Source organism: Flavobacterium sp. FlaQc-49, assembly GCF_044005985.1.
Lineage (GTDB): Bacteria > Bacteroidota > Bacteroidia > Flavobacteriales > Flavobacteriaceae > Flavobacterium > Flavobacterium cupriresistens.
The window spans coordinates 1-57,671 of record NZ_JBIPCS010000004.1; the positions used below are offsets into that span (position 1 = coordinate 1).

General features: G+C 34.8%; 49 protein-coding genes (1 of these 49 running past the window's edge). 28 read left to right on the top strand and 21 right to left on the bottom strand.

The annotated features are described in order from the left end of the window. Positions 1 to 609 precede the first annotated feature (609 nt). A complete protein-coding gene (locus ACHRV3_RS09480; protein WP_395434455.1) occupies positions 610 to 1,836 on the bottom strand; it encodes a Glu/Leu/Phe/Val dehydrogenase dimerization domain-containing protein in 1,227 nt (408 codons plus the stop codon). Positions 1,837 to 1,982: 146 nt separating this feature from the next. Next, on the bottom strand, positions 1,983 to 2,558 hold the full coding sequence (locus ACHRV3_RS09485) for a chalcone isomerase family protein (protein WP_047774413.1): 576 nt from the start codon (positions 2,556 to 2,558) through the stop codon (positions 1,983 to 1,985). Between the two features lie 492 nt (positions 2,559 to 3,050). On the opposite strand from ACHRV3_RS09485, the gene ACHRV3_RS09490 reads away from it, so the two are divergent. From ACHRV3_RS09490 to ACHRV3_RS09545, 12 genes are all read left to right on the top strand, one after another. Further along, positions 3,051 to 4,193, top strand: coding sequence for an acyl-CoA dehydrogenase (locus tag ACHRV3_RS09490; RefSeq protein ID WP_047774411.1), 1,143 nt, complete (start codon positions 3,051 to 3,053; stop codon positions 4,191 to 4,193). Positions 4,194 to 4,304: 111 nt separating this feature from the next. Next, positions 4,305 to 4,982: a Crp/Fnr family transcriptional regulator gene (locus ACHRV3_RS09495; protein WP_047774409.1), complete on the top strand. Its 678-nt coding sequence runs from the start codon at positions 4,305 to 4,307 to the stop codon at positions 4,980 to 4,982. Between the two features lie 94 nt (positions 4,983 to 5,076). Then, complete coding sequence (locus ACHRV3_RS09500; protein ID WP_230003491.1) at positions 5,077 to 5,673, top strand: peroxiredoxin-like family protein; 597 nt, start codon at positions 5,077 to 5,079, stop codon at positions 5,671 to 5,673. A gap of 6 nt (positions 5,674 to 5,679) precedes the next feature. Next, positions 5,680 to 6,138: a YHS domain-containing (seleno)protein gene (locus tag ACHRV3_RS09505; protein WP_395434457.1), complete on the top strand. Its 459-nt coding sequence runs from the start codon at positions 5,680 to 5,682 to the stop codon at positions 6,136 to 6,138. A 7-nt stretch (positions 6,139 to 6,145) separates the two neighbouring features. Continuing rightward, positions 6,146 to 6,532: a DoxX family protein gene (locus ACHRV3_RS09510; protein WP_395434458.1), complete on the top strand. Its 387-nt coding sequence runs from the start codon at positions 6,146 to 6,148 to the stop codon at positions 6,530 to 6,532. Positions 6,533 to 6,534: 2 nt separating this feature from the next. Further along, positions 6,535 to 7,023 carry a hypothetical protein gene (locus tag ACHRV3_RS09515; RefSeq protein WP_047774404.1) on the top strand — a complete coding sequence of 163 codons (489 nt, stop codon included), beginning with the start codon at positions 6,535 to 6,537 and terminating at the stop codon, positions 7,021 to 7,023. After that, positions 7,011 to 7,721: an NRDE family protein gene (locus ACHRV3_RS09520; protein WP_395434459.1), complete on the top strand. Its 711-nt coding sequence runs from the start codon at positions 7,011 to 7,013 to the stop codon at positions 7,719 to 7,721. The genes ACHRV3_RS09515 and ACHRV3_RS09520 overlap by 13 nt, the downstream gene beginning before the upstream one ends. Positions 7,722 to 7,732: 11 nt before the next feature. Beyond that, entirely contained in the window at positions 7,733 to 8,767 is a 1,035-nt protein-coding gene (locus tag ACHRV3_RS09525; RefSeq protein ID WP_395434460.1) for a D-alanine--D-alanine ligase, read from the top strand. A 2-nt stretch (positions 8,768 to 8,769) separates the two neighbouring features. Then, a complete protein-coding gene (locus tag ACHRV3_RS09530) occupies positions 8,770 to 9,429 on the top strand; it encodes a hypothetical protein (protein ID WP_395434461.1) in 660 nt (219 codons plus the stop codon). A 23-nt stretch (positions 9,430 to 9,452) separates the two neighbouring features. Further along, positions 9,453 to 10,421, top strand: coding sequence for a M20/M25/M40 family metallo-hydrolase (locus tag ACHRV3_RS09535; protein ID WP_395434462.1), 969 nt, complete (start codon positions 9,453 to 9,455; stop codon positions 10,419 to 10,421). 35 nt (positions 10,422 to 10,456) lie between these two features. Then, positions 10,457 to 11,134 carry an SDR family NAD(P)-dependent oxidoreductase gene (locus ACHRV3_RS09540; RefSeq protein ID WP_395434463.1) on the top strand — a complete coding sequence of 226 codons (678 nt, stop codon included), beginning with the start codon at positions 10,457 to 10,459 and terminating at the stop codon, positions 11,132 to 11,134. 64 nt (positions 11,135 to 11,198) lie between these two features. Then, on the top strand, positions 11,199 to 11,804 hold the full coding sequence (locus ACHRV3_RS09545; protein WP_395434464.1) for a SprT-like domain-containing protein: 606 nt from the start codon (positions 11,199 to 11,201) through the stop codon (positions 11,802 to 11,804). 207 nt (positions 11,805 to 12,011) lie between these two features. On the opposite strand, the gene ACHRV3_RS09550 is transcribed toward ACHRV3_RS09545, so the two are convergent. From ACHRV3_RS09550 to ACHRV3_RS09570, 5 genes are all read right to left on the bottom strand, one after another. Next, positions 12,012 to 12,773, bottom strand: coding sequence for an ABC transporter ATP-binding protein (locus ACHRV3_RS09550; RefSeq protein WP_230003472.1), 762 nt, complete (start codon positions 12,771 to 12,773; stop codon positions 12,012 to 12,014). Next, positions 12,773 to 13,519, bottom strand: a complete 747-nt coding sequence (locus ACHRV3_RS09555) for an ABC transporter permease (protein ID WP_047774390.1) — start codon at positions 13,517 to 13,519, stop codon at positions 12,773 to 12,775. Before ACHRV3_RS09555 ends, ACHRV3_RS09550 begins: the two co-directional genes overlap by 1 nt. Before the next feature lie 77 nt (positions 13,520 to 13,596). Further along, entirely contained in the window at positions 13,597 to 14,445 is an 849-nt protein-coding gene (locus ACHRV3_RS09560; protein ID WP_395434465.1) for a glycosyltransferase, read from the bottom strand. Between the two features lie 95 nt (positions 14,446 to 14,540). Further along, complete coding sequence (locus tag ACHRV3_RS09565; protein WP_230003468.1) at positions 14,541 to 15,062, bottom strand: class I SAM-dependent methyltransferase; 522 nt, start codon at positions 15,060 to 15,062, stop codon at positions 14,541 to 14,543. A 299-nt stretch (positions 15,063 to 15,361) separates the two neighbouring features. Then, positions 15,362 to 16,084, bottom strand: coding sequence for a helix-turn-helix transcriptional regulator (locus tag ACHRV3_RS09570; protein WP_395434466.1), 723 nt, complete (start codon positions 16,082 to 16,084; stop codon positions 15,362 to 15,364). Positions 16,085 to 16,931: 847 nt separating this feature from the next. Here ACHRV3_RS09570 and ACHRV3_RS09575 point away from each other — a divergent pair. From ACHRV3_RS09575 to ACHRV3_RS09600, 6 genes are all read left to right on the top strand, one after another. Next, a complete protein-coding gene (locus tag ACHRV3_RS09575) occupies positions 16,932 to 19,265 on the top strand; it encodes a TonB-dependent receptor domain-containing protein (protein ID WP_395434467.1) in 2,334 nt (777 codons plus the stop codon). Positions 19,266 to 19,397: 132 nt separating this feature from the next. After that, on the top strand, positions 19,398 to 19,577 hold the full coding sequence (locus ACHRV3_RS09580) for a hypothetical protein (protein ID WP_395434468.1): 180 nt from the start codon (positions 19,398 to 19,400) through the stop codon (positions 19,575 to 19,577). A gap of 20 nt (positions 19,578 to 19,597) precedes the next feature. After that, a complete protein-coding gene (locus ACHRV3_RS09585; protein WP_395434469.1) occupies positions 19,598 to 19,756 on the top strand; it encodes a hypothetical protein in 159 nt (52 codons plus the stop codon). Between the two features lie 62 nt (positions 19,757 to 19,818). Continuing rightward, entirely contained in the window at positions 19,819 to 21,027 is a 1,209-nt protein-coding gene (locus ACHRV3_RS09590; RefSeq protein WP_053004199.1) for a radical SAM protein, read from the top strand. A gap of 5 nt (positions 21,028 to 21,032) precedes the next feature. After that, positions 21,033 to 22,097, top strand: a complete 1,065-nt coding sequence (locus ACHRV3_RS09595) for a hypothetical protein (RefSeq protein ID WP_395434471.1) — start codon at positions 21,033 to 21,035, stop codon at positions 22,095 to 22,097. Then, on the top strand, positions 22,070 to 24,250 hold the full coding sequence (locus ACHRV3_RS09600; RefSeq protein WP_395434472.1) for a peptidase domain-containing ABC transporter: 2,181 nt from the start codon (positions 22,070 to 22,072) through the stop codon (positions 24,248 to 24,250). Before ACHRV3_RS09595 ends, ACHRV3_RS09600 begins: the two co-directional genes overlap by 28 nt. A gap of 256 nt (positions 24,251 to 24,506) precedes the next feature. Here the strand turns inward: ACHRV3_RS09600 and ACHRV3_RS09605 are convergent, their stop codons facing one another. Both ACHRV3_RS09605 and gcvP read right to left on the bottom strand, forming a co-directional pair. Then, positions 24,507 to 25,565, bottom strand: coding sequence for a 3-oxoacyl-ACP synthase III family protein (locus ACHRV3_RS09605; protein ID WP_395434473.1), 1,059 nt, complete (start codon positions 25,563 to 25,565; stop codon positions 24,507 to 24,509). Between the two features lie 314 nt (positions 25,566 to 25,879). After that, positions 25,880 to 28,729 (bottom strand): aminomethyl-transferring glycine dehydrogenase, encoded by a 2,850-nt coding sequence (gcvP, locus tag ACHRV3_RS09610; protein ID WP_395434474.1) that lies wholly within the window; start codon positions 28,727 to 28,729, stop codon positions 25,880 to 25,882. Between the two features lie 135 nt (positions 28,730 to 28,864). Here gcvP and ACHRV3_RS09615 point away from each other — a divergent pair, with 135 nt between their 5' ends. Then, a complete protein-coding gene (locus tag ACHRV3_RS09615; protein WP_230003462.1) occupies positions 28,865 to 29,677 on the top strand; it encodes a hypothetical protein in 813 nt (270 codons plus the stop codon). Between the two features lie 368 nt (positions 29,678 to 30,045). Here the strand turns inward: ACHRV3_RS09615 and ACHRV3_RS09620 are convergent, their stop codons facing one another. From ACHRV3_RS09620 to ACHRV3_RS09645, 6 genes are all read right to left on the bottom strand, one after another. Beyond that, positions 30,046 to 30,504 carry a cell division protein gene (locus ACHRV3_RS09620; protein ID WP_395434475.1) on the bottom strand — a complete coding sequence of 153 codons (459 nt, stop codon included), beginning with the start codon at positions 30,502 to 30,504 and terminating at the stop codon, positions 30,046 to 30,048. Next, complete coding sequence (locus tag ACHRV3_RS09625) at positions 30,501 to 31,415, bottom strand: TIGR01777 family oxidoreductase (protein ID WP_395434476.1); 915 nt, start codon at positions 31,413 to 31,415, stop codon at positions 30,501 to 30,503. Before ACHRV3_RS09625 ends, ACHRV3_RS09620 begins: the two co-directional genes overlap by 4 nt. Next, positions 31,415 to 32,236, bottom strand: coding sequence for a hypothetical protein (locus ACHRV3_RS09630; RefSeq protein ID WP_395434477.1), 822 nt, complete (start codon positions 32,234 to 32,236; stop codon positions 31,415 to 31,417). The genes ACHRV3_RS09625 and ACHRV3_RS09630 overlap by 1 nt, the downstream gene beginning before the upstream one ends. A 61-nt stretch (positions 32,237 to 32,297) precedes the next feature. After that, positions 32,298 to 32,681: a hypothetical protein gene (locus tag ACHRV3_RS09635; protein ID WP_047774372.1), complete on the bottom strand. Its 384-nt coding sequence runs from the start codon at positions 32,679 to 32,681 to the stop codon at positions 32,298 to 32,300. A 19-nt stretch (positions 32,682 to 32,700) separates the two neighbouring features. Then, positions 32,701 to 33,048, bottom strand: a complete 348-nt coding sequence (locus ACHRV3_RS09640; RefSeq protein WP_395434478.1) for a hypothetical protein — start codon at positions 33,046 to 33,048, stop codon at positions 32,701 to 32,703. 70 nt (positions 33,049 to 33,118) lie between these two features. After that, positions 33,119 to 33,622, bottom strand: a complete 504-nt coding sequence (locus ACHRV3_RS09645; protein WP_230003448.1) for a GbsR/MarR family transcriptional regulator — start codon at positions 33,620 to 33,622, stop codon at positions 33,119 to 33,121. Between the two features lie 459 nt (positions 33,623 to 34,081). Between ACHRV3_RS09645 and ACHRV3_RS09650 the strand changes: the two genes are divergently transcribed. The 4 genes from ACHRV3_RS09650 (at position 34,082) to ACHRV3_RS09665 (ending at position 39,263) form a co-directional block, all read left to right on the top strand. After that, positions 34,082 to 34,501: a DUF1842 domain-containing protein gene (locus ACHRV3_RS09650; protein WP_047774503.1), complete on the top strand. Its 420-nt coding sequence runs from the start codon at positions 34,082 to 34,084 to the stop codon at positions 34,499 to 34,501. 103 nt (positions 34,502 to 34,604) lie between these two features. After that, the gene (locus ACHRV3_RS09655; protein WP_395434479.1) at positions 34,605 to 36,410 is read left to right on the top strand and encodes a hypothetical protein; all 1,806 of its coding nucleotides are present in this window, start codon (positions 34,605 to 34,607) and stop codon (positions 36,408 to 36,410) included. Between the two features lie 154 nt (positions 36,411 to 36,564). Then, positions 36,565 to 38,340, top strand: coding sequence for a GMC oxidoreductase (locus tag ACHRV3_RS09660; RefSeq protein ID WP_395434480.1), 1,776 nt, complete (start codon positions 36,565 to 36,567; stop codon positions 38,338 to 38,340). Positions 38,341 to 38,342: 2 nt separating this feature from the next. After that, positions 38,343 to 39,263, top strand: coding sequence for a cupin domain-containing protein (locus ACHRV3_RS09665; protein WP_395434481.1), 921 nt, complete (start codon positions 38,343 to 38,345; stop codon positions 39,261 to 39,263). A gap of 92 nt (positions 39,264 to 39,355) precedes the next feature. Here ACHRV3_RS09665 and ACHRV3_RS09670 read toward each other — a convergent pair whose 3' ends face one another. From ACHRV3_RS09670 to ACHRV3_RS09690, 5 genes are all read right to left on the bottom strand, one after another. Further along, positions 39,356 to 40,015, bottom strand: a complete 660-nt coding sequence (locus ACHRV3_RS09670; protein WP_395434482.1) for a vancomycin high temperature exclusion protein — start codon at positions 40,013 to 40,015, stop codon at positions 39,356 to 39,358. A 68-nt stretch (positions 40,016 to 40,083) separates the two neighbouring features. Continuing rightward, the gene (locus tag ACHRV3_RS09675) at positions 40,084 to 42,111 is read right to left on the bottom strand and encodes a M3 family metallopeptidase (protein WP_395434484.1); all 2,028 of its coding nucleotides are present in this window, start codon (positions 42,109 to 42,111) and stop codon (positions 40,084 to 40,086) included. 129 nt (positions 42,112 to 42,240) lie between these two features. Further along, positions 42,241 to 42,726 (bottom strand): 5-(carboxyamino)imidazole ribonucleotide mutase, encoded by a 486-nt coding sequence (gene purE, locus ACHRV3_RS09680; protein WP_047774357.1) that lies wholly within the window; start codon positions 42,724 to 42,726, stop codon positions 42,241 to 42,243. A gap of 511 nt (positions 42,727 to 43,237) precedes the next feature. Further along, the gene (locus ACHRV3_RS09685) at positions 43,238 to 44,383 is read right to left on the bottom strand and encodes a 5-(carboxyamino)imidazole ribonucleotide synthase (protein WP_395434486.1); all 1,146 of its coding nucleotides are present in this window, start codon (positions 44,381 to 44,383) and stop codon (positions 43,238 to 43,240) included. 54 nt (positions 44,384 to 44,437) lie between these two features. Then, positions 44,438 to 44,989, bottom strand: a complete 552-nt coding sequence (locus tag ACHRV3_RS09690; RefSeq protein WP_230003432.1) for a hypothetical protein — start codon at positions 44,987 to 44,989, stop codon at positions 44,438 to 44,440. Positions 44,990 to 45,397: 408 nt separating this feature from the next. Between ACHRV3_RS09690 and hpt the strand changes: the two genes are divergently transcribed. The 5 genes from hpt to ACHRV3_RS09715 all read left to right on the top strand — a co-directional run bounded on the left by hpt (position 45,398) and on the right by ACHRV3_RS09715 (position 51,564). After that, on the top strand, positions 45,398 to 45,928 hold the full coding sequence (gene hpt / locus ACHRV3_RS09695; RefSeq protein ID WP_395434488.1) for a hypoxanthine phosphoribosyltransferase: 531 nt from the start codon (positions 45,398 to 45,400) through the stop codon (positions 45,926 to 45,928). Between the two features lie 81 nt (positions 45,929 to 46,009). Next, positions 46,010 to 46,582 carry an adenylate kinase gene (locus tag ACHRV3_RS09700; protein WP_047774351.1) on the top strand — a complete coding sequence of 191 codons (573 nt, stop codon included), beginning with the start codon at positions 46,010 to 46,012 and terminating at the stop codon, positions 46,580 to 46,582. Positions 46,583 to 46,791: 209 nt separating this feature from the next. After that, positions 46,792 to 48,066: a hemolysin family protein gene (locus tag ACHRV3_RS09705; RefSeq protein WP_082210587.1), complete on the top strand. Its 1,275-nt coding sequence runs from the start codon at positions 46,792 to 46,794 to the stop codon at positions 48,064 to 48,066. Positions 48,067 to 48,244: 178 nt separating this feature from the next. Further along, the gene (gene obgE / locus ACHRV3_RS09710) at positions 48,245 to 49,246 is read left to right on the top strand and encodes a GTPase ObgE (protein WP_047774347.1); all 1,002 of its coding nucleotides are present in this window, start codon (positions 48,245 to 48,247) and stop codon (positions 49,244 to 49,246) included. 173 nt (positions 49,247 to 49,419) lie between these two features. Beyond that, entirely contained in the window at positions 49,420 to 51,564 is a 2,145-nt protein-coding gene (locus tag ACHRV3_RS09715; RefSeq protein ID WP_395434490.1) for a S46 family peptidase, read from the top strand. Positions 51,565 to 51,706: 142 nt separating this feature from the next. Here the strand turns inward: ACHRV3_RS09715 and ACHRV3_RS09720 are convergent, their stop codons facing one another. Then, a protein-coding gene (locus tag ACHRV3_RS09720; RefSeq protein ID WP_395434491.1) for a carboxypeptidase-like regulatory domain-containing protein crosses the window boundary here: on the bottom strand, positions 51,707 to 57,671 show its 3' portion. The gene runs 536 nt beyond the window's last position; only the last 5,965 of its 6,501 coding nucleotides appear in the window; the start codon falls outside the window, past its right edge — the gene reads right to left on this strand; its stop codon occupies positions 51,707 to 51,709.

Below are 57,671 nucleotides of genomic sequence, written 5' to 3' on the forward strand. Positions count from 1 at the left end.
GAGCCAACCGGATCCGGAAAAGTTTGATTTGTTTAGAATTAAATAATAAGAAAGGAAGTTCTAGCATAATGTTTTAGCACGCAGATTTGGCAGATTGAGCAGATTTTATTTGATTTCGGATTGAAAAAGATAAAAATTGTACGCTCCATCTGCCGATTCTGCGTGAGCCAAAAGAACATAAAAAAGCGAACCAAACAGATTTAAAGACGTTTGATTCGTTTTGGATTAAAAGGTATAACAGGCGATTTTCGTATAATGTTTTAGCACGCAGATTTGGCAGATGGAGCAGATTTTATTTGATTTCGGATTGAAAGGATAAAAATAATCCGCTTAATCTGCTCAATCTGCGTGAGCCAAAAAATGCGAGCCAACCGGATCCGGAAAAGTTTGATTTGTTTAGAATTAAATAATAAGAAAGGAAGTTCTAGCATAATGTTTTAGCACGCAGATTTGGCAGATTGAGCAGATTTTATTTGATTTCGGATTGAAAAGGATAAAAAGAATCCGCTTAATCTGCCAAATCTGCGTGAACCAAAAAAACATAAAAAAAAACGAATCAAACAGATTAGAAAATCTCGTTTGATTCGTTTAGAATGAAGTATAGAAAAATTATACTAACTGTTTCAATGCAATTTCAAAAGCAGTTGCACTGATATTTGTTTTAGATTGACTTAAAGCATGCGCTTTTACAATCGCATTTTTTATAATATCTGAAGTATCATTGAAGATCGCCTCATCTGTCATTTGAACTTTTTTCTCCATGAAGTAAGCAAAAACTCTTGCCATTCCACAGTTTGAAATAAAATCAGGAATCAAACTTACTTTGCTGTCTACTTGCTCCATAATTGAACCGAAGAAAATTTCTTTGTCTGCAAAAGGTACATTCGCTCCACAAGAAATAACTTCTAATCCATTTGCAATTAAACCGTCAATCTGAGCTTGAGTTACCAATCTCGAAGCAGCACAAGGAGTGAAGATTTCCGCACCAATTGTCCATATCTTAGAGTTGATTTCTTCAAAAGGAATCATATTTTCGGCTACCAGTTTGTTTCCGTCTTTGTTTAAGAACAAACCTCTGATTTCTTCAAAAGAAAAACCTTCTTCTTTGATTAATCCTCCATCGCGATCAATAATTCCGATTACTTTAGCTCCCATTTCTGCTAAGTAAAAAGCAGCTGCAGAACCCACATTTCCAAATCCTTGAACGATTGCTTTTTTGCCTTTTACATCACCACCGTATGTAGTGTAAAAATGGCGAACTGCTTCAGCAACACCATAACCGGTGATCATGTCAGCAACAGTATATTTACGAGTAACATCAGGTGAGAATTTAGGATTCTCAATTACTTTGATAACTCCTTGACGTAATTGACCAATTCTGTTAATTTTATCAGCTTCGGTTGGTTTGAAGTGCCCGTTGAAAACACCTTCCTGCGGATGCCATACACCACATTCTTCTGTCATTGGGATTACTTCATGGATTTCATCAACATTTAGATCTCCACCAGTACCGTAGTAACTTTTTAATAAAGGCGAAACGGCTTTGTACCAACGTTGTAAAACTCCTTTTTTGCGAGGATCGTTAGGATCAAAGTTAATTCCGGATTTAGCACCACCAATTGCAGGGCCCGAAACGGAGAATTTAACTTCCATGGTTTTGGCTAATGATAAAACTTCATTCATGTCTAAGCCCTTTCTCATTCTTGTTCCTCCACCTGCGGCTCCTCCACGAAGTGAATTAATTACTGTCCAACCTTCTGCCTCTGTTTCAGAATCTTTCCAGTTAAAAACAATTTCAGGTTCTTTATTTTCAAATTGTTGTAATAAATCTTTCATTTTGTTGTCGTATGTTTATTTTGCGTAAAAGTATAAAATAGAATAATGCGAATAATGTATTTGGAGGCAATTTTATTTAAACAAAACAAGAAAGCCGAAAACGATGTAGTTTCCGGCTTTAAAATGGTATAAAAACTTAGAAATTTTTATTTCCCAAGTAAGTTGTTCTTTAAGGTTTCATCAACTGGTTTGTCTGAAAGCCAGATTCCGAAGAATGCTTTTTTGAAATCAAATCCAGGGATTTTTCCTTTCAAGACTTCATTTTTGTAAACATTTATGGTCTGGTCAAATGGATTGTAAGCCAATATAAAAACATCTTTTTCTGTAATAACATCGCTTAAAAGTTTTTTGAAATCCTCAATTCTTGGTCGTAATTCTTCGAAATTGTTCCCTGCTGATTTTTCAAAACCGGCATTCATTGCTTTAGTAAGTTTGTTGGAAGAAACCAATGAAGAAGTAATTTCTATTCGGATCGCCATTTCGGTATCACTGTCAATAATGAATTTGGGGTCCTGACTCAATTGAGATAAATATAAGGCTTGTACGTAAACTTCCGTCCACATTTTTGATCTCCCGCCTGCACCATTAAGTTGCAAAGATTTATTTTGAAAGTCTATTTTTCTCGGTACTGTAACACCATTAACATCTAACTGAGACTGGGCAGAAACAGTAGAAAATTGTAAACTTAAAAGTAATGTTAATGCTAGTAAAATCTTTTTCATACGCTATCAATAATTTAATTTTTGAGGGCAAAAATAACGTAATTTATAATTTTTGGCTATTTATGACGAATATTTTTTTTAAGGAAATTTATTTTACTGTATTTGTAGGGGATTCAAAATCAAAATAGTAAGACTTGTTTTACGTTGAGATAGGCGTTTTTACTGGGTTTGTGTTTTTGAGATTATAATAATTTAAGATTTTTGGAAAATGCCTTTTTTGATCCATACTTTAATTCTTAAATTTTGAAGAAAATGTTGAAAAAATGGGATAAGGAGGTTTAAAATTTAATATTTTTACGAAATCGTTATCGTGAATTGCGATAATATCTTAAAAAGATATGCATGCATTGTTAATTCGTATTTAAAAATTATCTTTGGAAGCCTTTCTTTGAGAAAAAAGCAATTAAATAAAAACACAAACAATACCGCCTAAACTGATGATTTGAATTTGGTTTAGTAAAAAGAATAAGAAAAAAACAAAAAAACAAGACTATGGATTTCAATCTTACCGAAGAACACTTAATGATTCAACAAGCTGCAAGAGATTTTGCTCAGAACGAATTGTTGCCGGGTGTTATCGAACGTGACGAAAAACAAATTTTTCCGACAGAGCAAATAAAAAAAATGGGACAATTGGGTTTCATGGGGATGATGGTTGATCCGAAATACGGAGGAAGTGGTTTAGATGCTATTTCTTATGTAATCGCGATGGAAGAGATTTCTAAAGTTGATGCATCCGCTTCAGTAGTAATGTCAGTAAACAATTCATTAGTTTGCTGGGGATTGCAGGAGTTTGGTACTGAAGAGCAAAAACAAAAATATTTACCGGGTTTAGCCTCAGGTGAAATTCACGGTGCTTTTTGTTTAAGTGAGCCGGAAGCCGGTAGTGATGCAACTTCGCAAAAAACTACAGCTATTGATATGGGGGACCATTATCTGGTAAACGGTACAAAAAACTGGATCACAAACGGAAACACTGCTTCTGTATATTTGGTAATTGCTCAGACAAATACTGAGTTGAAACACAAAGGAATCAACGCTTTGATTATGACCAAAGACATGCCGGGGTTTTCAATTGGTCCAAAAGAACAAAAAATGGGAATCCGTGGTTCTGATACACACTCATTAATGTTTAGTGATGTAAAAGTTCCTAAAGAGAACAGAATTGGTGAAGATGGTTTCGGATTTAAATTTGCTATGAAAACGTTAGCCGGTGGTCGTATCGGTATTGCTTCTCAGGCTTTGGGTATTGCTTCAGGTGCTTACGAACTGGCTTTGAAATATTCAAAAGAACGTAAAGCTTTCGGAACAGAAATCTGTAACCATCAGGCAATTGCTTTTAAATTGGCAGATATGGCGGTGAATATTGAAGCGGCTCGTCATTTGTGTATGAAAGCAGCCTGGGACAAAGATCAACATAAAAACTATGATGTAAGTGGTGCTATGGCTAAACTTTTTGCTTCGCAAGTGGCAATGGATACCGCTGTTGAAGCCGTTCAGATTCATGGTGGAAACGGTTATGTGAAAGAATATCACGTAGAACGTTTTATGCGTGATGCTAAGATTACTCAGATCTATGAAGGAACTTCAGAAATTCAGAAAATAGTAATTTCGAGAGCCGTTATCGCAGGATAATTTTTCGTAAATTAATTCATATAAAAAACCCTTTTGAAGTTCAGGCTTCAAAAGGGTTTTGTTTTTGAGGAAAAAATTTAACTACATTTACAATACTAGAATTTGTTGATTATGTATGAAGAATTAAAATATTGGTATTTGCGCGATCATAAATTGTTCCGAACTTTGAGCTTTGGACAGATCAAACAATTGTGTATTATCACCGGTTTTAAAAAAGCTTCCAAGGGAGAAATTATTTATTTCTCTTCATCAGAAGTACCCCGTATTTTTTTACTTAAAAAAGGAACTATCAAAATTGTTGCGGTTGATGAAGAAGGAAACGAAACGATAAAAGACATTATCCAGAAAGGAGATTTGTTTGGTGAGTTGACTTTAGAAACAGATGATAAAGACAACGAATATGCAAAAGTACTTTCTGATGATGTTGCCATTTGCAGTTTCCTGCTTTCGGATTTCGAAGATTTATTATTGAGGAATCCAAACTTGGCACTTTCCTATACTAAGTTTGTTGGTTTAAAAATGAAACGCATCAAAAACAGTTATGCCAATTTAATTTCGAAAGATGCCAAAACAAGACTGTATCAGTTTTTAAAAGACTGGGCAGAAAAAGAAGGTGTTGTTGACGGTAAATCGGTCGCGATCGAAAATTATCTGACCCAAAGTGATATTGCTCAGATTATCTGTACTTCAAGACAAACTGCCACGCAATTACTCAATGAGATGGAAACCAATCATCTTTTAAGTTATACCCGAAAAGAGATTATTATACAGGATATTACACAATTATAGATTATTTTACCTCAAGTGTAAATTAGCTGACATTTTGCTTTTTCATTCTTAAGTAGTTTTACATCATCATAAAAGATGAAAAACTATGGAACTAATGAAGAAAACACTTTTTATTCTATTCGTAACGTTTAGTACTATCGCTAATGCACAAAATACAGTTGCAAACACAGCAACCGATATTTCGCCCTTATTGATTGGAGAGAAAATTCCAAACCAAACTTTAAAATCAGCAGAAAACAAAGACGTTCGTCTTTCTGATTTAGTTGGAAAAAAGAAAACCGTTTTGGTTTTTTACCGTGGAGGCTGGTGCCCTTACTGTAATCTGCATTTAGCTAATCTGGCTCAGATAGAAGATCAAGTTTTAGCCGAAGGATATCAGGTTATTGCAGTAAGTCCTGATTCTGCCGAAAATCTGAAAATTACCGAAGGAAAAGATAAAGTAAAATATACTTTGCTGTCCGACTCAAAAGGAGAATTAAGTAGTGCATTTGGAATTTCTTACAAAGCTCCGCAAAACTATAAATCAGTTATTAACGTACATTCTAATGGGGTGAACAAGGACTTTTTGCCTGTTCCATCTGTTTTTGTTGTAGATACTGAAGGTGTTATTTTATTCGAATACATCTCTCCGGACTACAAAAACAGGATATCATCGGAATTATTACTTTCAGTTTTAAAAAACCTAAAATAAAATAAGATGAAAAAGTTAATTGTATTACTATTAGTTTTTACTTCGATTTCCTCTTTTTCACAAGAAGAAGCAAAACGAGTTTCTCAGTATAATTTAGAAAAAAAAGTAGCGATTCAAGGCTATGATCCTGTAGCTTACTTTGTGCAAAAAAAAGCGTTAAAGGGTAACAATGATTTCGTAACTTCATATATGGGAGTTGTGTATAAATTTATCTCGGCAGCGAATAAAGATCTTTTTATAAAAAACCCTGCTGTTTATGAGCCTCAGTTTGGTGGTTGGTGTGCTTATGCAATGGGAAGTGATGGAGATAAAGTGGATATAAATCCTGAAACTTTTAAAATCTCAAACGGAAAATTGTATTTGTTTTACAATGCTTATTTTAACAATACACTAAAAAGTTGGAACAAAGACGAGGTCAATTTGAAAGCTAAGGCTGAAGTTAACTGGAAAAAAGTATATAAATAGAAAGCTCATGAAAACGGAACAAATTGCCTGGATTTTACGAATAATTGCTTCGGCTATTTTATTGCAAACCTTATATTTTAAGTTTACTGCTGCGCCCGAAAGTGTGTATATTTTTTCGACTTTGGGAATTGAACCTTACGGAAGAATCGGATCCGGAATTGCCGAACTGATCGTTGCAATCTTAATTTTAATTCCTAAAACAACGTGGCTTGGAGCTTTAGGCGGATTTGGCGTTATGACAGGTGCTGTTTTTTCGCATTTATTTGTTTTAGGAATTGAAGTAAAAGGAGATGGAGGTTTTCTTTTTTCTCTTGCTCTGATTACATTAGTATGTTGCCTGATATTGCTTTATCAAAATAGAAATATAATTATTAACCTTTTAAAAACGAAATAATTATGCTACTAAAATCAATCAACCACAGTTTAGAAGAGTTGACAAATTTGTTGACTCAATTATCAGATCAATCCTACTCCAAACCTTGCGAGGCGCTAAGCAACTCGAGTATAGGTGAGCATACCCGTCATATACTCGAAATGTTTCAATGTCTTGAAAACAGCTACGATTCCGGGATTTTGAATTATGATAATCGAGAACGAAATAAAAGAATCCAAACCGAAATAGAATTTGCAAAACAGTCTATTTTGGATGTTAAATCCGGTTTAAGAAAAGAGAACAAAATACTCTACTTAGAACAAATGATTGATGGATTGGTGTTCCGAATTCAAAGTAATTATTACAGAGAATTGCTCTACAATTTAGAACATTGTATTCACCATCAGGCTTTGATTAAAGTGGCCGTTTTACCAATTGAGGATATTTTACTGGATGAAAATTTTGGTGTAGCGCGTTCTACCATAGCTTATAGAAATCAATGTGTACAGTAAGTTTTGTATCTCATAACGGAACGGTTATTATAACATCTAATCGGGATGAGCAAGTGATTCGGCCAAGTGCAATTCCACCCAGAACTTATACCTGTAACGGCAAAAATGTGATGTACCCGAAAGACCCAAAAGCCGGTGGAACTTGGTTTGTAGTAGATGCCAAGGGAACTGTTTTAGTGCTTTTAAACGGAGGAATCACCAAGCATAAAAAGCAGTTTTTATATCGAAAGAGCCGAGGGTTAATTGCATTGGATGTTATTTGCAGTGATTCTCCCAAGGATTTTTGGCAAGAGATCAATCTGGAGGATATAGAGCCCTTTACCTTGGTGTTGTATCAGGAAAAAAAACTATACGAATTGATCTGGGATGGGGTGACCAAAAGAAGAACCCAATTAGATGAAAATCAAAATCACATTTGGTCGTCCGTAACCTTGTATTCTGATTCGATCCGGCAGAAACGATCGGGTTGGTTTTTTGATTTTTTAAGAGGAAGAGAAGAAATTTCAACCGCAGATATGCTCGAATTTCACCGGAATACAGAAGACGATGATTCTGAAAATGGTTTGGTGATAAATAGAGAGAATACTTTAAAAACATTAAGTATTACTCAAGTTCTTATAGAGCAGAACAAAGGCGTTATAGCGTATCATGACTTAGTCGACGATAAGCAATTTTCTAACACATTTATTAGTATTTAAAGATGTCTAATATGAAATTATTCTATCATAAAATCACAAATTGGGAGTATTGGCCATTTCAGGTGTTATACATCCCCATTTATTTTCTTTGGGGCTTCTATGCAATCAAGGCACGATCTGTTTTTTTCTTTAGTGCATCAAATCCAAATATTAGAAATGGAGGATTTATTATGGACAGTAAAAAACAGATTTACGATTTGATTCCCAATAGGTATTATCCTAAAACGATGCTGGTAAAAGAGAATACCGATTTGGAGAAAATTGTTGCTGAGGTTGTCGAAAAAGGAATTTACTTTCCCTTTATAGCGAAGCCGGATATTGGTTTACGTGGTTCGGGGGTAAAAAAAATATACACTGTTTCGGAGTTGAAAAAGTATGTAGAAAAAGCCAATTTCGACTTTTTACTGCAAGATTTGATTTTGTTTGAAAATGAAGTAGGAATCTTTTATGTTCGTCATCCGGACGAAAAAGAAGGTAAAATTACCGGAATTGTTTCTAAAGAATTTTTAATTGTAATTGGAGATGGAGTTTCAACCATCGAAGATTTAATTCGCCAAACGCCAAGGTTTGAATTGCAATTGGAAGCTTTGCAGGAAGAATATGGTGATTTGTTGCAACATACTTTGGCAAATGGTGAATCCTTAAATTTAGTTCCATTTGGGAATCATGCCCGCGGAGCCAAATTTTTAGATGGAAGTCATTGGATTACACCCCAATTAACGGAGACCATGAATAAAATCTGTGCGGAGATTCCGGAGTTTTATTTTGGAAGATTTGATATTATGTACAACACTTTTGAAGAGCTGGAACGAGGTGAGAATTTTCAGATTGTCGAATTAAATGGTGCGGCAAGTGAGCCAACCCATATTTATGACCCGAAACATTCTATTTGGTTTGCCTGGAAAGAACTCGCACGTCACATTACCTATATGTATGAGATAAGTGCTGCTAATCATAAAAGAGGTTTTGACTATTTGCCCCATAAAGACGGTATGGAACAATACCGTTTGCATCAGGTTCAAAACAGTAAAATTCTAAATTTTTAAGGATGTTAAAGAGGGCGCAAAATATGGCTGTCGGATTTCTGGTAAGTTTTATCGGGTCAATTCCATTGGGCTACCTCAATTTGGCTGGTTTGGAAATCTATTCCAAATCAGGGCTTGATAATCTAATTTTGTTTTTGTTCGGTGTCGTTTTTGTAGAAACTTTTGTGATTTATTTTACACTGCTTTTCGCAAAACGATTGGTAGAAAACAGAAAATTGATGAAAATTATTGATTTTTTTGCAGTTGGTTTTATGTTTGTACTGGCTTATTTGTTTTACGCCAATTCAAATCAAACTACAGGAGTCAATGATAATCTGAATCAATACTTAATGTACTCCCCATTTGTAATTGGAGTTATTTTAAATTGCTTTAATTTTTTGCAGTTACCCTTCTGGACTAGTTGGAATTTGTATTTAGTGAATGCAAAATTTATCACTACGGAAAAGAAGTTAAAATATTATTATATTGCAGGAACTTTGGTAGGTGTGTTTTTAGGAATGTTAAGTTTGATTTTAATTTTGCAGACTGTTTTTCAAAAAGGAAATCCATTTTCAAAGTATGTAATGCCTGTTTTTATTCCGTTGTTTTTTATTGTTCTGGGAGGTATTCAGGTATTTAAAGTGTACAAAAAATATTTTAAATCAACCGCTTTGGAATTCTAGCTTCTAAAGCTAAAATTCTATTCATGAAAAAACTGTATTTTCTTCTTCTTCCATTTGTTTTGCTTTCTTGTAAATCTACTAATACAACTGTAGCCAATACAGCTTCAAAATCAACAGAGACTGCCTATAAGGTCAATCAGACCGATGTTTCGGATTTCTTGAAATATCTTTCTTCTGACGAATTAGAAGGTCGTGATACCGGAACAGAAGGAATTAACAAAGCAGCTGTTTTTCTGGAAGACTTTTTAAAGAAAAACAATGTAAAGCCTTATTTCAAAACCTATCGGGATACATTGACGAATTTTGATTCACCGGCTTTTAATATTGTTGGAGTTCTGGAAGGTACTGATCCTGAACTTAAAAAAGAGTTTGTGGTTTTGAGTGCTCATTATGATCACATCGGTATCGATAAAAGCAAACAAGGAGACAATATAAATAATGGAGCAAACGATGATGCTTCGGGAGTAACTGCTGTGGCCGAAATGGCAAAATATTTCAGTAAAACGAAATCTAATAAACGCAGTATTCTTATCGTGTTTTTTGCCGGAGAAGAAAAAGGATTGTTAGGGTCTAAAAGTTTGGTGCAGAAACTAAAAGTGCAAAACTTCAATTTGTATGCCCAGTTAAATATCGAGATGATCGGTGTGCCAATGAAAAGAGATTATTTGGCTTACATCACCGGTTTTGATAAATCGAATATGGCTCAAAAAATAAATGAGTATACAGGCAAAAAAACAATTGGTTTCCTTCCAAAAGAAGCAGAATATGAGTTGTTTTACAGATCTGATAACTATTCGTTTTATGACGTTTTCAAGAAGCCTTGTCAGTCCATAAGTACTTTCGATTTTGAGAATTTTGAGTTCTATCACCACCCTTCAGATGAATTCAAAGCGATGGATATTCCACACATGACTGCCTTCATACAAGAATTTCTTCCTGCCGTAACTAAAATTACCGATTCTAAAACACAAGAAATTACCATGACTAAATAACCCTTCTTTTTAAGGGTTTTGCTTATTTTTGCTTCATGAAAAATATTATTATAACAGGAACGAGTAGAGGTATCGGTTATGAATTGGCTTTGCAGTTTGCAAATGCCGGTAACAAGGTATTGGCTATTTCCAGAAAAGTACCCAAGGCACTTCTGGAGCATGAAAATGTAACGTGTTTATCAGTCGATTTATCAAACGAGTCAGAATTATATAAAGTGGAAGATTTTCTTTCATCAACCTGGAAGAAAGTGGATGCTTTGGTACATAACGCAGGTGCTTTATTGCTTAAGCCTTTCGCAGAAACCACACAAGCAGATTTTGAAAGTATCTATAAGGTGAATGTTTTTGCAGTAGCAAATCTTACCCGAATTTGTTTGCCTTTTCTTGGGAAGGGAAGCCACGTCGTAACCATTAGTTCGATTGGTGGTGTTCGTGGTAGTTTGAAATTCGCAGGTCTGGCTGCTTATAGTTCCAGTAAAGGTGCGGTAATTACGTTGACAGAGTTATTGGCGGAAGAATATAAAGAACAGGGGATTTCATTTAACGTATTAGCACTAGGCTCTGTTCAGACCGAAATGTTACAAGAAGCTTTCCCAGGATATCAGGCACCAATTTCGGCAGAAGGAATGGCCACTTATATTTATGATTTTGCCCTAAATGGAAATAAATACTTTAACGGAAAAGTTTTAGAAGTTTCTTCAACGAATCCTTAGATTTAATAAACAAAATTCAAATTCCAAATTTTAGTGTAGCTGGAATTTATAACTTATTATAGCCTTGAACGAAACTTTAGCCAGATATATACCGGAACATGCTGTAAAGCCTGTTTTTGAATTGATTGTTGCCAATCAGGTTCATCTGAAAATCGTAAATGAGCGTCAAACGCGTCATGGAGATTACAGACGAGGACTGAGTGGTAAACATGAAATCACGGTAAATGCAAGTCTGAATAAGTATCGTTTTTTGATTACGCTGGTTCATGAAATTGCGCATTTGGTCGCCTTTGAAAAGTTTGGACGAAATATAAAACCTCATGGAAATGAGTGGAAATATTCTTTTCAACGTTTAATGGTGCCCTTCATTCGTCCCGAGATATTTCCGGGGCATTTGTTACCGCTCTTAGCAAGGCATTTTAAGAACCCTAGTGCCAGTAGTGATACCGATACTACTTTGTCACTGGCTTTGAAGCAATACGATGCCAAAGATGATAAAAACTATGTTTTTGAGATCCCATACGGAAGTGTTTTCAGAATTAAAAACGGAAAGGTATTTAAAAAACTTGCCGTACGAACCAAACGTTTTGAATGCATCGAATTAAGTTCCGGAAAAACGTATCTGTTTAATCCAAACGCTGAGGTAGAGTTATTGCCGGGTGGCAATTAAATCCCAATAATTTAAATCCCAAATTCCAACTTTTAAGATTGGAATTTGGGATTTTTGTATTGTTATTTTGTTAATATGATTTAACCTTTAATAAAAGATTGTGGTAAAAAAAATACTAGAAGTATTAAATTCCAAAAAACATAAATCCCAAATTCCAGTTTTTAAGATTGGAATTTGGGATTTATGTTTTTTGGAATTTAAAAGAGTTTACCCTTTTAAATAAGCTTCTCTTACTTTTTTGAACAGATTAGACGAGTAAACAAATTTTACGATGTCTTTATTGTCTGTTCTGAAGATTTCTTCTTTTGTTCCCTGCCATGCTTTTAGTCCTTTTTTGAGGAAAACGATGTTCTCTCCAATTTCCATTACCGAGTTCATATCATGCGTATTGATTACGGTTGTGATATTGTATTCTTCGGTAATTTCTTTAATCAGGTTGTCAATCAAAGTTGAGGTGTTCGGGTCCAAACCGGAGTTTGGTTCGTCACAAAACAAGTATTTAGGATTGTTTACAATCGCACGGGCGATGGCCACACGCTTCTGCATTCCACCCGAAATTTCAGAAGGAAGTTTTTGATGCGCATCAACCAAGTTTACTCTTTCCAGAACAAAGTCAACACGTTCTTTAATTTTTATTTTATTGTCATTGGTGAACATTCTTAAAGGGAATGCCACATTTTCTGCAACGGTCATCGAATCGAATAAAGCACTTCCTTGAAAAACCATTCCAATTTCAGTTCTTAATTCTCTTTTTTCATCCGGATCTAATGCCGAATAAACACGTCCGTCAAATTCGATAGTTCCGGAGTCCGGAGTATGAATTCCTAATAATGTTTTTAATAAAACCGTTTTTCCGGATCCACTTTGTCCAATGATTAAGTTGGTTTTTCCGGTTTCAAAAACGGTCGAAACCCCTTTTAAAACTTTACTGTCACCAAATGATTTTTCTATGTTTTTTACTTCTATCATTATCCTAATAATAATTGAGTTAATATGTAATTAAAAAGAATAATACAAACCGATGTCCATACAAACGATACCGTACTAGCTTTACCAACTTCAAGTGCGCCACCTTTCATATAGTAACCATGAAAAGAAGGGATTGTAGCTAGTAACATGGCAAAAATCAAAGTTTTGATAAAAGCATAAGTAATATGAAAAGGAATAAATTCCATTTGAGCACCTTGAATAAAATCCTGACTGGTCGAAAATCCTCCATAAGCACAAGCAAGCCATCCGCCAAAAACACCCAAAAACATACTAATTCCGATTACGAAAGGATACATTAATAAGGCTACTATTTTAGGGAAAACAAGATAGTTTAAGGAATTAACCCCCATAACTTCCAACGCATCGATTTGTTCTGTAACACGCATTGTGCCAATACTGGAAGTGATGTAAGATCCCATTTTTCCTGCCATAATAACAGAAATGAAAGTAGGAGCAAACTCCAGAATTACGGATTGACGTGTAGCAAAACCAATTAAATATTTTGGAATTAACGGATTAGTTAAATTTAATGCGGTCTGAATGGCAACAACTCCTCCAATAAAGAAAGAGATAAAACATACAATTCCGAGAGAGTCAATAATTAGATCGTCTATTTCTTTGAAGATTAATTTTTTCATTACAGGCCATTTGGTCTGTTTGTTGAAAATTTCTTTCAGCATTAAAAAATATTTTCCTATTTGGGATAAATAACGAATGAGCATCATAGTTTTTACAAATATTGGCTAAATTAAGGATTAGTTTACAGTTTAGAGTTTCAGTTTAGAGTTTTTTAAGGTTTGGCTTAAAAAAGCTTTTCTTTCATTTTCTGTAAACGGTAATTTCTAATAAATTTAGCTTGTTCGGGAGTGACCAATAAAGGTGTTTTGGCAGTTTTAGCTTTCCAATACCCTTTAATATAATCAAAAAATAAAAGTGGTTTTTTCTTCATCATCGACAGTTTAGCCGATGCAATTGCGGTGATCCAAAAACCGTATCCAAGGGTAAAAAAAGCTTCGCCTTGTTTGTAGCGCGCTGTTTTGTTATAATTTGCCCCGGTTGGTTTAAGGTGTTTTACGTGTAGCGACGTATCTGTTACAACTTTCCAATTATAGAATTTACATAACAATTCGTCTACGGTGTCCCAGCCCATGGCAGGTTTTAATCCACCGATTTGTTGGAAAGTTTCTTTTCGATACGCTTTCAAGGCACCACGAATATGATCTTTGTCGGTTAGGTTTTCAAGTACCCAATCGCCATTTTTTTCGATGTAACAAAATCCTCCTGCCATTCCGATTCTTGCATCCGATTGAAAGTGCGTTATAACAGTTTCAAAATAATTAGGAGGAAAAATCAAATCACCATCTATTTTTACAATAATATCGTAATCGGAATCTAAAGTCTCAAAACCCTTTTGAAAAGCTTGAATTACTTTACTTCCGGGCATATGTATGGCATCTGAAGTTTTATTCACAACAGAAATAAACGGGTTTTCTTTCGAAAATTCTAAAACAATCTCTTCTGTTTTATCGGTAGAATTGTCATTTACAACCACCACCTTTTTAGGTAAAACGGTTTGCGAAATCAAAGACTGCAAAGTCAGACCAATAAGTTCTTGTTCGTTATGCGCGGGAATGACGATGTAATAATTCATATACTTTTTATAAAATTTCAAAATTTAAATTCCAAATTCCAACTGAAGTGAGTGAGAATTGGAATTTGGAATTTTAAAAATTTGGAATTTATTATCTATGCTCTTTCAGCATAAACAATATAATATCTATTGGTAAAACTGCGAAGTAGTGGTCGTATACCAAATTTCTTTACAGGATTAGTCCATTTTTGTCTGTCGATAATTTTCCAGCCTGCTTTTTCCAGTAACCAGTCCAGCTGCCAGTCTTCGAACTCGTGGTAGTGTCTGTCCCACATATCGGTTTTGCTACGGTATGCCGGGGAAAACCACAAACGCATTGGGATAGAAATTAGCAGTTTGTCTGATTTTATTTCGTTTAAAATAGTAAACGGATTCAATAAATGTTCGAAGATTTCGAATGCCGTTACAACATCCGTTTTTTCGTTTTTTAAAACAGTTTGGTCTAAATCTAAATCTTCTCCGGTAGTGTTTTTGACTGCAAATCCAGCCTCTTTCATGATTTTAGAAAAAGGATTTTCTACTCCTAAATCCAAAATTGTTTCAGCTGTAGTAATGTGTTTTTGTAAAAATTCTAAAGTAAGTTTGAATCTTTTATTTGGAAACGTTTTTTCGTACATTTTTTATTTTTTATCGGCAAAGGTGCAAATATACAAAGATATCTTCTTCTTTTGCGTTTTTAGCTGATACGAAAATGAAATGCCCGCATCTAAAAAGGAGGGCATGGAGTGTTTTTTGATTTGCTGTTTTTATTCTTTTACCGATATAAAAGTTTCTACCTCGGCAGCATCACCGTCATACTATTTTTTTCCGTGAATGGTAAAATCGGTTTTAATTATGTTTCTATGTGTTAAAATCAATTGAGTCCAAGGGGTTACAATTAATAACAATGTAAATTTAGAATGTAGTCGTGACAACCTTATGTCAAGGGTGTGGGAATGCTTTTTCTGCACGATTGAATGTATTCTTCAAAGGTGATTTTGTGGGGTTCAAATGTTTGATCCGTCACAAACAAACTTTCGATTCGGTCTAGACGAAAGGATCTGAATTCCTTTCTTAATCTGCAAAATGCAATGAGCAACCAATTTTCCTGAGTGGAGTAAATTGCAAAAGGTTCAATGATTCTTTGGGTGGTTTGGTTATTGTCGGGCGAAAAATAGCTTATGTTGACCAGGTTAAAATTGGTCAATGTCAATTGAAGGGTCGATAGATAATTGCTCGTGCGGTCGTTGCCAATATTTTGCCTGAACAGCACCCGGTTGGAAAGTAAATTAGCTTTGTCTTTGGTGTCGTTTCGTAAAACCGCTTTTATCTTATTGATAGCTCCGGAGTATTCTTTGACAAAGGAAGCGTCTTTGTTTTTCAGAATCAATTGTTCGGCTGTGATTAAAGCGTTGGCCTCGCTTTCGGTAAACATTACGGGCGGAATTCTGTAACCTTCCATTAAAGTATATCCTTTTCCTTCTTCTGTCACTATGGGAACACCGGCCTGTTCTAATGCTTTTATGTCACGATAAATGGTTCTGGTACTTACTGAAAATCTGGAAGCCAATTCTGATGCTGCTATAAGTCGTTTCGTTTGCAATTGTAAGAGAATTGCAGTTAGTCTGGAAAGTCGTTTAGTATCGTTATTGTTGTCCATTTTTTCTAATGGTTACTATTTGTAAAGTCTTCTCACAGCATTTTAATGAATTTAGATCTGTAATAAGCTGTGGTTCTTTTTTCAAATATAACAAAAGAATTGGAGGGTTATGCGAAAAATTGCCTGTTAAGAGGTATACGATAGGTCTTAAAATGTTTTTTGTTTGCTATTTTGAAAAAAGTATATGGAGTAAAAAGGGATCAAAAAATTGATGTTGTTGCACAAATGCATTGCTGTTTATTCGTGTTGTAATTGAAGTAAAAATTACGGCGTTGCTTTTGTTTCTTTTATGATTTTTTAAAGCGGATTTTTAGCTCCGAAATTCGGAATAATTTGAAGTGTTTTTTGATCTGTTTTTGTGAAATTTCTAAAGCAAGTTTGAATCGTTTATTTGATAATTTTTTATATATGTGGTTGTTTTTGAGTTGTTTAAATTGTCTTAAAATTCAAATTTTGAGATTTTTAAGCTTAAATTACCTCAAATTTTGAGAAAAATAGGCTGTAATTGTTTTAGTACAAAAATGAATTTGCAAGGTTTTATAAGGGGTGAGGGGGATTTGTGTGTAATTACCTAAAATATTAACATTTAATTAACTTTTTAACATAATTCTGTAAGATTATATTGTGTTAATTTGTTTCTAAGTAAGTTAAAAGCTATAGATATTTATATAAAATTAAGTTAATACTTATGATTTTATTTAACATTGTTTTAAAAAAATGTGAAATACAATATTTGTTCTTTGTGTAGTGTTACGATTTCAAATTATTTATTAAAAGTATAATAAAAGGAATGAATAAAAGATGTTTTTTAATACTCTTTTTAATTGTTTTCCTGCCATTCAAAATAATGGCGCAGATAAAGATAAGTGGAAAAATTAAAAATCAGAATAACAAACCGGTCGAATTATTAGAAATCCAATTTCAAGATAAGGACTCTGTACTAGTAAAAAGTGAGTTAACGGGGATTGATGGGGATTTTACAGTTACGATAGCTAAAGGAGAATATCTAATGCTTATAAAAGAATTTGGTAAAATGGTACACAAACAGAAACTTAACCTTGATCACGATTTAAATATAGGTGTAATTAGAATAGTTGAAAATCAGCAACGACTTCAGGAAGTTACCGTTACTTCAAAGAAAAAACTTATAGTGCGAAAAGTAGACAGGTTGGTTTTTAATGTAGAGAATTCTGTCTCTGCCAGTGGAGGTGATGCGATTGACGCTTTGAAAATAACTCCCGGGCTAAGAGTAGAAGAGGATCAAATTGCTATGATTGGCAAAAGCGGAATGTCTGTAATGATCGATGATAGGTTCATAAAACTCTCGGGAGAAGATTTGATTGTGTTTTTAAAATCAATTCCTTCGGATAACATCAAAAGTATAGAAGTTATTTCTAATCCACCTGCGAAATACGATGCAGAGGGCAATAGTGGAATTGTAAATATCAAACTAAAAAAGGCAAAAGGAAATAGCGTGAGCGGTAATTTAAAAACGTCCTATTCGCAAGCCAAGTATCCTTTAGGAAATTTTGGAGGAGGATTAAATTATCAAAAGGATAAAGTAACAATTACTTCGAATGTTAATTACAGCAATGGCAGCACCGCCCCATATCAGGAATATACAATATTTTACCCCAATTATACCTGGTTTGAAACCAACAAAGTAAGAAGCCTTCAAAACAGTTTGAGTGGAGGATTTACAGTAGATTACCAAATTAGCTCAAAGACCGTTATGGGAGTACAATATTCGGGAGTATTAAGCAAGCCTATTCGCAAAGGAGTAAATAACTCTTCGATTACCAATAATAACTTTGTTTTAGATTCTTTAATCATTACTCCTTCCCGTTTAGAAGTGGAGCGGAAAATGCATTCAGTAAATTTTCATACCATAACAAAAATCGACAGTAGCGGGACGCAACTTTCTGCTGATATAGATTATTTTAAATACACTTCGGATTTAAACAATAGTTTTAATACTAATACTTTTTTATCTGATGGAACAGAAATTGCCGGAAGGTATATTGCCGCAAATAATTTAAGTAATCAAAATATTGACATCTATTCTGGTAAAATAGATTATGAGTTACCCTTGAAATGGGTGAATCTTTCTTTTGGCGGAAAACTTTCTTTTATCAATAGTGATAGTAAAGTTTCTTATTTTAATACAACCGATTTACATCCCATTTTAGATTTGTCAAAAAGTAATCTTTTCGACTATAAGGAAAATACACAAGCGATTTATATTTCAGGAAATAAAACCTTAACTAAGAAATGGGAGCTGCAGCTGGGTTTCAGATTAGAAAATACACAAACAAAAGGATTTTCTGAAACGTTAAGCCAAGCCAATACTAACGATTATCTAAAGCTTTTCCCAACCTTATATGTAACGTATAAATTGGCTGAAGAGAATACGTTTGGATTTAACTACAATCGCAGGATCGACCGGCCAGGGTACTCGAAGTTAAATCCATTTAGATTTTATACTTCTTCTTTTAATTATACGGAAGGTAATCCTTTTTTACAGCCTTATTTTACTGATAATATAGAACTATCGCATACCTATAAAAATCTGTATACTTCTGTTTATGCGTATTATCTGAAAAACGGTTTTGACGAATTTGCTTATGTTTCGCCGGGTTCTGTTACGCAAGTTGTTCGTCCGGTTAATTTTTATTCAGAAAAGAGTATTGGACTGGTGGAGAGTTATACGTTTACTAAATGGAAATGGTGGGAGAGCAACAATCAGCTGAATGTTTATTATTCCAAAACGACTTCTGAGATTCCGGACATTGTTTCTAATATCGAAAATTGGACGTGCTCTTTTAATTCCACCAATGTTTTTGTTTTAAATAAATCGAAAACGATTAAATCTGAATTAAATTTTGTTTGCAAATCTCCTGCTGTTGTTGGGAGTTATAAGGCTTCAGGGTTTTATTATTTTGATACGGGTTTTAGTTTTTTATTTTTTAAAAAGAAGCTGCAAACTGCAGTTAATTTCATGGATGTATTCAGAACGCAAAAACGAATATTTGAACAAACGGTAAATGGTATAGCACAAAAGAATTTTGATTATCGGGATTCACAAAGAATAAGATTTTCGCTGGTATGGAATTTTGGGAAGTCGATTAAAGCACAAAAGAAAAAATTTAGTAATGACGAAGAAAAAAAGAGAACAAATTAATTTTTGAATTTAAACAATAAACATTTTGTAATTGGTAATGCAGAAAAATATAAAAATATACTTGCAAGGATACACCAAATCGAATCTAATGTGTTAAAACTTTGATTAATTAAAACTTTAATAATTTTAACCATGAAAAAGACAAAATTTTCAAAAAAAGACCAAGAAGTGCTTACTAAATCTTTATCGTTATTTCAAAATAACAGATTAAAAGACATCGTTGATTTATCAGGAGCGGTAGCACCTGGTGTAGGATTTTCAAGATCAACTTGGGAAAGAGTTAGAGAACCACAAGAGCCGGTTCTTAGTTAAAAACTTAAATACTTCTAATCATGAAAAAGACAAAATTTTCAAAAAAGGACAAAGAAGTGCTTACTAAATCTTTATCGTTATTTAAGAATAACAGATTGAAAGATATAGTTGATTTATCAGGAGCAGTAGGACCTGCTGTTGGATTTTCCAGATCAACTTGGGAAAGATCAAGTGAATAGAGACTCAATTTAATTTTTTGGAGGGAGTTCGTTTAACTCCCTCCTTCCCAAATAAAAAAATTATGGCAAATACCACTGAAAATCTAAAATGTCGTTTTGCAGTAGTTAAAGTTGCAAGCAGATGTAATTTGAATTGTACCTATTGCTATGTTTACAATCAAGGGGATAAAACCTACCTGACTCAGCCAAAAGTGATGAGCCCCAATGTTGTTAAGGATCTTATTTACAGGATAAAAGAGCATTGTTTACAACATGGCATAAAAAAATTTACATTTATAATTCATGGAGGAGAACCATTGTTAGCTCCTCAAAGTTTTTATGAAAATTTAATTACCGTATCGGAGCAAATCCTTAAGGATACAGATATTAAATTGAGATTTTCTATGCAGACAAACGGTGTTCTTCTCACAAAAGAATGGTGTGATTTGTTTAACAGACTGAACATTTCTATCGGAATAAGTATAGATGGCCCGGAAATATATAATGATATGTTTCGTATTTATCATTCCGGCAAAGGGTCTTATAAAGATATTGTTAAGGGAATTGAATTGGCCAATGTACACTTAGAAAGGCCTGTTGGGGTACTTTCGGTTATTAATATAGACATTGAACCAGAAATGCTATATGATATGTATATTTCTTTAAATGTATCGTCTGTCGATATTTTATTACCGGATGGCAATTATGAAAATATACCGGAGAAGCTTGCTATCGACTTAGAAAACAACAGTACTTTACATGCTGACTGGATGATAAAAATCTTTGATTTATGGTTTAACGATACTACAAATGATTTGAAGATTGGTTACTTTGAAAGAATTATGCTGAGTATTTTAGGTTATGATGTGTCAGCGGATAGTATGGGGAATAAAAATACAGATGTTCTTGTTATTGAGACAAACGGTGATATAGAATCTTTAGATGTCTTAAAAATATGTGGAGACGGTTTTACAAAAGGAGATGCGAATGTAAGTCTTACCAGCTTTGATGAGGCTTTACAGACACCCTTGGCAAAGATATACCAGTTAAGTCATAAGATTTTATCTCCGGTATGTAAAAAATGTAAAGTTAAAGAAATATGCGGAGGAGGTTATTTACCGCATCGTTTCTCTCATGATAAAGGTTTCGATAATCCTAGTATTTACTGCGACAGCCTTATGAAACTAATCGTTCACATTCAAAACAGTATTATATCAAATCTGCCTGAGGATGTAATACAAGATACGATGATTACAAAATTGGAATATAATAATGTAACAAGTATAAGCTAATTAAGATGGAAGAGCAATTTATAGACATATCGCTTGCACGCCATGCGTTATTATTTTCTGACGAAAGCTGTGGTATTTTTACAACGGTAGAAAATAAGTTTAATCATTTTTTAGAAAAGGGTTTTCTTAAATTCATTAAAGAGAATGATTTAGAAGAAAATTATAAGGAGTTAAATGCAGAAGAAAAAAAGAATTTGTTAAGAACTCCTGAGGTAATAAGTAAACTGTTGTGGCAAAGTAATTTTGATCAGAACCAGCTAAAAGTGTTTTTTTCTTATGCCATAGAAATGGAAGGCGCAAAGTTAAAGAAGAAATTCGACTACGCGGAGTACTCTGATAGCTCTTGGACGTTAGACGGATCATTCTTTATCAGCCACACAGGAAATGATAATTTCGAAACGTTCTCTACTCCTTATTTAGCAGACACCAAAATCCCGATTGATTGTTTTAGCGTGTACAACAGGATGAATGAGGAACATATGCCAAAAGAGTGGTTATCGACGACCTATGATTATGAAGAGGCAGAAAGTCTGACAGACAATCTAACGCAGATCTATAATGGTTTTGATCCAATAGTAAAATGTTTAATTCAAAAGCATGTATATGCCCTATTGTTAAGGAAAATACCGGAAAAAGAGAATCTCTTTACGTCGGGATCAGATGGGGAGTATGTAGGACGAATAGTGGTCTGTAATGGTCATACCGTTGAAGACAGCGTAATTGTAGATGCACTGGTTCATGAAGCAATTCATGGGTTATTATACATGATCGATGAGCTCAATGTTTGGCAGCCAAGTCGGGAAATCTCGAGTGAAATAGGAAGGACAGTAATTTCGCCATGGTCCAATAATTCAATAACAATCCGAAATTTAGTGCAGGCTATTTACGTTTGGTATGGTTTGTATCATTTTTGGGATAAATATGGAGTTCAGATATCTGAAACCTATAGAAATGATCGATTAAAATTAATCAGCAAAGGTTTCTTGTTGTTAGATCTTAATCCGTATAAAGGAATTTTAAATGAAAAAACATTTGCAGAATTATGCTTAATAAAAAATGGTTTCGCTTAAAAAAAATCCCCTTTTATTTTCAATTATCAAGTACAGATTGTGGACTCGCCTGTATGCGAATGATTAGTGAGTACTATGGTAAGGCTTATACGAATGAAAATTTTAACGATGAAGTCCAATACAATGGAGTTTCATTAAGTAAATTAGAGCTTTTTGCTTCGTCTCTTGGTTTTGGTACTCTGGTTGCCAAAACGGATTATGTCTCTTTGGTGGATAAGGCTCCCGTTCCTTTTATAGCGTTTTGGAATCAGAATCATTTTATAGTAGTATCAGACATTGCTTCTGACAAAGTTAAAGTGGCTGACCCGGCATTTGGTAAAACCACTTATTCCAAAGACGAATTTTTAAAAGGCTGGTCGCAAAATCAGGATGAAGGTGTTGTCTTGTTGTTGGAGGCTCAAGAAAATGATGACCAATTAAAAAAGAAAAAAAAGAATACAAGAGGCAATTTACAATACGTCACTCAATATTTAAAAAAGCATAAAAAAGAGTTGTTTTTAATTGCTATAACTTTATTTATATCTTCCTGCATTGAACTTGTTTTTCCGTTTTTTTCTCAAAAAATTATTGATAAGGGAGTAGGGCAAAAAAAAATAGATCTCATTTATTTAATTCTGATTGCTCAAATAGTCTTATTCATTAGTAGAGTGGGTTTGGAGTTTTACAGATCTTGGCTTTTTATTCATATAAGCAGTAGAATAAGTTTGTCTATCATTTCTGACTTCCTTGTCAAATTAATGAAGTTGCCACTAAAGTTTTTTAACAGTAAAAACATTGGTGATCTGGTACAACGAATTAACGATCATAAGCGGATTGAAGCTTTTCTGTCGAAAGATCTTATACAGACGGTCTTCTCCATTTTTACGATTGTCATTTATTCTTTTGTATTGCTTTATTTCAATTTAAACCTTTTTATAATTATTTGCGCCTGCACAACAGTTGAGTTGTTATGGATATTTAGTTTTTTTAAGAAAATTAAAATTCTGGATAAAAAAAGATTTTCATTGGATTCTAAAGACCAGAATAAGATTTATGAGCTTATTAATTCAATGCACGAAATTAAATTGAATAATCTGGAGGAAAAAAAACGAAACGAGTGGCAGAAGATACAAACGAATATTTATTTAAATAATATTGATAAACTTAAGATCAATCAGCAATACGAGAGTTATAGGTTTATTAGTTTTCTTCAGACGATATTAGTTGTGTTTGTGTCTGCAATCGCAGTTATGGACGGAACTCTGACTATTGGAAGTATGTTGGCCGTTATGTATGTAATAGGAGGGTTGAATACGCCTATAAGCCAATTGATAAATTTTGTGATGCAGTATCAATTAGTGAAAGTAAGTTTTGAAAGACTCAATGAGATTCACAACAAACCGGATGAGGAGAATAAAAGCGGCATTGTAAAGCTTGATGGAATAGAGGATATCAATATAAAAAACGTGAGTTTTTCTTATGATAATTCGAATTACATTCTGAGAGATATTACCTTAAAAATTCCAAAAGGAAAAACGACCGCCATTGTTGGTGTAAGTGGCAGTGGAAAGACTACCCTGTTAAAATTACTTCTTAAATTTTATAAACCACAACAAGGTGATTTGTTTTTGCATGAAACAGCACTCGAAGAAGTTGATAACAAATTATGGCGAAATAAATGTGGCGTAATCCTGCAGGATAGTTTTATCTTTTCGGACACTATTTCGTATAATATTTCTTTAGAAGAAAATCCAAATCACGAAAAACTAGTAAATGCGGTTAAACTTTCAAATATAGAAGACTTTATAGACAAACTACCTCTTAAATTAAATACGCTTATCGGGACAGAGGGGGTTGGTATTAGTCATGGGCAACGCCAGCGTATATTAATTGCCAGAGCGATTTATAAAAATCCGGATTATTTGTTTTTTGACGAAGCAACGAATTCATTAGATGCAAAAAACGAAAGAATAATTGTTGAAAATATAGACTCTTTTTTTAAAAATAAAACAATGATTGTAGTCGCACACAGGTTATCTACTGTAAAAAATGCAGATCAAATAGTCGTATTAGACAACGGAAAAATGATTGAAATCGGGACTCATAATGAATTGATTAAAAATAGAGGGAAATACTTTGAATTGATACAAAACCAATTAGAATTAGGAGAGTGATGAAAAAAGAGGAAAATGATATTTTCGGTAAAATACCCAATAAACTAACTTTTGTGGGGATCGTTATTTGTGTCTTAAGTATAATTTCTTTACTCTTCGCGATTAAAGTTTTGTTTTATTGATTTGCAAAACAGTTAGTTAAAAGAGCGAATCAGGAGTGTGATTAATCCGGGTTAGCTATATCTCAGTATTCGATATAAAAGAGCCCGTTAAACTAAGAAAAGTGAAACGGGCTTCTGATAATTTTTGGATATAATTAATATCGATACACAAATGCATTAACGTTCATTCCTGCTCCAACTGAAGCAAAGATTACCACGTCGCCTTTGTTTATTTCATGATTTTCTATTTTTCCTTGTATCAAAAGATCATAGAGTGTAGGTACAGTTGCCACACTGCTGTTTCCAAGATCATGTATGCTCATTGGCATGATGTCTTTGGGAGCTGTTTTGTCGTATAATTTGTAAAAACGATCTATAATCGCTTCGTCCATTTTTTCGTTTGCTTGGTGAATCAGGATTTTTTTAACGTCATCAATGGCAATACCGCTTTTATCTAAACAGCTTTTCATGGCACAGGGTACCTGACTTAGAGCAAATTCATAAATTTTACGGCCATACATTTTAATGTATTTAATGTCCGGATCTAAATCAGCATTGTATGATTTTCCAAAGTATAAAAAATTGGCTTCATCGTTAGCAAAAGTAGCACTTTCGTAAGATAGCAATCCCGTTTCATCATCAGAAGCTTCCAGGATTGAAACTCCTGCACCGTCAGAGTAAATCATCGAGTCACGGTCATGATCGTCAACCACTCTTGATAAAGTTTCTGCACCAATTACCATTACGCGTTTTGCCATACCGGATTTGATAAAAGCATTGGCTTGAAGTACGCCTTCAATCCAGCCCGGACATCCAAAAAGAATATCGTAGGCAACACATTTTGAGTTTTTAATTCCTAATTTATTTTTTACACGTGTCGCTAAACTTGGTAAAATATCCGTTTGGTGTGTTCCGGATTTTACGTCACCAAAATTATGCGCAAAGATGATATAGTCTAAAGTTTCAGGATCGATCTTAGCATTTTCAATGGCTCTTTCAGCAGCAAAAAACGCTAAATCTGATGAGGTATGTTGATCTTCAGCATAACGGCGGTTTTCGATTCCCGTTATTCCTTTAAATTTTTTAATTACTACTTCATTTGGATAAGCAAAAGGAGTTCCGTCTTCATTCAAAAAAACATGTTTGTCAAAGTCTGTATTGCTTACTTCTTTATTCGGAATGTAACTTCCGATACCTATTATTTTAATTTTCATTATTCCTTTATTAGCCGGTAAATTTATTGCTAAATTATAAATAAAATGATGATAACTATCATAAAACATACTATGCGTGCATATAATTATGAAATAAGAATTTTTAGCTCTAGTTATTGGTTATTTTATAATGAATTTTAGCTTTATATGAGATTTCAAACGTTTGCGATTGTTTTTTGGGCGTATTTTTATTTTGTAAAAACATTCTTATTTGTGTAGTAAAATAACAAGTTCTTTGTATAATGTTATAAAAATAATAAACCCGATAATTTTGAAGTTATCGGGTTTATTGATATGCCGAAAAATTATTTTTTTTAATTTTCCATATATGCTTCAATAGGAGCACAGCTACAGATTAGGTTTCTGTCTCCGAAGGCATCATCTGCTCTTCGAACAGAAGGCCAGAATTTGTTTTCAGCGATATATTCTAATGGGAAAGCAGCTTGTTCTCTTGTATAAGGGAAATCCCAAGTCTCTGTTGTTAGCATCGCTAAAGTGTGAGGAGAATTTTTCAATACATTATTGCTGTCTTCGATTGTTGCTGCTTCAATTTCTTTTCTGATAGAAATCATAGCTTCACAAAAACGATCTAATTCTTCTAAGTTTTCACTTTCAGTTGGTTCGATCATTAAAGTTCCTGCAACTGGGAAAGATACTGTTGGTGCGTGGAAACCATAATCCATTAAACGTTTTGCGATATCGGTAACTTCGATTCCTTTTTGTTTGAATGGACGACATTCTAAGATCATTTCGTGCGCTGCACGACCCATTTCTCCAGAATATAAAGTGTCGTAATGTCCGTTTAATTTTTCTTTGATGTAGTTGGCATTTAAAATCGCATGCTCTGTAGCGCTTTTTAAACCTTCAGCTCCTAACATCGAAATGTATCCGTAAGAAATCAAACAAACTAGTGCAGATCCCCATGGTGCAGCAGAAATAGCTGTAATAGCCGTTTCTCCTCCTGTTGGGATTACCGGGTTTCCAGGTAAGAAAGGAACCAATTGTGGTGCTACACAAATAGGACCAACTCCAGGACCTCCACCTCCGTGAGGGATAGCGAAAGTTTTGTGTAAGTTTAAGTGACAAACGTCAGCTCCAATTGTAGCAGGATTTGTTAATCCAACCTGAGCATTCATGTTCGCACCGTCCATATAAACTTGTCCGCCGTTATCGTGAATGATTTTTGTAATTTCCTGAATAGCACTTTCAAATACACCATGTGTAGATGGGTAAGTTACCATTAAACAAGATAAATTGTCTTTATGAAGAATGGCTTTCTCACGTAAATCTTCTACGTCGATATTTCCGTTTTCTAATGTTTTAGTAACCACTACTTTCATTCCGGCCATTGCTGCAGAAGCAGGATTTGTTCCGTGAGCAGAGGAAGGAATCAAAGCGATATTTCTGTGATCGTCTCCACGTGATTGGTGGTACGCACGAATTACCATAAGTCCTGCATATTCTCCTTGTGCACCAGAGTTTGGTTGTAAAGTAGTACCGGCAAAACCTGTAATAACGTTTAATTGTTGCTCCAGTTTTTTCAACATTTCCTGGTATCCTTGTGCTTGGTTAAGTGGTGCAAAAGGGTGAACATTATTCCAGTTTGGATTACTTAATGGCAACATTTCAGCAGCAGCATTCAATTTCATCGTACAAGAACCTAACGAAATCATCGAGTGATTTAACGCTAAATCTTTACGCTCTAACATTTTGATGTAACGCATCAAAGCAGTTTCTGAATGGTATTTGTTGAAAACATCGTGCTCTAAGAAAGCAGAAGTTCTGTTTACTGAATCCGGGAAATGATTGATTTCTGTTAATTCAGAAATAGTGGTAGCTTGTAAAGAAAGCGCTTCTGCAAAAATGGCAATGATGTCATTTACATCAGAAATACTTGTCGTTTCGTTTAATGAAATTGAAATTGTATTTTCATCAGCGTAGTAGAAGTTTACTTCTTTAGCTTCAGCAACCGCTTTTACTTTTTTAGCATCTGCTTGTACTAAGATCGTATCAAAGAAAGCAGAGTTCAGTTGTTGTACGCCTATTTTTTGTAATTCGTTTGCCAAAGTAGCTGCCGCAGCATGTACTTTGTCAGCGATATATTGTAATCCTTTTGGTCCGTGGTAAACCGCATACATTCCAGCCATAACTGACAATAATACTTGTGCAGTACAGATGTTAGAAGTTGCCTTATCACGTTTGATGTGTTGCTCGCGGGTTTGCAACGCCATACGCAATGCACGATTTCCGTTTGTGTCAATGGTTACCCCAATGATACGACCCGGCATACTGCGTTTGTATTCTTCTTTAGTTGCAAAATAAGCAGCGTGTGGTCCTCCGTATCCTAACGGAATTCCGAAACGTTGTGTAGTACCAACTACAACAGCAGCTCCCATTTCTCCCGGAGGAGTTAATTTTACTAAGCTTAAAATGTCAGCAGCAACGGCAACCTTAATTTCGCTTGCAGCAGCTTTCTCAATAAAAGCAGTATAATCATTTACTTGTCCGTATTTTCCAGGGTATTGTAAAATAGCTCCGAAGAATTCAGTAGAAAAGTCAAAAGTTTCGTGGTTTCCAATTACTAGTTCAACACCAATTGGAGTTGCACGAGTTTCTAAAACAGAAAGTGTTTGAGGTAAAATTTCTTCTGAAACGAAAAATTTATTTACATTGTTTTTCTTTTGGTCACGTGAACGTACATCTAACAACAGTGCCATAGCTTCTGCTGCTGCTGTTGCTTCATCCAGTAAAGAAGCATTAGCGATTTCCATTCCGGTCAATTCGATAACAGTAGTTTGAAAGTTTAAAATGGCTTCTAAACGACCTTGTGCGATTTCAGCCTGGTACGGTGTGTAAGCCGTATACCATCCCGGGTTTTCAAAAACATTTCTTTGGATTACAGCAGGAACAATCGCCTGATTATATCCTAAACCAATATAAGTTTTAAAGATTTTATTTTTGTTACCTAATTGTTGAATATGGTTAGAGAACTCATATTCAGTCATCGCAGGGTCTAAGTCTAAAGGTGCTTTTAAACGAATGTCATCTGGAAGGGTTTCGTAAACAAGTTGTTCGATCGATTCAACTCCAATTGTCTGTAACATGTGTTGAAGATCTGTTTCTCTTGGACCAATGTGTCTTAAAGCAAAAGCATCTGTTTTCATATAGTTGTAAAAGTGTTGTTTTTTTGTGGTGCAAAATTAAGTATTAATAATAATTTATTCGGTATTTTTAACTTCAAATTTTGTGAAATTTATAACTAATGGGTTGATTTCTTAATAATTGATTAGATTTGAGTCATGAAACTTATCAAACAGATATTAGATTTTTATTTAAACAGCAGCATTCATGTAGCTTTATCGTGTTTTGCATTGGTGCATATTACATTCCATGTCTTTCATATTCAGTACGATGAGCCGATGGCTTTGTTTGTTTTTTTCGGAACAATAGTGGGGTATAATTTTGTTAAATACGATGCTTTGGTTCGGGTGAAAAAAAATCCGATAGGAAGTCAGTTGAAAATTATTGCACTTTTGAGTCTTGTTTCGGTGGTTTTGGTTGGTTATTATTTTTTTCAATTAAAGCGAATTACGCAAGTTGTTTCGTTTGGAATTTTTGCGATTACCGCTTTATACACCCTTCCGTTTTTTCCGAACAGAAGAAATGCGCGAAACTGGGCTGGCGTAAAAATTTATATGGTTGCCATTTGTTGGGTGGGAGCGACTTTGGTTTTGCCCTTAATCAATGCTGAAATTCCTTTTACTTCTGATTTTTTTATCAAATGCATTCAGCGTTTTATTCTGGTTTTTGTTTTGATCTTGGTTTTCGAAATTCTTGATTTAGCCAATGATGATCCGCATCTGCAAACTGTGCCACAAACGATAGGTGTGAAAAAAACCAAAATTTTAGGGCTGTTATTGCTGATACCGTTTTGTTTATTGGAGTTTTTGATTTCAACCTTTAATTATCAAGATCTTTTTATTAATATTATCATGATCACAATGTTGTGTTTGTTCATTGTATTCGCAAACACCAATAGATCTAAGTATTATACTTCTTTTTGGGTAGAAAGTGTGCCGATTTTTTGGTGGCTGATGTTGGTTCTGCTATAAGCTTCAGTAGTTTTTTTTAACACGAATTACACAAATTATCACTAATTAATTAATGAGATTCTTGGCGGGGAATTTTAGCCGCAGATTAAAGGATTAAATGATTGAAAAAATCCGTGTAATCTGTGGTAAAAATAATTCATGCCAATTCGTGTAGTTCGTGGCGAGCTTTTAGCCACAGATTGAAGGATTAAAATGATTAAAAAAATCCGTGCTAATCTTTTTAATCTGTGGCAAAAATAATTCGTGCCAATTCGTGAAATTCGCGGCGAGTCTTTAGCCACAGATTAAGGGATTATAATGATTAAAATAATTCGTGCCAATTCGTGAAATTCGTGTCAAAAAATCTTCTGACGTGTACGTTCTTTTTGTTACAGGAACCTGTTTTCTGCGGTCTCTTTCAGGATTTTATTTCTGGCTAAAAGAAAATTAGTCAGATGCTTTTCGAGACATATAATATCAAATAATTCCCCGAAAATTCCATAGGGTGTTTCATATTGTAAATAGTCTTTCATGATGGTAACCTCGTTTTGTTCTTCAAAAAAATGTTGGTGTTTGAATGATTTGAATTTGCCTTCCTCCATTTCATCCAGAAAATAGTCATAAGGATCCATTTTTGTGATTCGGCTTTTGTGCGTCAGATAAAACCCGAAATGTTTTCCTCTCCAGGTAACGGTTTCATTGAAATTAATTAAGCCCGATGTAACGCCGGCAATGGCTTTTTCGTTTGAAGTTGCTGTTGATTTCTGATGCAAATCAATATCTCTCGCGGTATCAAAAACAATTTGTTTTGGGGCTTTTATTTTGGTGACTAAGTTTATTGTTGTCATTGTATTAGATTTTTTAATGCTTTTTCTAAAGTTTCAAATTCAAATTGAAAACCTTCTTCAAGCAATCGTTTCGGAATCACATTCCTGCTTTTTAAAACCAATTCCGGTTCTGTTCGGATAAGCAGAGAGCCCAATTTTAATAGCGATTCCGTTATTGGAATGCCAAATGGAGCATTGACTGCTTTTCGTAATAAGGACATGAAATTTTTATTTGTCACGGGTTTTGGAGCAACAATATTCAGTACTCCGGTTATTTCTTTGTCGATTATAAAATCTATTGCTCTGGCAAAATCTGTTTCGTGAATCCAGCTTACCATTTGGTTCCCATTTCCTTGTTTTCCGCCAAAGCCAAATTGGGCAAGGGTTTTTAGCGGCACTAATGCACCTCCCTTTTTTCCTAAAACGATAGAAGTTCTCAAAGCCGTTTTTAAGGTACTTGGAGTTTCGGTTTTAAAAAAAGCTTTTTCCCAGGATTGCGCCACATTCATCGAGAAATCATTGCCAATTTCGCCGTTCCTTTCGTCCATTTCCTTGTCTAAAGAGAAACGATATATGGTGGAGGTTGAGGAATTCAGCCAGTGTTTCGGTGCGTTTTTGCAATTTAAGACCGCTTTATTTAAAATCTTGGTGCTTTCAATTCGGGATAATAGTATCTCTTTTTTATTTTCTTTGGTGTACCGGCAATCAACCGATTTTCCCGCAAGGTTTATCAAAACGGCTGCGTTTTCGAGTTCTTTTTCCCAGCCGGAGAATGTCTTGGCATTCCAATTGACATATTTAATTCCGTCAATCGTTTTTGATTTCCCTCGGGTTAAGATTACGATTTCTCCGAATCTGTCTTTAAAATGATTTAGTAAACTCTGACCTAAAAAGCTGGTTCCTGCTGCGATGATTAATTTATTTCGGATCATTAGAAATTTAAAATTAATAGTAAAACAATAAGTCTGTAGACAACCCACGTGATACACAAGTAAGTCGGTAGTTGTAGTATTTTAATCCTTCTGTAATGTTCCATAAACATAATAAAAGCAGTAAGAACAAACCAAATTAAAGCGGTATTTACTGAAATAGTGACAACAGTCTGCAATGCCAGTATTGGAAGTAGCAATAAAGATCCCATTAAAGAAACCGTAATTAGATTCCCGCTATAATTGAGGATTGTTTTTCGGTCTGATTTCAAAAGAAACAAAGATTGAAAAAAGAGTTGTCCTATCGCTATCATAAACTCTCTTGTGATACTTGCTTTTGGCAAATTCGGAATCAGAAAAGTATAGTTGTACAATATGATTGTGGTCATAACAGTAGCAAAACCAATAAATAAAAATCGGTACTTATAATTGAAATTCGGTACACATTGTAACTTCGCGGCTGCATTGATTTTACTCGGAATAATGACTTTTCGATTATAAGAAACAAACGAATACAGTTTCTTCAAAAAGAATTTAACAGGTTTTATATTTCCGATTTTTTCAATTAAAGGAAAAGAGAATCCAAGGACTTTCAGTAGACTGTCAATTCCATAAAGCACCGTTTGATTTTTGTTGTCTATTAACGCAATCTCATTAGAAGCACGGTTTATGTCAACAAAAGTTTGTTCGTTTTCATCTAATTGACAATACGATTTACGACCATTTTCGTCCAGCATTTTTGCTTTTATAAAACCCGTAGTGTAAACTTGACATAACGGACAATCTTCGTCATACAGTAAAGTTTGGTTTTCCAGTGTTTTCATGACAGTTAGTTTTTAGTAAATCTGACGGGTGTTATAGGTCCCGCCAGATGTAAGGGTTGACTTAAGCTTTAAATACTAATCGTTCTTCTCTTGTTTCTTTTGCTTTTCTTTTCCCTCTGAAGAAAAAGTACAAATTGATGAATAACATTATACCTAAGTAAATAGAAAATCCGCCAATTTTATAACTTAAATTTTCAATTAATTCCTGGTAACTGTCTCTACTCAATTCAAGTTGTAAGATCATTAAAGCGAATCCAACATTTAAAAGATAAAAACCGGTTTCAAAAAGTTTATTGGTAGCCTGAGCGATATCTTCTCTTCCTTTAAAAATATCAAGCATAAAGATTTTCCCATTTTTAAAAAGTGTTTTAGAAACATAGTAGGTAAGGAATAATGCAATTGGCAAATAAATACTGTAACCGATTAAGATTTTTGTAGTTTCCATGAGAGTTAAATTTAAGGTGTTATTTGATTAGTTTTTGAATGTATTTGGTAAGAATTATAATATTGAGATAATGTAAAATTGAAATGATGAAAATAATGATCGCCGTTTTTATTCCGATGGTTTCAATAAGTTGTGTCGATGATGTGATTTTCTGCCAGGAAACTAAAGTCATGGCACAATAACCACTATTCAAAAGATAATACGCCAGTAACAATACCTGATTGATTTTTTGACAGATTTCAACATGATTCGGAATCAGTTCGCGGACATAAATGTTCCCATTCTTGTAACAGATTTTCCCAACTCTGAAAATGATGAAAATCGTGATGCTGAGGTAAATCAGATAGCCAGTAATGTTGAGATTCATGGTCTGTTTGTTTATAGTTATTGATTGTTTTAAACTTTCAGAAAAAAATGAAACTTTTAATGAAATTTTTTTATTTCATGATTTTTAAGACCAGACGACCCAGCCAGTTTTCGTTAAACTCTGTTATTTTATCCAGCATATTATCGGCCTTTAGCACAAAATCATACAATTTGTTGGTTTGATCGATAAAGTGTTTTTCTTCGGCAGTGTCTTTTGCTTCTATTGAGGAAACTTCTTTTAGGATTTTAAGAGCGGGTTTAATTTCTCTTTTACTTCTTTCTCTGGCAATTTTTACGGCCAATTCGTCCAGATCTTTTTCAGCAGTAAAAAATTCCCTTCTTTCTCCGGCTTTGTATTCTTTATATACAATTCCCCAATCCATTAAACCTCTTAAGTTCATACTTGCATTACCGCGGGAAATCTGCAATTCATCCATAATATCTTCCATAGAAACCGGTTCATTAGAAACCATCAGTAAAGCATGAATCTGTGCCATGGTTTTATTGATGCCCCATTGAGAACCTAAAGCTCCCCAGGTCTGTACGAATTTATTTTTTGCTTCTTTGAATTCCATAGATCAAATGTAAGCAAAAGTTTTTAAACTTTCAAAAATAATTGAAAGATAATTTAAAAATAGAATAGCATTGCCTCTTACAATGGTATCCTAACTGCCTTTTTAAAGTTTTAAAAGCACTGCTATTCTGCGATTAAGTTAGGAGTGTTTGCTTTGAATTCATTTACTAAACTATTTATCTCATATAGGTAAGAAGGGCTTTCATGACATTTAAAAGGACTCTTGGGGCATTTTTTAGCTCTTTCATGACAAAAAAAATTTGCCCCATGACATTTTTTTACACAAAGAACGACTGCTGTTATAGCTTTGATAGGGAATTTAAGAGATGGAGTACAGAATAGCGTTCCATTTTTATGCCCGTTTACTTTTCAATAAAGAGAAGAGCAGTCACTCGAAAGAAACCAGCTCCATTCTGAAAAGTTCTAATTAAACATGACAAAAACCAAAAACCAAACCAAAATGGAAAATTTAGTAACAGAAGATTATTTAGCAGAAGGAACTATAGGAAATGTTGGGATGCCGGGTGCTCCCATTGCTACGTTTAGTTTGATAGTAAAGCCATTGAAGAATTCTGTGACGGGTACCGTTATCATTAAACAAACCGTAGATGATGCTGAAAATGATATAGCCGTTGAGGTTAAAGGAAAAATCAATGTTACGCGATTAGGGCAATTCACAAAAGTAGTCAGCCTGCAAGGAAAGTACAGACAGTCGCTGGAGAAATCGGAGAATGACTCTTTTTTGGCTGATTTTGATGCCTATTTTGCGATTAATAACTGCTGGGACGGAACGGGAGGTTTTTCGTGCCATAATCACCAGATCGAAAATGAACCTGTTGCTTTGGCGGAAAATTTGAAAGAGGAATTTGGTATCAATTAAAAAAGATGCGCCTGATCATTTTACTGCGTGTAATGTGAATTTAAATAAATGTTTTGCTGCTTAATTATATCCCTAAATAAACCAAATCTAAACTGTGAAAAAGATGAAAAAAACAACCACAAAAATTATTGCTGTAGCGTTTACGGCAATAGTAATCCTGTTTTTAGGATGTAAAAAAGAGAAAGGCCTTTTGGCTTCTAATGATTATGAGTATTTACCACAAGATGTAAAAGAAACTTGTACGGTGTCTGAATCCGAGTTTAAGTCTTGGTTTGCTTCAGGTACCGTAACTGAAAACGGATTAGTCAAACCGGCAAACAGTGTATTGTTTCCGAGTAAAAACAATTGTGATTTTTATAAATGGTCGGAGCAGATGTTCTTATGGCTAACGTCTCCGGCTTCAGGAGGATATAACGGAAAAGGAACTGTTTTAGAATCTTCCGTATTCTACAATGTTTCACCTCCTGATTCCTTAAACAAACGTACGCTGACACAACACAAAGCCAATGAAGCGCTTCGTGCGGTAAGTAACATTAATCAAAGCGGACCAAACAGATTGCCTATTTTAATCGATAAAAATGGAAGAAGGTTTGAAATTGAAGCAGCGAAAAAGGATGAAAAAGTTAAAAACGACGTTAACAAATTAATCCAGTTCGATCATATTTCGACCAATGCCTCAGGATTACACTCTTTTATTGATACAAAAGGGAAAGTCATCAAAAATCCAAAACCTGTTATCGACAGTAAAATTAACCCGTCTGCGGTGGTACAGGAATTTAAAATAGGGGCAAAATCAATTTTTCTTGATTCTAAAGGTAGAGAAGTGCAGTCCGAACAAGGACAAGCAGGTTCTCATGGCGCTTTAATGGGAGAAAATAAATCATTAGTATATTATATCACTATGGTTAATGATGTTTACGCTTATTTTTTAACCGGAGTTAACGAGGGTAAATTAAACGGAAATCAATTTCCAACCACAGCCAGTGCGAGAGACAGTATTCTGGCCTATGCAAAAACAAAAGGCTGGGCCGCACCTCCTGATCCGGATGCCTTGGCAATGGAATTAAAAACGTCATGGGTAGAAGTCAAAGATTTACCAAACGCGGATACTTATGTTACGATAAAAGCGGTAATCCCTACTTATGATAAGTCCAATCCAAAGGTATGGGTTGAAAAGGGACAAAAAACAACAACATTAGCATTGGTAGGAATGCATGTTGTAGGAAGTGTAGCCGGACATCCTGAAATGGTTTGGGCCACTTTTGAACATGAGAAAAATTCACCAAATGATGCATATGCGTATCGCGACAAACAAAATAATATAAAACAGGTGCGAGCCGATACCGGTAAAGGATGGCTTTTTAATGTCAATGCCAATGATACAACAGGAAATCAAAACTTTCAAAGTATGACTGTTTCAGGTAATACGATTCAGGTAAAAGATACAACGATTAAGACTCCTAATGTAAGAAGAATTATGGCTTGGGGAGTGGCTTCTAATACCGTTCCTAACGGAGAAGATCAAACACCGGCTGATTCCAACAGTGAGATCATTTCCATAAATAATGCCGTTCGTAAGATGTTGGTAGGTAAAGATATCAGAAAAAATTATCTGTTAATAGGAGCAACATGGACTTTTGGAGGTACGGCACCAAACGGGAATGTTTACCCCTACGGAGGGACAGCTGACTCAATTCCTAATGGAGATGCAATTGGTACCGGACAGTTGTCTAATAGTACCATGGAAACGTTTGTTCAATCTCCATCAACGGCTTCGACAGACAGCACTGCAATCTCTTGTTTTTCTTGTCATAGTAATAATACTAGTCCTAGTCTGCAACCCAAAATCCTGAGTCATGTTTTCGGTGAAATTATACCGTTATCGTCCTCTAGTAAGAAAAAAATATAAGTGAAATAAAAATGGTATTGTCGTCAAAAAGCGATTGATCACCTAAAATAAGAATGGCAAAAAAAGCGAAGCAACAGTTTCGGTTTTTTTGCTGTTTTTGTCTTTCTAAATAATAAATCTCAAACACCAACAATTAACCTAAAAAAGAAGTATTATGACAACATTTTCATCAAGTCCGAATTTTGCGAATGGTTACCCGACACCGGGACCGCAAGATCCGACACCCCAAAAAGTTTTCGATCATATTTTTTTTCTTTCAGAAACAGATTGGAAAATAGCTAGAGAACAAGAGCATTTTGATTTTATTATAATTGGTAGTGGTTTTTGTTCTTTGGCTTTTGCTGAGCGAACTTTAGCTCAAAACCCAATGTCTAAAATTTTGATTGTAGAAAGAGGGCCTTTTTTCCTGCCGGAACATTTTCAAAATTTACCTATTCCTTATCAACATGTGTTAGGTGGATTGTCAGAAACATTTCCGTGGACACTTTCGAGTAAAACGGCAACACAACCTGCAGGGAATATCCAGTTTCAACACGGAATGATTCCTTTTTTTGGAGGAAGAAGTATTATGTGGAGTGCCTGGTGTCCAAGACCTACACAGGAAGAAATGCAATATTGGCCGCAAGAAACTATAGATGCTGCAAAAGCGCATTTTAAATCGGCAGAAATTTTATTAAATGTAGTGCCGGCCGATCAGATCGATAGTGATTTAGATCCTGCCGTTTTAAAACATGTTGCCTTGCAACGCCCTGTGTACGGACTATTACAAACCGAGCTTCAGGAAATGTTGGCTGCTAATTTAGGGAAAGTGACTTCAGCAACCAGAAGTATAGCAGCTCCTTTGGCAGCGGGGTCAGGGGTACAGGAAGGTTTAGATTTTGCTAAATTTTCTACCCCATCTGTAATGTTGGATCTTGCGATAAAACAATCTGATTTAAGTAAAAAAGGAGAGGGAAGTCCGCTGCAAATGGTAGGTAATTGTATTGTAAACCGCATTCATCAGCAAGACGGCGTTGCCACTGCTTTAGAAACTTCCAGAGGAATGGTAAACGTAGGTAATGCTAAAGTGATTTTGGCAATGGGAACACTTCCTCCGGCTACATTGATCTTAAATTCTTTTCCTCAGGTAAAAAGAGCAGGAGAACGTTTTACGGCCCATTTTATTACCTCTGTAGTAGCACGTATCCCGCGTAAAGATTATGATTTTGCGAATCAATTAAGTGAATTGGAATTAGCGGCGATCTATATGGCAGGCGTAAATAAAGAAAGTGGTATGCAATATCACGTACAACTTTCGGTTCTTTCAGATAAAAATCCGCTTAAGAATGCTCAGAAAGCAGCTCGTTATATGCCGGATGTTGTCGCTACTGCCTCTATGGCACAGCTTACAAGTTCTGAGGATTATTTGGTATTTGTATGTGCAGTACTGGGCGAAATGGATTTCAGAAATCCGGAGAATTACTTGCGTCTTAACGGGCAATCTGATCCTACAACAAATGTAACGTTGCAGGCGGTAGCCGGTGAAACAGATTTGCAGACTTGGGATACCATGGATCATGGGACTTTTCAAATGTTAGAAGAGGCTTTATCACCAAAAGGGCATACTGCTGTAGAATATTGGCACGGTAATGCAGATGAAGGGGTCTGGATGAGTGAGCACCCACCGGTTAAACAACGCAGAGTGGGCGGATTGGTTCATGAAGGTTCAAGTCTTTGGATTGGCAAAGGAGACGAAGGAGTTGTTGGTTTGGATTATCGTCCAAACGGTGTTGAGAATGTCTATGTGACAGGAGGAGCACTTTGGCCTGCAAGTGGTTCGTGGAATCCAACAATGACTATGGTTGCACTGGCTCAGGATTTGGCAGATAATTTGCACCAGGAGTCCCATATCAAGGTTAAAAGTGAATCTAAAACTTTTGTTTCAAATTAATCATGGAAAATCAAACCTTAAACGAACTCGATACCGATATAAATAATATACCATTAGATACTATTCCTGCCATGACAGTGGGAGATGTACTCGATAAAACAGATGGTGTATATTTTTGTATCAAGAATCACGATGCTGTCTTTTTGTGGGTCAATAAAGATTTTGCAGATTTATTAGGGCAAAAGCAAGAAGACCTTATCGGGACCAGAGATAGTCGTGCCGCACATGTGGCCCATGATAAAGAAGTTATGGAAAGTGGTATTCCATTGTTGAATTACTACGAGACCATTGAAATAACCGAGCCAGACGGATCAGTTGCCGACTTAGAAATCGTTACTCAAAAAGGGCTTTTACGGAAGAAAGGTGGCGACGAAATTATAGGAATCACCGTGTGTTTTTCTAAACGATTTCCTAACGCCAATATCGAGGCCGATCGATTGATTCGAAAGTTAAATATGGTTCCCACAGGAATCGGAGGATATTTAGCCCATGGACCCGAAAGTGATATCATCCTCCCGGAAGCAGCTTTACCGAAACGTTTTGATGGTGATCGTAGAGCTTATTCTACCAATTATTATCTTTTAAAAGAAGGTGAGGTGCTTAAAATTCATGCCTTGAATCAAGATGAGCAATGGTTTTTCCATCAGGGAAGCGCGATCAAACTGCATATATTCTCAGAAGAGGGCGTTTATTCTACGGTAACTTTTGGCAGTGATCTCGATCAGGGACAACTTCTAATGGGAGCTGCACCGCATAACCATTGGTTTGGTGCCGAATTAGTAGGCCCGGGTTATGCCTTATCAAGCTGTAGTCTTGCTCCTGCTTGGGATAAAAGTGATAGTTTTCTTCCTACTCCCGAACAAATTGAAATGCTTAAAATTAAATTTCCGGAGCAAGTTGAAATCATTAATAAGCTTCAGTAAAAGCATAAAAAAATGGAGCTATTCGCAATAGCAAACAGCTCCATTTATAGTAGTATAACTAAAAAACCGAAGCAATTGCTTCGGTTTTTTAGTTATCTTTTGTCTTCCTTGGAATAATTAGATTCTCCATCAAGAGGGATAGGATTTCCTAAAAAATGAGGTTCGCGATTTCTCAGAACATCAAAAAAGGATTTCACTATAGAAATACATTCTCTAAATCGGACATATTTATAGCCGCTATATTCCCCTTTGTTTGCAGAGAAACCAATTGATTTTACGCCAAGTTTGTTTCCAATGTAAATGGCTCTGTTCAAATGGTATTCCTGAGAGATTAAAGTCGCTTTTTCAACTTTAAAAATATGCTTCGCTCTATACATCGTCGAATACGTATCGAAACCGGCATAATCAACAAAAATTTTAGTTGTATCAACACCGTTTCTATAACAGTACTTTTTCATGACCGTTAATTCATCATATTCGTCACGTCCATTGTCACCCGAAAGTAAAATTTTGCTAATTCTTTTGGTTTTGTACAGTAGAATTCCGGCATCAAGTCTGTCCTTTAAATATTTACTTGGCTGATCACCATTAATCCCGGCACCAAAAACAATTCCAATGTCGTTTTTTGGTAATTTTTCTAAAGAGTGGTAAATAAGTTCTTCTGTAGTTGATTTTACATAGTAATTAACAGAAACAATCGCAACCAATCCTATAACAGAAAGGCAAAGGAATAATTTAAAATACTTTTTCAAGAGTAGCTATTTTTTAATATTAAAATTCCAGTCACAGCCTTAAACTGCGACTGAAAACGGAGAACTTTTTAAAGTAATCCCGCACGTTTCAATAAAGCTTCAGGTTTTGGTTCCTGACCTCTGAAACGTTTGTATAAAAGCATCGGGTGCTCTGTTCCTCCTTTTGAAAGTACGTTTTCTTTGAACTTTGAAGCTACTTCAGTATTAAAGATTCCTTTTTCCTGAAAATATTCAAAAGCATCTGCATCTAATACTTCGGCCCATTTGTAACTGTAATATCCGGAAGAATAACCACCTTGGAAAATATGTGAAAAAGCGGTACTCATTGCATTTTCTTTTACTTCAGGATACAATTTGGTATCGGCAAATTGTTCCGTTTCAAAAGCTTTCAGATCCGTAATGTTGGTCGGGTCTTGTCCGTGCCAAGCCATGTCCAATAATCCAAAACTCAACTGACGTAAAGTCGCTAGTCCTTCCTGAAAACTGGCACTTTCTTTTATTTTTTGAACATATTCAATCGGGATAATTTCACCCGTTTCATAATGATTCGCAAACAAAGCCAAAGCTTCCGGTTCGTAACACCAATTCTCCATAATCTGACTTGGTAATTCTACAAAGTCCCAAAAAACGGAAGTTCCGGATAGACTTGGGTAGGTGGTATTGGCCAACATCCCGTGTAACCCGTGACCAAATTCGTGGAATAAAGTCGTTACTTCATTAAAAGTAAGTAAAGAAGGTTTAGTTTCTGTTGGTTTAGTGAAATTACAAACATTAGAAATGTGTGGTCTCTCATTTACGCTGTCTTTTACATATTGCGATTTGAAGGAGGTCATCCAAGCACCGTTTCGTTTTCCTTTTCTTGGAAAAAAATCCGCATAGAAAATCGAAACTAATTTGTTTTCAGCGTCTGTTACTTCATAAGTGGTAACTTCTTCATGGTATTTGTCAATATCAAAGACTTCTGTAAAGGTTAATCCGTATAGTTTTTCGGCAACGATGAAAGCTCCGTTTAATACTTTTTCTAACTGGAAATAAGGTTTTAGCTTTTCATCATCTAAGTTGAAAAGTTGTTGTTTTAATTTCTCAGAGTAATAAGAGCCATCCCATTTCTCCAATTCTTCAATTCCGTCCAGTTCTTTTGCAAAAGCCGTTAATTCTGCAAACTCTTTTTGAGCGGCAGGCTTTGCTTTCGCTAATAAATCGTTTAAGAAAGTAAAAACTTTTTCCGGGCTTTCTGCCATTCTTTCTTCCAGAACAAAATGGGCGTGTGTTTTATAGCCTAACAAATTGGCTCTTTCGAAACGTAATTTGGCTATTTTTAAAACATTCTCCTGATTGTCAAATTCGTTACCCTGAAATGCTTTTGCGCCAAAGGCAATGGCCATTTTTTTACGCAATTCGCGATTGTCGGCATAAGTCAAAAACGGGATATAACTTGGGTGGTCTAAAGTAAAAATCCAGCCTTCTTTCTCCTGACTTTTAGCCAGTGATCGGGCCGCTTCAATAGTTCCTTCCGGTAATCCGGCTAAGTCACTTTCGCTTGTTAAATGCAATTCGAAGGCATTGGTTTCTGCCAAAACATTTTCGCCAAATTGTAAACTCAATCTCGATAGTTCTTTGTCGATTTCGCGTAATTGTTCTTTTTTGTCTTCGGCTAAGTTGGCTCCATTTCTTGAGAAACTTTTATATTTTTTATCTAAAAGTGTCGTTTGTTCCGGAGTTAGATTCAAACTTTCTTTTTGATCATAAACTGCTTTTACTTTAGAAAATAAAGCGGCGTTTAGCGTAATGTCGTTTCCGAAATCCGATAATAAAGGCGAAACTTCCTGAGCGATTTTTTGCATTTCGTCATTCGTTTCAGCCGAATTTAAATTGAAGAAAATACTCGAAATACGATCCAAAATGTCACCGGAATATTCCAATGTAAGAATCGTGTTCTCAAAAGTGGGTGTTTCGGGATTGTCTACGATAGCATCAATTTCGGCTTTGGCCTGAGCAATTCCTTCCTGAAAAGCAGGAAAATAATCTTCGATTTTGATTTGCGAAAACGGGGCTGTATTATGTCTGGTGTTGAAATATTGTGTTAAGATACTCATAGTACGATTTGATATTTGTTACACAAAGATTCACAAAGCCAACACAGAGATGCACAAAAAATAGATTCTAGGATAAGTTTAAAATGTTTTAGTGTGTCTCTGTGTTGGCTTTGCGTGTCTCTGCGGAATTTATTTTTTTAAACCCTCAGCAGCTTTATTAACGGCAGCTTTAAGTTCTTCTTTGTAAGAGATAATAGTCTCAAGAACCGCTTTGTCGTGACTTCCGATGATTTGTGCGGCCAGAATTCCGGCATTTTTTGCTCCATTTAGGGCAACTGTCGCCACAGGAACTCCACCCGGCATCTGAAGAATAGACAATACACTATCCCATCCGTCAATAGAATTACTTGATTTTACAGGAACTCCAATTACAGGTAACGGTGACATCGAAGCAACCATTCCCGGTAAATGCGCTGCACCACCTGCTCCGGCAATAATCACCGAAATACCGCGAGTGTGCGCATTTTTACTGAAATCAAATAATTTTTCCGGCGTTCTGTGTGCCGAAACAATATCAACTTCTACTTCTATATTAAATTGTTTTAGTATGTCGATGGCATCCTGCATGACTGGCATGTCTGAGATACTTCCCATTATGATAGCTACTTTGCTCATGTGATTTGTTTTTTTGTTGTGTTTTAAGTTAAAAGTTTCATGTTTCATGTTTCACGTTTTAGAGTGTAACTGAAAACTGCGACTGTTTTTTTGTTTCAAGTTTCACGTTCAGGTTTTTGTCTTTGTATAAAAACTTTTTTAGCTAAAGTTATTTGAAGAATTTATAAATCAAAAATAGAATTCCAAAAGCGACAGCAATATAACATAGTACTAAAATAAGGAATGCGATAAAGCTTTTGATTCTTTCACCTGGATATTCCGTACTATCTGTAAAACTTTTAAAACTGTCTTTAATCAAATTTGAATTACTATTTACGCTGCTGAGGTTACTTAAGAAGTCTAAAAAATCCATTTTTATATTTTGATAAAACTTAAATTCTTAAAAACTTAAATTGAAAACAGAGACCGTTTTTTGTTTCAAGTTTTAGACTGCGACTGAAAACTGTGTCTGTTTTTATGTTTAAAGTTTCACGTTTCACACTGTGACTGAAAACTGCGACTGTATACTCTCTTAACTAATAACCTTAATAGTATTCTTAACATCCTCTGCAATTCGTCTTGCCTCGGTCATGTCTTGATTTACAATCGTAACATGTCCCATTTTTCTGAACGGGCGTGTTTGTTTTTTACCGTAAATATGCGGTGTAACACCATTCCAACCTAAAATGGTTTCGATATTTTGGTAGACAACGTCTCCGGAGAAACCTTCAGCGCCGACTAAATTTACCATTACTCCCGCAACTTTACTTTCTGTATCTCCTAATGGAAGATCTAAAATGGCACGTAAATGATTTTCGAATTGTGAAGTATAACTGGCTTCAATAGAATAATGACCGGAATTGTGCGGACGCGGTGCGACCTCATTTACCAGGATTTCATCTTCGTTAGTTTGAAACATTTCGACCGCTAAAAGTCCAACGTGATTGAATTTTTCAGAAACATTCAAGGCAATCGCTCTGGCTTTTTCTGCTACTTTTTCATCAATACGGGCAGGGCAGATTACGTATTCTACCTGATTGGCTTCGGGATGAAATTCCATCTCAACTACCGGATATGTTTTTATTTGACCGGACGGATTGCGACAAACAATAACCGCCAGTTCATTTTTGAACGGAATCATCGTTTCTGCAATACATTCTACATTTGGTAAAGAATCCAGATCGGTACTTTTGCGAATCACTTTTACGCCATTTCCATCATATCCAAATTCAGTACATTTCCATACAAATGGTAATGTCAGATCGTTGATTCTTGATTTTAGACTTTCCAGATTCTCAAATTTTTCAAAAGGAGCTGTTGGAATATGGTTTGCGGCGTAAAATTCTTTTTGAATTCCTTTGTTTTGAATTCCTTTTAAAGTTTTTGGAGAAGGGTAGATTTTTAGGCCTTCATTTTCTAATTGTGTTAAAGCTTCCAGATTAACCAATTCAATTTCGAAAGTTAAAACATCAACCAGTTTTCCAAAATTGTACACCGTTTCATAGTCCATTAAATCACCTTTGAAAAATTGATTGCAGGCAATTTTACTGGGTGCTTCGTCACTCGGATCTAATACATAAGTTTGTATGTCAAATTTTCGGGTATCAAATAACAGCATCTTGCCCAATTGTCCACCACCTAAAATTCCTAATTTAAAATCAGAAGAAAAATAATTCATTGTTGTGTGTTTGTGATGCGCAAAGATACTTTATAATGATTGAATAGGAAAACGCTATTTTATTTTCGTTAAAACTTCTCTGGCAACGGCTTTATATGCTGCCGAATGTGCTGCATAATCCTTGTTTAGAATGATTTGCAGTTCCGGATGAATCCAGTCGTGATGGTTTCCTAAAACGTATAAAGTTCTGATGGAGTAGGCTTTTGCGGCTACTTTTGTGTCGTTTATAAGCCAGTCAAAAGAGGCTTCGATACAATCCTGAAGGTTTTCTTCTGAAAGTAAAATGCTGTTTTCGTTTTTCTTATAATGCGATTTTACTAAAAGCTGAACGATTTTTGCAATGGGACGAATCGCACTTTCGTCTTTTAAGATTTTAAGATTCGAACAGAAAAAATCAAGATGGGATTGCAGCCAGATCAATTCTTCGTAAGAGACAAACTCTAAAATCCAACATGCTTTATGATTGTTTTTGTCAAGAGGAGAAAAGCAGATAGAAAGCAATTCTTTGAATTGATCCTTGTTTTCTAAAACGTCCTGTGCGATTTTAAGCCGGTTTTCCCGGTAAGCTTTTAAATAGTTAAGTTTTGATTGGAGTTCAGAGGACATTTGTTTGGGTTTTAAATACGCAACTAAAATAGGTAATTTAGTGAGAATATCTCATAAAATTTGTAGGAATATCAGTCTGATGAGGTGAAGGCAAAGCAGTATCGATTATTGTACTATTAGATTGAAGTCAGGAAGCACGTTTTTTAGTCGCAATCAAGTCGTCATCGGGAGAAAATTTACAGGTTTCTGAGTTTGGTGTTTCGGTCTTTTATGAGGTGTTATGGTTTTAGATTTTACTTAAGGTTTTGAAGAGTAATCGTTTAATCGGAATCGAAATATTTCGAACTTAAAATTTGTAATTGGTAGGGGATGTTAAACAATCTGAAAAAAATTAACTCACCGTGTATTTTGATACTGTCCTTTGGTTGTAATTCTGTATCTTTGCGCATTATTTTAAATATGAAAATAATGATACAACTTCACGATAAACAATTTGTTCCGTTTATTTCGGCAAAAGAAATTGATTTTGCTTTAACGAAAATAGTTGCCCAAGTAGAAGATGATTTTGGAGATGATACGCCAATTTTTATTGGGGTTTTGAATGGCGCATTTATGGTTGTGGCCGATTTTCTGAAAAAATATAAAAGCCCATGCGAAGTTTCATTTATCAAAATGGCCTCTTATGAAGGGACAGAATCAACAAATTCTGTGAAACAAATAATAGGAATTAATCAGGATTTGACTGGCAGAACCGTAGTGCTTATCGAAGATATCGTGGATACAGGAAACACGATTGAAGAATTAAAGGTACTGTTTAAGGCACAAAATGTAAAACATTTTAAGATTGCCACTTTGTTTTTTAAACCTGAAGCTTATAAAAAAGACATTAAGATTGATTATGTCGGGATAAGGATTCCGAATAAGTTCATTGTTGGTTATGGTTTAGACTACGACGGTTTAGGAAGAAACCTGCCAGAAGTATATAAACTAGCCGAATAAATTTTAAAACACAAACACACAACTATATATTCATTTTAAACTTCTTTGAAAATAAGAAGTCAAGCAACACTCACACTTATTATGATTAACATTGTTTTATTTGGAAAGCCTGGAGCGGGAAAAGGAACTCAGGCAGAATTTTTAAAAGAAAAATACAAATTAACACATCTTTCAACCGGAGATATTTTTCGTTTTAATTTAAAAAACGATACAGATTTAGGTAAAAAAGCAAGAGTTTTTATGGATAATGGAGAGTTGGTACCTTGCGAAGTAACAACTGCAATGTTAATTGACGAAGTGAAAAAACATCCGGATACTGCGGGATTTTTATTCGACGGTTACCCGAGAACGCTAGATCAGGCGGAAGCTTTAGATAAATTTTTGCCAACAATTGGTTCAAGTGTTACCGCAACAATTGCCTTAGAAGCAGATGATGAAATTTTGGTAGCTCGTTTGTTGGAAAGAGGAAAAACAAGCGGAAGAGTGGATGATCAGGACGAAGAGAAAATTCGCGTGAGATATCAGGAATACAATGAAAAAACAGCTCCATTAATTGGATATTATAAAACACAGAATAAGTTTCATGCGGTAAACGGTATTGGAACTATCGAAGAAATTACAGAACGATTAACGTCAGTTATAGATAATTTGTAGAAGCTTTTTCCGGCTGTCGTTACATCCCGAGGGTTATTGGGATATAAAAAACTATTTTTCCATACCATAAAATGAGCTTCTTCGGGTTGCTGTTTTTTGGGAGGAAAAATTAGTTTTTTTTAGCTTTTAGCTTTTGACTTCCGGATGGTAACACAGGTGAACTGTAAATTATTATTTTAACGACTATTAAATAACGAATCAATTACAAATTGGAAATACTAATAATATTTTTTCTAATTCTATTAAATGGAGTTTTCTCCATGTCTGAGATTGCATTGATCTCAGCAAGGAAAAACAGATTGGAGACTGCAGCAAAAAAAGGGAATAAAAGTGCCAAAATAGCACTGGATTTGGCCAATTCTCCAAATAAATTTTTATCAACCGTTCAAATCGGAATTACCTTAATCGGAATTTTAACCGGTATTTATTCGGGTGATAAAATCACAATGGATGTTGAAATATTTGTAAGTGGATTTGGAGTTTTAAAACCGTATGCGCATTCTGTCGCAGTTGGTATTGTAGTAGTTGTTTTGACTTTTTTCTCTTTAGTTTTAGGGGAATTATTGCCAAAACGAATCGGGTTAAATTATCCTGAGTCTATTGCGAAAATGGTAGCAATGCCAATGAAAATAGTCTCGATTATTACAGCGCCATTTATTTGGTTGTTGACATCATCGACTGATTTTCTGTTGAATGTTTTGCAAATTAAACCCACAGCAGACGGGAAAGTTACAGAAGAAGAAATTAAAGCCATTATTAAAGAAGGAACCGAAGGCGGAGAAGTTCAGGAAATTGAACAGGATATCGTGGAGCGTGTTTTTCATATTGGTGACCGAAAGGTAAATTCGTTAATGACACACCGTAAATCGGTAGACATGTTGCCCTTAAATGCAGATAAAGCCAAAATAAAAGAGCTGGTTTTGCAAGACTTGCACACGGTTTACCCGGTATATAGTGACAACTACGATGATATTGTCGGGATAGTTACATTAAAAAATATATTCGCCAATATCGAAAGCGATCATTTTGATTTAGCGGCGATTATGATTGAAGCTCCTTATTTAATGGAGCAAACAACAGCTTACAAGGCGTTAGAGAATTTCAAAAAAACAGGAATTCATTATGCTATGGTTTCAGATGAATATGGTGTTTTTCAAGGTATAATTACCTTAAATGATATATTAGAAGCCTTAGTTGGTGATGCGTCTGATTTTTATAAAGACGAATTCCAATTGATAGAAAGAGAAGACGGTTCATGGATGGTAGACGGACATTATTCGTTACACGATTTCTTAACCTATTTTGAACTGGACGAATTAACAAACGATTACGAGGTAAATACCGTAAGCGGAATGATTATGACGGAACTTTCTCATATTCCAAAAGAAGGGGAGAAATTAATCTGGCAAAAATTTGTTTTAGAAGTCATCGATATGGATGGCGTAAAGATTGATAAAGTGCTGGTAAAAGCGCTAAAAGAGTAAAGAGAATTTGTTTTAGGTTTTATTCTGTTTCAAGTTTCAAGTTAAGTGTGATATACCAACTTGAAACCTGAAACTTTAAACTTTAAACTATACATAAACAAAAAGAAAATAGTTTTCAGTTTCAGTTTTCAGTCACATTTGTGCTGAAAACTGCGACTGCGACTGAATACTAAAAACAATGACAGAGGGAAATTTTGTAGATTATGTTAAGATATATGTTTCTTCCGGAAAAGGAGGGAAAGGATCTACACATTTACATAGAGAGAAATTTATTGAAAAAGGAGGTCCGGACGGTGGTGACGGAGGACGTGGTGGACACGTATATTTAGTGGGTAACAAAAGTCTTTGGACATTGTTTCACCTAAAGTTCGCGCGACACGTAAAAGCGGGTCATGGTGGTGATGGAGGAGGAGACCGTAGTACCGGTGCTGACGGAGATGATAAATTTATCGAAGTACCTTTAGGAACTGTTGTAAAAGATAAAGAAACGGGAGAAACCCTGTTTGAAATTACCGAAGACGGAGAAAAAAGAATCCTTTCTAAAGGAGGAAAAGGTGGTTTAGGAAACTGGCACTTTAGAAGTTCAACCAATCAGACTCCAAGATACGCACAACCTGGTTTACCGGGAGTAGAAATGGATGTTATTCTGGAACTTAAAGTTTTGGCAGATGTTGGTTTAGTTGGATTTCCTAATGCAGGAAAATCGACTTTATTGTCTGTACTGACTTCTGCAAAACCTAAAATTGCTGATTATCCGTTTACGACTTTGAAGCCCAATTTAGGAATTGTGGCCTACAGAGATTATCAATCTTTTGTAATTGCTGATATTCCGGGAATTATTGAAGGTGCTGCTGAAGGAAAAGGATTAGGTCATTATTTCTTGCGTCATATCGAACGTAACTCAACATTACTGTTTTTGGTTCCTGTTGATACACCGGACATTAAAGCGGAATACGATATTTTGGTAAACGAATTAACGAAATACAATCCTGAGATGTTGGACAAAGAACGTCTTTTAGTGATTTCAAAATGCGATATGCTGGATGATGAGCTTAAGGCGGAATTGAAAACAGAATTAGACGTTGCTTTCAAAGATATTCCTTATATGTTTATCTCTTCTGTGGCACAACAAGGCTTAACAGATCTTAAAGATAAACTTTGGAAGATGTTGAATGACTAAAAAGTAATACACTATTTAAAAGGTGTTCTGGAAACAGAACACCTTTTTTGTTTTTGATACTGTTAAATTCGTAAAAAAACGCCAATAATACTTCGTTCTACACAGTTTTAAGAACTTCAACGATTAGATAATTGCGAAAATGAGCTATATTCGCATGACTTAAAATAATTGACATGAAAAAAATAATTTTATTCTTGACCATGTGCCTAATGGCTTTTCCTGTAAGAGCTGATGAAGGAATGTGGTTTTTGATGTTTATCGAAAGATTGAACCATAGAGATATGGAAAAAATGGGCTTGCAATTAACAGCCGAAGAGATTTACAGTATTAATAATCATAGTTTGAAAGATGCTATTGTACAATTTAACGGAGGTTGTACAGCCGAAATCGTTTCTAAAAGCGGTTTGGTTTTAACCAATCACCATTGTGGTTATAATGCTATTGCAGAACTTTCGTCTGCAGAAAAAAATTATTTGAAAGATGGTTTTTGGGCAAAAGAAAAAAGTGCCGAGATGAAACCAAAATCATTATACGTTCGTTTCTTCGTTCGTATGGATGACGTTTCGAAAAGAATATTGTCTAAAGTTGATGATAAAATGACGGAAACGGAAAGAAACAAAATTATTCAACAAGAGATCGCTTTGATTGAAAAGGAGAATAATGAAGGTGGAAAATATACGGTTTCTGTTCGTCCTTTCTTTCAAGGAAATGAATATTACTATTTCGTTTACCAAGATTATACTGATGTACGTTTAGTAGGTACACCTCCTGAAAGTGTTGGTAAATTTGGTGGAGATACAGACAACTGGGAGTGGCCGCGTCAAACTGGAGATTTCTCTATGTTTAGAGTGTACGCAGACAAAAACGGAAATCCGGCAACTTATTCTAAAGATAATGTGCCTTTACAGCCTAAACATTATTTACCGATAAGTCTTAAAGGAGTTAAAGAAAATGACTTTGCTATGATTTTGGGGTATCCGGGAAGAACAAACCGTTGGATGCCGGCAGGTGGAATCGAGCAAAATGTAAAATTTGCTTACCCTGCATGGGTTGAAGGTGCTAAGACGGGAATGGACCAAATGAAAAAGTATATGGATAAAGATGCAACTGTTCGTTTACAGTATGCCTCTAAATATGCTTCTACAGCTAATTACTGGAAAAACCGTCAAGGAATGATTGATGCTTTGACTAAAGCAGGAACAGCAGCGACTAAAGAAGAGCAAGAAGATAAGTTTTATGAGTGGGCAACTAAGCCGGCTAATAAAGAAAAGTACGAGAATGTAATTCCGACTATTAATGAGTATTACAGAAGTACAAATGTAAAAGTAGTTCATGATAACTATTTAACGCAACTGATGCGTACTTCAAGTTATGCAAATGGACCTGCAAATTTAGGAAATGCTTTGATTGCTTACTACAACGAGAATGATGCTAAGAAAGCAGAAATGTTGCCTAAGATCAACGCAATGATTGATGGCATTTATGGCGATTTTTATGCTCCACTTGAAAAAGAGGTATTAACAGCACAGTTAAATTTATACGCTACTAAAGCGGCTGAATATGGTTTAGCTCCACAAGTAGCTAAAATGAAATCATTGAATAATGGTGATTTTACAGCAGACGTTGCAAAAGCAACTGAAACAAGTTACTTTACTTCTAAAGAAAAAATAGTGGCGTTTATGGCTGATCCAAAGCCATTGGCTATTGTACACGATCCGTTGTATATTATCTCTACTGATTTATTGACAAAATACCGTGCTAAATCAGATGATCAAGTAAAATCTGATGAGGCTTTTGCAATTGCTTACAGAAAATTAGTGGAAGGTTTAAGAGAATCTAAATTAAATACGATTCAGTATCCTGATGCCAATTCAACTTTGAGATTGACTTACGGAAAAGTTCGTGCTTTGCCGGAAGACAAACGTAACGATGCTAAAATCAACAATTATACTACCATGGAAAGTATGGTGAAAAAGTACAAAGCAGGAGATCAGGAATTTGATTTACCGGCAAGATTGTTAGAATTAAACAAAACCAAAGATTACGGACAATATGCTGATAAAGCAGGATACATGCCAGTAAACTTCCTAACCGATAATGATATTACAGGTGGAAATTCAGGTTCACCGGTTCTTAACGGAAAAGGAGAATTAATTGGTGTTGCTTTTGACGGAAACATTGAAGCTATGGCCGGAGATGTTATTTTTGACTCTAAATTACAAAGAACCATCAACGTAGATATTCGTTATGTACTTTGGATTATAGACAAATACGCAGGTGCCAAAAACATTATTGACGAAATGACGATTATTAAATAATTCGATTTTTTTATAAAATAGACCCGACAGGTTTTTAAAACCTGTCGGGTTTTTTGTTTTAAATAGGTGAAATAATTTCTAAAGAGTAAACTAAACCTAACAGGTTTTCAAAACCTGTTAGGTTTCTTTAGTTACCTTATTATTATTTGACCTTCACCCGAATCCCTTTAGTGTGACTGGTAAATTCCGGTGCATACATACTCTCGATTGTGGTAATGCCATTAGAAAATTCACCACTGTTATTGACACGGATATTATATTCTATTACGTAAGTCCCTTTGTTTATTTTGTCAAAAAACAAATGTGTTGCGGCGTCTTTTGTACTGGTGTAGTAACCCAATCCATCTCTGTATTGGTATTTTGAAAGCACATCGACAGGTTCAAAACAAGAAGCACGCATGTCTTTTAAGTGTACGAATTCGGTATCTTCTTTAGAGGTGATAAGCAATCTTACGGTTATCAGATCACCAATTTGTAATGGATTTTCAGCTGTTATTTTTTCGAGTTCATTTCCTTTTATAGTACTCTTATTATGATACAGTTCCTTTGATACGGATAAAACCGCTCCGGTATTGGTTTTGATTTTATCTAAGTCTTCAAAATATTGCCAGTAAATACCACCAAAACCGGGAACATTAGATTTGTTTTCAATTTTTACTGTAGTCATTTCTTTTTTGACTTCGTCTGCTTTCCAATTCAGTTTGAGGTAACCTGTTTCGGCTTCTTTTTCGTTTTCAGTTAATTTTTTGGTCATGATTTTTTCATCCCCAAGTGTAATAACAGTATTGTCTTTTACACTTAGCCAATCTGTTCCTTGTAACAATAAGGCATAAATTGCTTCGGTCGTAGATTTTGTTGTGGGCCAGTTTTTAGTCTGTTTGTTTTTTAGCAACCAGACTTTCATGGCATCGACAGCTTTGGTATCGTTGTTTATTTCGCTGAAAGCTTCAATCAATAGAGCTTGTGTTTCTATTGGTGCCTGATACCAGTACCAGCCCGATTTATTGGCGATCCAATACATTCCCCAATCTTCGTTGTTGGAGGCAGTTTCTTTTAGACTTTCGAGGATTGTTTCGGCAGCTGCTTCGTCTCCAAAACGGTTTAATGTTAAAGCCGCTAATCCTTTTTCATATAGAGAATAGGTTAGCCAGTTTTTTTTGGCGGTATCGAGATACATTTTGGAAGCCTTTTTTAAAGTATCTGAAAGCGGGTAGTTCTCTAAATAAAAACTTCTCGCATACAAATGGTGTAAATCAGCATTTGGGTTAATCCAAAGCAGTTTGTCGGCAGCTTTTAGATTTTTGGTTTTTAGTTTGTAATTTTCCAGAAACTGTTGGTCTAAATAGGGGATTGCTGTTTTTGCAATGGCATCCATTTTAGAAAAATTGTCTTTTGTTTTACTCAATTTAGATAAATGGCCTAAACCTGCCAAAATATGTCTGGTGATATAGTTGTTTTCATCACTTCCGTCAAACCAAGGGAATCCTCCTGAGCTCTTCTGTTTTTGTTTTAATTTTTTGAAAGTCGTTTCCTGAGACACTTTCATTTTCTCTAAATCAAATAACAGGGCTATATTTTTCTTCTTTTCGTCTTCACTTTGAGCATCATTAAACCAAGGCGTTTCGGCAAGTAGTATTGATTTTAATTCTTCATTTTCTTCTAATTTTGAATTGAGTTTTCTGTTTTTTCTCCAATTTTCAAAAACGGTGGCAATTTTGGGATTACTCGAAATAATCTCTGTCGCCAAAGCATTGGCATAGAATCGGGCGAAAGTTTGTTCGGCGCATTCATGTTCGTATTCCATTAAATAAGGAAGAGACTGAATCGCAATCCAAGAGGGATTGGAAGTGTATTCTAAAGTAAACTGATGATTTCTTAAAGTGGTCGAAGTATTGTTTTTAAGGTTTTCAAAAGTGTATTCTTTTTTAGAATTTTCACGAACCCAAATCGGAATACTTTCTGTAACCAGCATATTGTTGGTCAGAACAGGAAGAATGTTTTCTTCACCGTCAGAGAAGTTTCCGGATTTGGCCAAAATTTTATATTGAACCCCTTGTAATCCTTCCGGAATAGTTATTGTCCAACTTGCTGTCGTGTTCCCCAAAGCCCCAACGGAGAAGTTTTTGACGTTTTTAGCATTTAGCATTTTGGCATCTATTGGTTCCATGGTTGTGGCGTCAAAAAACTGTAAAATGGCGATTCCGGTTTTGACTTCATTCGTAATATTCGAAATCTTAGCAGTAAATACAATGGTATCTTTTTCTCTTAAAAAACGTGGAAAATTGGGTAATACCATCAAGTCTTTTTGAGTGACTACCATTTTTTCTAAGTACCCCGAAGCTGCCTCTTTATTATGGGCCAGTAAACGAAGTTTCCAACTTGTTAAAGCTTCCGGAGAAGTAAAGTTGAAATTTACATTCCCTTTAGCATCTGTTTTTAAATGGGGTAGAAAGAAAGCGGTTTCAGATAAATTTTTTCTGGCTTTTACTTGCGTTAAGGCTTCTAGTGCTTTTTTTGTAGTGATAATAATTGCACCGTTTGTTCCTTTAGTACCATAAAGAGCTGTTGCTTTATCTTCTTTTAAGACTTCCATTGAAAGAATTTCTGATGAATTTATATTTTTCAGGATATCTTCTGAGACTATTTCTCCATCTAGAATATATAGTATTTTTTCCTTGAGATCCCCTGCAGCGCCTCGAATTCTTAAGTTGTCTGCAGCACCTGGCGCCCCACTTATGGCAATTCCGCTAACGATTCCTGATAGTGTATCTAGTATTGAGTCTGAATTTTCTTGAATCTCTTCAGATTTAATTCTTGTAACAGAACCTGTAAATGATTTTTTTACTGTTTTCATTCCGAAAGCTGTAACCACAACCGCTTCTAATTGGTTCGAATCATTTTCTAAAACAATGTCGATATTTTTCTCTTTTGAGATTTTAATTGTTTTTGTTTTCAGGCCTATATAGGAAAAAACTAATTCTTCTCCATCAAGAGCTTCAATTTCGTAATAACCATCAAAATCAGATTCGGTACCTCTTTTTGTTCCCTTTACTACAATATTTACTCCTGGAACACCTATTTCGGTGAAGTCTGTTATAATGCCTGAAATTACTTTTGCGTTAGCGGGTTTTTTTGCTTTTTTACCTAGTTGTTTATAATATTGGTTACGCAGATAGGCAGAATGAGAGTTGTTGAAGTCAAATCCAAACCAGATCAAGCTGATCGATTCGTTATTGAGTTGCATTCCTTTTAAATAGGTGTTTAAATTTCGGAAATTGATTGTAGTAGTCTGAAAACCTAAACGTGATTTATTACTGTCGTAGTTATAGTAATCATTAAATGCCAGGTCCTTCCATTCTTTGGTGGTAAACTGATCTAATGAGCTGTCATACATGGAGGCTAAAATTTCAGCTTCTTTTCTGGCATTGTCTGTTTTTAGTTGAAAGGACCAATTTTCTGTGCTTCCGGGTTGTATTTTATTCCTAAAACTTTCAATTTTCCATTCCAATTTAGGTTTGGTGTTTTTTAGTACTATCGTTAGTGCGTCTTTGAAAGGTTGATTTTCAAAAATACTCTCGAATTTTATTTTAAGTATTTTTTCAAATTCACTTTTTAATGGAATTTTTAAAATGGTTTCATTGTTTAGAAGATGATTGGTTTCTTCAAAAAAGATTTGGTTATCATAATACCCCGATGTGACTATATAAAGTTCTGGAATTACCGATTTTATTTTGATCTGAATAAAGCCATCTTTTTTTGGATCTTCATTAATTTGTTGCGCTGTAAATAATTTACTGGGATTAAATTTATCAGTACTTTGCGTAAGTTCAAAATTTGTTGTGGTTTCAATTGGGTTGTTAAAGCTGTCTTTTGCGGCAAAGACAATTTTATAGCCTCCGGATTTATAATCAGAAATAAAATCCAAATCAATTTTTTTATTTATTTCAGTGTCGATGTTTTTCGAAAAAACTAAAATTTCTTTAGATTTCTCTGCTGTTTGTGTTGTGTTAATTTCATAGGGAAACAATTGTTCAAAATCCAGGTCGGAGATGTTTTCAATTTCCGGTCTTGTCCAAACTCTTGCTTTAAATTTATTTGAAAGCGGACGAACATAATATATTTTGACTTCGCCTTTTGTTGCTAAAAATTCACCATTTAAATTAGAACTTGTAAGTTTAATTTCGTTTTTGTCTTTGGTTTCTATTTGATAAGGTAGTTGTACGCCAAGAATTAAATCATGATATCCTACTTTTACGGTAGTTGATGCTGTACGTGTTTCTCCATTGATGTCTGTTACAGAAACGAAAATCTCATAATTGAAAACGGGTAATTTCTCTTTATTTGAATTTTCTGCAGGAGAAGCAATAAAATCAATAACAAATTTACCTGTTGCATCCGTTTTGACTTCCCCATCTGCTATTTCTTCATCGTCTTCACGTTCATAAGAATCATTGCTATAGTTTACATATCTCTTTATGTGGTAAGTAACGATAGCGTCAGAAATAGTACTTCCTGCAAAAGCTTTAGCGGTACCGTTTACTTTTATGGATTGATTGAGCTGATACGTTTCTTTTTTAGAATCAAAAGTTATTTCAAATTTTGGACGTTTATATTCCTCCACTTTAAAATGGATTTGAGAATATTCAAAATCGGGACTATTCCTTAAAAAAGAATTATTATCAGTTTTGTTAGTAGCTGTTTTCTTTTTATTATCAGGTTCTTCAGCGGTAATTTTAAAGTTACTGGTTATTCCATTTTTTGGTAAAATAAATTCTCCGGAGAAGGAACCAAATTCATTCGTTGTTACATCAATTTGTTTTAATTCTGTATCGTTAGCATCTTCAATAAGAATTTCATATTTAGAATTAGGGATAACACTTGTTATAGTATTGTTTTTTTGTATCGCAATTCCTTTGAAATAGACGGTTTGTCCGGGACGATAAATGGCGCGGTCCAAATAGAATTCTACTTTTCTTTTGGAGTTCTCTGTCTTCACTCCTGTGTAATAATTGTTGTGCTGGATATAATTTTTTGGAATCAGGAGTGTATCGTTATTCAGAGACAATGTAAGATCTTCATTGTAGTTATTGTTGTTTTTCTTGAAATAGGCTACTCCGTTTTTATCTGTTTTAGTACTAGATCGGGGAGATTTGATCACTACATTCTCTAAAGGTTTTCCACTTTTTCGATCGAGAACCTGAAACGTTTCTTTTGAATCGTTTTGAATAGCCAAAACAGAAAGATTAGAAACTGTAATGGTTTCGTAAGCAATTGCTTTTTTATCTTTAACATCAGATTCGCTTTCAAAATAAGCGAGATAAGTACCTGTTTTTAAATGTTTCAAAAGGACCTCTGTAGAATATTCAAAATGGTCATTTTTGCTTTTTAGCGGTTGTAATTCCGAAGAAACTGGTTTTGATTTTTTTATAATGGCGTCAACTAAACTATCTCTGTTTTTGTAAAATGTGTTATAATAGATCAATTGGTTTTGACTGATTTTATAAAATGAAACTTGCAGTTGTTCTACATTTTTGTATTCAATAAATGCTCTGGTAGTTTCATTATTATAAGTATATTTTTGAAGTTGAATGGTTAATGATTTAGATAAAATACTTTGTTTTTGAAGAAGAGCTGACTTGTAACTATTCGACCGATTATTAATTTTTAGGATACTATCCAGAATCAAAAGCGCTTTGATGTTATAATCCGGATTATCATTTTTAGATGCTTTTAGTTGTAAGTTAGTGGCTTTCTCTAATTGAATTTTTTGAACTAAATTTTCATTCTTGGTGCTTTTTTGAAGTTCAGTAAGCGCATTTGCATAAGCAGCGTCCGGTTCAAATATATAATTTTTGAAAAATAAGATGCGGTTAAATTGATTTTCATCTGTCGGATAATTCGCTTCTTGTTTTTGATACAGAGAAAGTACAAGACGCAAGCTTTCGTTGGTTACAAAGCTGAAGTTCAGTTTTATAAAGGGGTCAGATTTGCCTAAAAGCTCTTTTTTAAAAGGGGTGAAAACATCTTTGATAATTTCCCAAGTATGTATTTTTTTGGTGTAAAATGTTATGTTTTCCCTTAATACGTAGGTAAACAAGTTTTCGGTT

Excerpts from the sequence above, each read along its gene's own strand:
- purE (WP_047774357.1), bottom strand. The coding sequence starts at position 42,726 with ATGAGCAAAGTAGCTATCATAATGGGAAGTATCTCAGACATGCCAGTC.
- ACHRV3_RS09540 (WP_395434463.1), top strand. The coding sequence starts at position 10,457 with ATGAAAAATATTATTATAACAGGAACGAGTAGAGGTATCGGTTATGAA.
- ACHRV3_RS09660 (WP_395434480.1), top strand. The coding sequence starts at position 36,565 with ATGACAACATTTTCATCAAGTCCGAATTTTGCGAATGGTTACCCGACA.
- ACHRV3_RS09615 (WP_230003462.1), top strand. The coding sequence starts at position 28,865 with ATGAAACTTATCAAACAGATATTAGATTTTTATTTAAACAGCAGCATT.
- ACHRV3_RS09635 (WP_047774372.1), bottom strand. The coding sequence starts at position 32,681 with ATGGAAACTACAAAAATCTTAATCGGTTACAGTATTTATTTGCCAATT.
- ACHRV3_RS09515 (WP_047774404.1), top strand. The coding sequence starts at position 6,535 with ATGCTACTAAAATCAATCAACCACAGTTTAGAAGAGTTGACAAATTTG.
- ACHRV3_RS09565 (WP_230003468.1), bottom strand. The coding sequence starts at position 15,062 with ATGTACGAAAAAACGTTTCCAAATAAAAGATTCAAACTTACTTTAGAA.
- ACHRV3_RS09595 (WP_395434471.1), top strand. The coding sequence starts at position 21,033 with ATGGAAGAGCAATTTATAGACATATCGCTTGCACGCCATGCGTTATTA.
- ACHRV3_RS09685 (WP_395434486.1), bottom strand. The coding sequence starts at position 44,383 with ATGAATTATTTTTCTTCTGATTTTAAATTAGGAATTTTAGGTGGTGGA.
- ACHRV3_RS09480 (WP_395434455.1), bottom strand. The coding sequence starts at position 1,836 with ATGAAAGATTTATTACAACAATTTGAAAATAAAGAACCTGAAATTGTT.
- ACHRV3_RS09510 (WP_395434458.1), top strand. The coding sequence starts at position 6,146 with ATGAAAACGGAACAAATTGCCTGGATTTTACGAATAATTGCTTCGGCT.
- ACHRV3_RS09585 (WP_395434469.1), top strand. The coding sequence starts at position 19,598 with ATGAAAAAGACAAAATTTTCAAAAAAGGACAAAGAAGTGCTTACTAAA.
- ACHRV3_RS09665 (WP_395434481.1), top strand. The coding sequence starts at position 38,343 with ATGGAAAATCAAACCTTAAACGAACTCGATACCGATATAAATAATATA.
- ACHRV3_RS09675 (WP_395434484.1), bottom strand. The coding sequence starts at position 42,111 with ATGAGTATCTTAACACAATATTTCAACACCAGACATAATACAGCCCCG.
- ACHRV3_RS09570 (WP_395434466.1), bottom strand. The coding sequence starts at position 16,084 with ATGGACAACAATAACGATACTAAACGACTTTCCAGACTAACTGCAATT.
- hpt (WP_395434488.1), top strand. The coding sequence starts at position 45,398 with ATGATACAACTTCACGATAAACAATTTGTTCCGTTTATTTCGGCAAAA.
- ACHRV3_RS09620 (WP_395434475.1), bottom strand. The coding sequence starts at position 30,504 with ATGACAACAATAAACTTAGTCACCAAAATAAAAGCCCCAAAACAAATT.
- ACHRV3_RS09535 (WP_395434462.1), top strand. The coding sequence starts at position 9,453 with ATGAAAAAACTGTATTTTCTTCTTCTTCCATTTGTTTTGCTTTCTTGT.
- ACHRV3_RS09530 (WP_395434461.1), top strand. The coding sequence starts at position 8,770 with ATGTTAAAGAGGGCGCAAAATATGGCTGTCGGATTTCTGGTAAGTTTT.
- ACHRV3_RS09520 (WP_395434459.1), top strand. The coding sequence starts at position 7,011 with ATGTGTACAGTAAGTTTTGTATCTCATAACGGAACGGTTATTATAACA.
- ACHRV3_RS09525 (WP_395434460.1), top strand. The coding sequence starts at position 7,733 with ATGAAATTATTCTATCATAAAATCACAAATTGGGAGTATTGGCCATTT.
- ACHRV3_RS09605 (WP_395434473.1), bottom strand. The coding sequence starts at position 25,565 with ATGAAAATTAAAATAATAGGTATCGGAAGTTACATTCCGAATAAAGAA.
- ACHRV3_RS09715 (WP_395434490.1), top strand. The coding sequence starts at position 49,420 with ATGAAAAAAATAATTTTATTCTTGACCATGTGCCTAATGGCTTTTCCT.
- ACHRV3_RS09490 (WP_047774411.1), top strand. The coding sequence starts at position 3,051 with ATGGATTTCAATCTTACCGAAGAACACTTAATGATTCAACAAGCTGCA.
- ACHRV3_RS09645 (WP_230003448.1), bottom strand. The coding sequence starts at position 33,622 with ATGGAATTCAAAGAAGCAAAAAATAAATTCGTACAGACCTGGGGAGCT.
- ACHRV3_RS09580 (WP_395434468.1), top strand. The coding sequence starts at position 19,398 with ATGAAAAAGACAAAATTTTCAAAAAAAGACCAAGAAGTGCTTACTAAA.
- ACHRV3_RS09500 (WP_230003491.1), top strand. The coding sequence starts at position 5,077 with ATGAAGAAAACACTTTTTATTCTATTCGTAACGTTTAGTACTATCGCT.
- ACHRV3_RS09625 (WP_395434476.1), bottom strand. The coding sequence starts at position 31,415 with ATGATCCGAAATAAATTAATCATCGCAGCAGGAACCAGCTTTTTAGGT.
- ACHRV3_RS09655 (WP_395434479.1), top strand. The coding sequence starts at position 34,605 with ATGAAAAAAACAACCACAAAAATTATTGCTGTAGCGTTTACGGCAATA.
- ACHRV3_RS09555 (WP_047774390.1), bottom strand. The coding sequence starts at position 13,519 with ATGATGCTCATTCGTTATTTATCCCAAATAGGAAAATATTTTTTAATG.
- obgE (WP_047774347.1), top strand. The coding sequence starts at position 48,245 with ATGACAGAGGGAAATTTTGTAGATTATGTTAAGATATATGTTTCTTCC.
- ACHRV3_RS09640 (WP_395434478.1), bottom strand. The coding sequence starts at position 33,048 with ATGAATCTCAACATTACTGGCTATCTGATTTACCTCAGCATCACGATT.
- ACHRV3_RS09485 (WP_047774413.1), bottom strand. The coding sequence starts at position 2,558 with ATGAAAAAGATTTTACTAGCATTAACATTACTTTTAAGTTTACAATTT.
- gcvP (WP_395434474.1), bottom strand. The coding sequence starts at position 28,729 with ATGAAAACAGATGCTTTTGCTTTAAGACACATTGGTCCAAGAGAAACA.
- ACHRV3_RS09575 (WP_395434467.1), top strand. The coding sequence starts at position 16,932 with ATGGCGCAGATAAAGATAAGTGGAAAAATTAAAAATCAGAATAACAAA.
- ACHRV3_RS09650 (WP_047774503.1), top strand. The coding sequence starts at position 34,082 with ATGGAAAATTTAGTAACAGAAGATTATTTAGCAGAAGGAACTATAGGA.
- ACHRV3_RS09505 (WP_395434457.1), top strand. The coding sequence starts at position 5,680 with ATGAAAAAGTTAATTGTATTACTATTAGTTTTTACTTCGATTTCCTCT.
- ACHRV3_RS09690 (WP_230003432.1), bottom strand. The coding sequence starts at position 44,989 with ATGTCCTCTGAACTCCAATCAAAACTTAACTATTTAAAAGCTTACCGG.
- ACHRV3_RS09700 (WP_047774351.1), top strand. The coding sequence starts at position 46,010 with ATGATTAACATTGTTTTATTTGGAAAGCCTGGAGCGGGAAAAGGAACT.
- ACHRV3_RS09630 (WP_395434477.1), bottom strand. The coding sequence starts at position 32,236 with ATGAAAACACTGGAAAACCAAACTTTACTGTATGACGAAGATTGTCCG.
- ACHRV3_RS09495 (WP_047774409.1), top strand. The coding sequence starts at position 4,305 with ATGTATGAAGAATTAAAATATTGGTATTTGCGCGATCATAAATTGTTC.
- ACHRV3_RS09600 (WP_395434472.1), top strand. The coding sequence starts at position 22,070 with ATGCTTAATAAAAAATGGTTTCGCTTAAAAAAAATCCCCTTTTATTTT.
- ACHRV3_RS09550 (WP_230003472.1), bottom strand. The coding sequence starts at position 12,773 with ATGATAGAAGTAAAAAACATAGAAAAATCATTTGGTGACAGTAAAGTT.
- ACHRV3_RS09560 (WP_395434465.1), bottom strand. The coding sequence starts at position 14,445 with ATGAATTATTACATCGTCATTCCCGCGCATAACGAACAAGAACTTATT.
- ACHRV3_RS09590 (WP_053004199.1), top strand. The coding sequence starts at position 19,819 with ATGGCAAATACCACTGAAAATCTAAAATGTCGTTTTGCAGTAGTTAAA.